Source organism: Aequorivita echinoideorum (assembly GCF_018476645.1).
Lineage (GTDB): Bacteria > Bacteroidota > Bacteroidia > Flavobacteriales > Flavobacteriaceae > Aequorivita > Aequorivita echinoideorum.
In genome coordinates, this window is record NZ_JAHCTB010000001.1 from 173,015 (window position 1) to 230,685 (window position 57,671).

Consider the following 57,671-nt stretch of genomic DNA (forward strand, 5'->3'; position numbering starts at 1 on the left):
AAAGAAAATTTGATCCCTTTCCAAATTCATGTTTTTTTATGCTCAATAAAATGGAATCATCCATTTTGGCAATTGAATATTGACGGGCAATTCCAGAAGCATCCGGAAAAACTGAAAGCAAATCGCCAGAGGTAAATTTCCTTTTTCGCTTCGGTTTTAATTGAATTAAAAATGTATCGTCAACATTTAATTCTGTTCTTTTTAAAACTTCAAAAGAAATCAATTTTGGCTTTTTCGTGGGTTTTGGAGTTTCAATTTTTAATGGAATTGCTAATTTTTCACTATATTTTTTAGCCCATTTCTGAAAATCCGTAAAATCTGCATTGTCAATTTTATAAAGTGGCAGCACGGATTCAAACCCAGTTTTGGATTGCAATAGCGATTGAATTTTTATCGCAAATTCACAATAATTGGGATATTCCAAAGAACCAAACCCCACAACCGAATAGTTGATTTTATTGGGCTGATTGATGGTTTTGAAAAGCGGTTCAAATTTACGGGCATTTGTTGGCGCTTCGCCTTCGCCATACGTCGCTGTTAAAAATAGGATGTGTTTTGCTTCGGCATAAACTGAATAATTGTTCGGTTCTGTCATAAAAACTTGTTTTCCTGAATGGGTCAACGCATTGTAAAGTCGGGTGGCAAAATCAAACGTTGTTCCCGTTTCTGAACCGACTAAAATTACAAACTCACATTCATCTTTATTTGGCATAACGGAATTTGCGACAACTTTTTTCCGTCTTTTCAGTGTCATCACAAAACCGGAATACATAAAGAAAATAATGGATGCACTGGCGATTAAAAGAATTATGGACCACAAAACGCTGCCTTCGCCAGTATGCAAAATCAAACTAAAGCGAGATGCAATAGCAACAAATGGATATTCCGCTCTGCTAACGATTGCGCCGGTTTGCTGGTTCAGTTTAATTTCGCGATCGTTTAAGGCAATGTGAAAATAATCCTCGGCATCTTCGGAAAATGGGAAATCCACCTTTTTTATTTCTGAAAGTTTTGTTTCGTTGAAAAAAGGGATTTCTGAAAGGTTTTCAAAAAATTGGGTTTCTTCCGAAGCTATATTTTCTTGAAATTCTGCCGAAGTATTTGGCAACAATTCAAATTTTTCCGCGGAAAGATATACGCCCGTAAGCGCAACAATGACAATAGGAATAAAGAATATTCGGCTCAAAATTACGTGATAACGCATTTCAAAATATTCTTTTTGCACCTTCGAGAAAATCTTTTTAATGCCGCCCTGCCGTTTCGCAAGCAGGAAAATTCCGGTAATGGCAATTAAAAAAAGTAATAAGGAAACGAGCCCAACAAAGAAGCGGCCAATACTTTTTAAAAACAATGAACGGTGCAGATTGGTGGCGAAACTATAGATTTCAGGTCGTTTGGCAACTTCACCCAACTTTTCGCCCGTTTTTGGGTTAATATAAATATCCTTTGTTTCAAAATCTTCGGTGAGTACTGAGGCTTTTACGAAGCCGGACAATTCCACTTCCAAAGAAAAAACCTCATCGTAATTTTTCTTCAACCCCGTAATTGACTCTGCCAACGAGACTTCATCTAGATTTTCAACCGCAAATCCTTTTGTTTGGTGCGCAATCGGCTCGACCGCCAAAATCACCGCAGTAACCGAGGCCACCAACAAAAAGAGGGAAGAAACGACGGCAAGTGCTAAATGACTGTACCTCCAGAGGGAAAGGGTCAAATTTTTAGGGATTAGGGATTAGGGATGTGTTATTAATTAGATGAACCTATTTTGTTTATTGACGTTTTAATCAGTCGCCAACCCATTCTGTAATCTTTGAAAAAAACAAAATAATTGCAATCAAATATATTATTGATGATGTGAAAATCGGCTTTATATGTAAGTTTTTTCTATTCTTAAATGAAATTATTAGAATTATCAGAATCCATAAAAAAAATGAAAAGAATGAAATTATCACACTCCAAGTAATTAATGGGGCATAGAATGAATATACTTCAAAGTTTTGAGGATCATTTATACTTGATATTGGGAGATGGCCAAATAAAAATCCGGCGTGAAAATAAAATGCCAATAAAAAAACTATGAATAAGAATGGAAAAATTGCCAAAATATAAAATAAGTAGCTCCAAGGTTTTGTTATATCCATCTAAAATAATTTTGAACACCAATAAAACTATTTTTTAGTTTAAATATTTTGAAACTATTATTTAAAAATCGCTAATCGCTAATTGCTATCATTGCGTAAGCATACGAACGTAACGAATAAATCCTTTGCCTTCCTGCTTGCTCTTTAAATTTTCTGAAGTGAGCGGAAATTGGAGGTCGTCTTTGTAATATTTTACGTCTTCCACGGAAGTTTCAAAGCGAAGGCTGTAGCCTTTATCAATTTTATCCACCGGAATTTGAAGTACACTTACCGTACGTTCGCCACCGCTGATTGTTTCACCAGAAATGGCATCGATATTTGGCCGACGCTTGCCGTAGAATTTCCACCATTCAGTGATTTCGCTGTACCACTCCGGGTCTTTTCCGAGTACTTGTAGCGTTTCTTCGTATTCGCCTTTTGGGTTTAGAAGTGAAACAATTATGTATGCACCTTCACCCGAATAATTGGTCATTTGGATCATACATTTTACCGCTTTTTTTTCGGCAGCTGTGAAACCTGCGATTACGAAGCCGACGATAAATAGTACTGGAATTGCTTTAAAAAATTTCTTCATTTTACTTTAAAAATTGTAATTCTACTTTTTGTTTTTGCAGCATTTCGTTTTCGCTTGCCAAATCGAATGCCGTTTCCTCAAAATCAGTTTTTGCATTTTTGTCGGCACCATTTGCTAGTAAATATTTCATCATTTCATCGTTTTCAGCCTTCATCGCTGCAAGATGCAAAGCTGTAAAACCTTCAGAATTTACGGCATTTACTGGAATTTCATACGCTGAAAGATTTTTCAAAAGTGCCAAATTATTTTCCTTCGCTGCAATATGATAAAGTGTATTTCCATCTGCCTGAATGGTATTCAATTTGATTCCTTTTTGCTGAAGCATTTTCAGTTTGCTTTGAAATTCTTCCGGTTTTTTTGAGTTGAAGGATGCTGCCAAATAATATGCCACGGTATTTCCGCTTGTGTCCTTTACCAAAGCATTGCTCCCTTTTTGCAATAAAAATTCAACTACTTCTGGGTTATTTCTTTGTACCGCCAACAAAAGCGCGGTCTGGCCTTTTTCATTTTTCGCATTGTAATCCTTTACGTTTTTTGAAAGCAGTTGCACCATTTCCAAATTATTTCGCGAAGCGGCGTTTAAAAACGGTGTGTTTCCATCTGCATCTTTTTGATTGACATCTGCTCCCGCTTCCAGAAAAAATTCAAAAATTGCTTTATCTGAATTTCCATACGCCAAACGGTGCAAGGGCGTGTAACCATCTTTTGTAACCACGTTTGGTTTTAATCCAAGGCTTTTTAGATATTCATAAACTTCGATTTTATTTTCAAAACCGCGTGTGCCTTGGGCTGCGAATAGAAAAGCATTCCCGCCGGTTTTGTTCAACGTTTTATAATCAACACCTCTTTTTACGAGTGATTTTAAGAAATCAATGTTTCCTCTTTTGGCGGCGTAATTAAAAATTCCGTTGCCATCATTATCTGTACTATTTAAAGAAATTCCTTTGCTGATGAAGTAATCTGTTTCATTTACATCTTTTAAATAAGGCGCTGCCAAAAGCAAGGTGTTTGCTCCATCCTCATTTTTTTCTTCAGAAAGGGTGACGCCATTGGCGATAAATAGATCATAAATTTTAGTGTCCGTAAGTCCGGAACCAGCGGCAAAAGTAAGCGGTGTTGCGCCGTGGCTATCCAAAGCTGTAATGGATGAACCCTTCTCTAAAAGTAATTGTACCATTTCGGGATTTGCGGCGTACGCTGCCCAGTGCAAATATATGCGGCTGTCGTGCGTGCGCTTGTCCACCGGATTTCCTTCGAGCGATACTAAATATGCGATGACCTCACTATTTGCATTTTCGAGAAGCGCATAAACAGTGCCGTCAAAACCGTTTTCGTTTAATGCCGTTGCATCATTTCCTTCAGAAATTTTTCTTTTTACAGTTTCCAAATCTGGATTTTCTTTCCAAAAAGTCCGATCGTGAAGCACGTTTTTCTGCTGCGCAACTACAGTAATGGAAATAAAAAATAAGAAAATAACTACTGACTGTTTCATAGAATTTTTAATTTATCCGCCTTTTTTGGTCTTCAAAATAATTTCAATTTTACCACGAATACACGAATTATCAATTAAGAGATTCGTGTATTTCGTGGTAAAGTTTTTAGGCTATTTCAACAAAATTTATTTCTTCACAAAAGAATCGATAACACCATCAATTGAGGCTTTATCGTTATATCCTTCCTCTTCAAATAAAAATTTATAAAGTTGCTTGTTCTCAACCTTTTCTTCTAAAGAAAGATCTTTTTTGCGGGCATACACTTGATCCCATTTATTGCGGACCAACGCCCATTTTTCAGCATTGTCCTTCCACCATTTTGCCGCAACGGCGCAACGGCTATCGTCTACTTTTACATAGTTATTGATTCCTTTTTCCTGTGCCAAAACAACATCTTCCTTTCCGGCTTCGCGAATTACCTTCTCATTGTCTTGGTCGTGAACCCAGCCAAAATCAGTAATTTCTACGCGGTTTCCGCGCACTGTTAAATTGTAATCGCTACGCGTGGTGTACTCACGTCTTGGCAACGGTGCATTGCTGGTATTTTCCCAATAATCCTTGCCGTCCACGTGCACCCACGAGCCGGAACCTTCGTAACGCGGGCTATCATCCACCTGATATACCTTTTGCGTCCACTGCCCTTTTACTTCATTGGCAGGTTTTTTAATGTATTTCCAGGTGTTATCTGCGTTATAGGAATACAAATCAGTATTTTCATAAAGCCAATCTTGGCGCCAGTGCTTCACGACCATTGGCTCTGCGGGATTGCCCACTTGCAGCAAATGCTGGATTACAATTTTGTTATCTTCATCAGTCACCAATTCTGCCCATTCCAAACCTTTTGAAATTTCATTGTGTGAAGGTTTGTACAATGAATCCTTGCTGTAGTTAAAGGTTTCAGCGAAGTTGAAGGTTACCTCAAAGCATCCGCACATTTCTTTTATGGATTTTTTATCCAATTCCTTTTTATTCTGCGCCTGCAGCGAAATAGCCGAAATGGCAAGGCAGCATAGTAAAACAATACTTTTTTTCATTTTAAATTATTTTAGAATTAGTTTTTTTGTGATAGATTGATTTCCAGAAGAAAACCGCACCAAATACATTCCGCTGGAAAGCGCTGAAAGGTCTAAGCTTTTATTATAAAATCCGTTGTTTGAATCTACTTTTGAAGTATGCACCAATTGTCCTTGGATATTATAAACCGAAATTGAATTATTCTGGGAAACAGAGTTTTTCAAATCATAAACAATGTTGACTATTTTAGAAGTTGAAGGATTGGGATAGATACCGAATGTTACTCCTTCTGAAATATTCTCTAGCCCCAAAAGACCTGAAACATCTTCATAATTAAAGCTGAAATTACCGGTTGAAGACCCTTCAAACGAATCAAAAACCACGCGATAAACGGTGTTTTCATCATACTTCACATAATAGGCCACATCACTGTTAACGCTGTAACCGCTTCCGTCAAAAGACTTCCAATCGCTACCGATAGTATTAATTTCTTCAGAATAAAAAAGTCCGTTTGGATTGCCCGCACCGCTCGGTTCATCATTTTGTGCCACCGTAACATTTGGGTTGTGCAACGTTCCGGTAACAATATAATTCTCGCCCGGAGGATCTAGATAGGTATTGTATTTTCTAAAAACGAAATCCCAGTTATTTTGGGCTGGCTCTGCAACAACTTCAGCATTATTTTGAAGCGAATAATAATTGTAACGGTTGTCTGGATTACTGGAATTAGCCACCATTGTTGTAGTCTCGCCTACCCAAGCCGTTCCATTCCAAGTTGCGTATTTAAACGTGTATCCGCCGAAGTAATCTTCATTGATGAATTTGCGATAGGTTCCATCTGCATATTTCAATACAAAAACAATTGTTCCCTCTACGTGGTGGCTTACCGGATTATATTCTCCCCAGCCATACGTAGCGGAACCTTGCATAAAGGCGCCATTTTCCCAATTGGTATCGTCATTGAATAAAGGTGTCCAAGAAGCTTCATCAGCCACATCGATGTTATCGAAATCTGAAGCGCTATCGGCAGCCTCAAAAACTTGGATTCCTATTCCATCATTTACTCGAATGCTTATGTCCATTGGGCTTATGCGTAAAAATGCGATATCCCAACTCGCAGCCGTGTAGGTGTTAGTTTCCTCAGTTGAAAGTTTGTAATAAACCTCATCGGTGTAGCCTGCGCCCATTGAAAGGTTTACATTGGTTTGAGCTGTAGCGAGTGCACCCGTTAGGGCTATGGCTGCAATCTGTAATAGTTTTTTCATTCTATGGAATTTAAAAGTTGTTTGGGTTTTATAATTATTGTAAAAGTTCGTATTTGAATTCGGGGAAACCACGCTCTCCATTTCCATTGAGAAGTGCGGTAAATTTTAGCTTGTAAACATTGCCATTCGCATCTTTGATGATGTAAAAAATGGAATCAATAAGCACTTTATCGGTATTCATTACTTCTCTCCAACTTGCGCCAATGGTACGCTGGTCCTGCTGAAAATTGGATTCAATAATGTTTGAAGCTGAAAATGATTCGTATGCATATTGGTTTGTGGTTACGCTATACGCAGTAACACCACCTTTGCGGTTGTGCAATACGCCATCAGAAAAACCATAGGAACCGGCATCTTCAATAATATTGGTAAAAACGGTAAAGTTAAGATCCCAAGAATCTGCTTCGGGCTCTACATTTACCACAGCATTCGAATTAAAACTGAAGAACGTAGCATTATAACCCGGTGATTTGCTAATAGTTATTTCTTGGTGGCTGGAATCGTTCAAACCTGCATATTGAAGTAGGTAACCATCACCACTACGAAGGATTCTAATTTTTTTCCAGCCCCGCGCGCTTCCCGCTATTGCCACGCTTCCGGGAACTGGACTTTCTGTTCCAACCTCATAACCCAAATTCAGCAGATACACTTTGTTCTGTGCATCGTCCAGATTGATTTCGCTTATTGCGGTTCGGTTTATATCGCCATCGGGATAATCAATATAGGCTTCATTGGCTGGGTCAAAAGTTCCCACAGCCACTTGCGGCATCAAATCTTCCACATCGGTTTGTGAGATGTTATCAATGTTGGTTTCCTGCAGTTCGGCGGCAGCCATGTAAATAGAACCATTTATCCCCACCTTAAATCCTTCTTTTGAAAAGAAAGCCAAATCCCAGGCATCACGTTGGATTTTGTGGGAAGTTTTTCCGCTCAGATCAACATATATTTGATTCTGCTGGTTAGGGCCGCCAACTTCCGGGGCTATGCTTCCACCCAAAAATGCTGCCTCCCCGTCTAAGTTAAGCTGGAATGAAGTATAACCACGAATGTCAGCATCGGGATAATCAATAGTTTCAATTTCAAATCTAACCATTGAAGTGATCTCATTTAGGTCAGGATTCAATTTGCTAAACACGAAACCATTGCCATTATCCCCCGCATTTATTTGAAGGGTTATTTTTCCATCAACAGCTGCAGGTTCGGTAGTAAAGTCAATGCCATATATAGCATTGTCTACTTCAATATCCACTGTGACTGCACCATCGCTGGTTGCAGTTTCAGAATAGATCATTTCAATATTTTTATTAAAATCAACCTCACCAAGGTTTGCAGAACGGTCCAAAAATGCTACAACAAAAGGATCTCCTTTTAAATTATTGTCATCTGAACTGCAAGAGGAAAATCCCATCAGAGTCAACAATATATAAATAAATTTTTTTGAAGATTTCATAATTTATAGGTTGAGATTATAAGCTAATTTTAAAAAGTAAGATCGACCGTAGCCCAACGGAATCTGCGTGGCCGGGCCATTATGCGTACCGCCATCCACAGCTGACGAATTAACTGAGGTAACATTAAAAACGTTTCTAGAACCAAGCGTCGCCACAAATTGGTTTTTGAAAAATGATTTGCTTATAGTTGCATCAAGCCAACTATAGCCTTCCGTTCTACCCACCTCAAAAACCTGTTGGCCAGCTTCATCTGTCTGCTCCACAAATTGCTGCTGCTCGCCTATATATTTAAAAAATGCGGAAAATGTGGTGTTCCATTTTGGGACTTTATAAGCGAGATTCGCATTAAGTTGAAGGTTGAAAAGAAAATCATCATTGGTTGTACGGGTTTCCAAGACTTTTGAAATTCCCTGCAATGATGCGCCCAACTGACCTTTAAAATTCCCAATAAATATTTCATTTTCAGTAAAGGCGCCTACCGCCCGGAAGCTATCAATATTACTGTATTGGAATTCAAGCGGATTCTGCTGTACCACAATCAATTCAATCCTATCGCTTAGGCCCAGATAATTGAAGCTCAATTTATTTTTTATTCGGATTTTTCCTTCAGATAGCGCACTATTTTTCTTTATATGAAAAAATGCGGACAGCCCTTTCTCCGGAAGCAAATCAGGGTTTCCCTGCACATTATGGTTCACATCCACAAAGTATGTAAACAATTCATCGTAATTGGGCGTTCGGTTTGCCGAACCCAATATTGCTCGCAGCTCCCACCCATTATTGAGTGCTTGTTTGGCGCTTAAGGAAGCGATGTATTGCGTTTCAAAGAGATTGCTGAACGAAACGCGAGCTCCGGGACGTAATGAAAATCTATCGGTTATGGTTATTTCAGAAGAAGCAAAAAAATCATAATTATCAAGGCTTTGCCTTACCGAATCATCGCCAGGGTTAATTATAACGGCTATTGCTGAACCAGTGCCACGCTCGTTTGTCAATTCGTAACCAGCTTGAAGCCCTACTCTTTCAGAAGCAAAAAAGTTGCTGAACGTTCCTCTCGAGAAAAATGCACTGCGCTGCTGAAACTCACCCTTTTCAATATTTTCCTTTAAATCATCCCGTATAATATAGGTATACCGCTCAATATCTTTTGTTTGCTCTTGATAGCTCAAAGAAATGTTGTAATCCACTTGATTGAAAATAGCCCCAGTTGCGTTGAAATGGTGGTAGTATCGATTGTTGGTAAAAATGCGGTCCTGCGCAAAGGGATTTGAGGTTCCCGTGGCATCGTTTAAACCAAGTGAGATATTCCTGCTGTAATCCTCAATCTGCTCATTTAGATATTCGAAACGGTAAAAAACTTTAAAATCATTTTTGGAATAAGAAACCAATGCCTTTGCATTCTGCTGTAATTTCGGAAGCCATTCGTGACCACGTAGGCTGTCATTTCGATCGTATTTCTCACCCATTTTTCCATTCCAGAATCCGCCAAAATCATTTCGGGTGAACACTGCGTTGGCATATATGTTTTCACTAAAATTATGGCCCAATTTTAGGGATTGAATGTGGCGCCCCTTGCTAAACCATTCATATTCATCGCCTACGGTTTCTTCCTGCACGTAGGCACCAATTTCCCAATCTGTTTTTGCAGATTTTTTTGTAATCACATTGATGATCCCAGAAACCGCATTTGCGCCGTACTGCACGCCCATTGCGCCTTCCACAATTTCAATCCGCTCAATATCATCCAGATTTATAAGCGTGAGATCTGTATTGTTTCCTACGCCTTCCTCATTTATAATGGGAATATTGTCAACCAAAACCTTAAAATACTGGCTATCCAGTCCAAAAAGGCTAACCCCGCTTTTACCTGTAGATGTATTTGGAGTAATGTTAAGATTAAGAGTGTTATTCAGAATATCCGCAAGATTATTTCCCGCTTGGCGCTCAATATCATTTCTGGAAATTACTTTCACCTCAAAAACCGATTTGCTTACCGACTGCGGATTGATTTGTCCTGTAACCACTACTTCTTCCAAACTTTCAGCTTTCAAAGAATCCTTAACCTGTTCATTTTGAGCGAAAAGCGCAACAAAACTAAATAGACTAATCAAAGTAAGAAGTGGGGATCTGTACATCTCTTTCTAAAATTGGGTACAAAACTATCATTTATTCTTATTTAGAACAAATTAAAATAAAGGAAAATTGAATGAAATTTTTTCTTGGATTTTTTCCATTTTATAGGAAATAATCCAAACCAATAAAGATATTTTTTTACATTTGTGTTTCTTACTCCCAAAAGAATGAATCAACTTTTTGCAATTATAGACGTGGAAACCACGGGCGGCGGTATTGCCGGCAACCGCATTACCGAAATCTGTATTACCCTTTTGCGCGGTGCTGAATTTATCGACAAATTCACAACGCTTGTGAATCCCGAGAAACCTATTCCCACACACATTACCGCTCTAACGGGAATAGACGATGTGATGGTTGAAAACGCACCGAAATTCTACGAGATTGCCGAAAAAATTGAGGAATTTACCAAAGACGCCATTTTCGTGGCGCACAATGTCTCTTTCGATTACAATGTTCTGAGGAATGAATTTAAACTCTTAGGCTATAGCTACAACCGAAAAAAATTGTGCACCGTCCGGCTTTCCCGGAAATTGATACCCGGTATGCTCTCATATAGTTTGGGGCGGCTCTGCTCTACCATAAACATACCGCATTTTAACAGACACCGTGCGGAGGGTGACGTAGATGCAACGGTTGTTCTCTTTCAAAGATTGCTTTCGCTGGATGAGGATTTTTCGGTATTCAATTCGTTTTTAAACCCAAGGTCAAAGCAGGCTACGCTTCCCCCTCATTTGGCAGCAGAACAGATTAACGAACTTCCCAACGAAGCTGGAATCTATCTTTTCAAAAATCAAAAACATCAGGTTATTTATGCAGGAAAGGCAATAAATATCAAAAAACGCGTGCTCTCCCATTTTTATGACAAAAAATCCAAGGAATACCATCTTGGGCAAGAAACCCATTTTATTGATTACGAGGTTACTGGAAATGAATTATTGGCGCTTCTGCTGGAATCGGAACACATCAGAAAACATTACCCCAAATTCAACAGGGCCCAGAAATGGCCCGTAAGTACATATCAAATAATTAGTTATGTGAACCAGCGCGGCATCATTCAATTGGCTTTGGGAAAAGCGCGCGTTTCGCAAGATTCCGTGAGCACTTTTTACAACAGAACCGAAGCCACGGAAAAACTTGAAAAAATTTGTGAGGACTTCAAACTTTGCCCCCGTTATTGCACGCTGCAAAGCAATGTTGAAGTATGCAGCCATTACCGAATTAAAAATTGCGACGGTATTTGCGAAGGCACGGAAACCGTAGAGGAATATAATGCGAAGGTTAAAGCTGCCATCAAATCATTTCAGGAAGAAAAGCCCTCATTTGCCATTCAAGGGAAAGGTCGCACGGAAAATGAAATTTCATTTGCATTGGTGCGGGATGGCCAATATAAAGGTTTTGGATATTTTGACCGCTCTGAAGCTATTTGCGATATTCAGGATTATGAACCATTTTTAAAGCTTCAAAATGCTACTTACCATACGCACGCCATTATTCGAAGTCATTTAAAAAAACACGGCAAAAAGAATGTACTTCACTTTAACACTCCCGTGGAATACAATTAGAAATCAATAAAATATTTCAGAAAAATTATTCTTAAGAAAAAAGCCGCTAGTTGATATTTAGCGGCTTTTCAATCTGTTTCAAAAACATTATTTGTTCCAGGTATCGTTTAGAATATTTACATCTGGAAGCATTTTATCCGGATCCATTTCAACCCTGATAACTTCTTTTGATGATTTCAGGAAATAATCCCAAGAATTTCCGCGTTGCCAGATTTCAACAGGAAGCTTTTTTATTTCTGAAGTATTATCAGCATAGATTACTTTGAAGGTAACTGGCATCGGTATTTGCCCACTGTTTTCAAAAGTAATTATTGAACCGCCCGGTTGCGTAGTAACATCGGTGACGCCCAAATCGATATTTCCATTTCCGAAGAACCAGCCTTTCCAAAACCAAGACAGGTCTTCGCCGGCCACATTTTCTATATGGTTGAAAAAATCATTGGGCTGTGGATGCTTGAACGCCCATGTTTTAATGTAACTATTGAAGGCATTATCGAATCTTTCGGCGCCCAAAATATATTCGCGAAGGATAAATAGTCCGGCTGCGGGTTTGTAATACGCAGTATATGCCAGGTTGCGCGCGTTTGCAACGTCCGGATAGGTATCAATGCCCTCGCGGTTTTCAAAAGTAAGATATCTATTGAGGTTTCGTGGTTTGTTTACCGTTGTGGGAAATTCGCCATTATTGAATGCCTCCGTGCTGTAATTATTCACAAACGTATTGAAACCCTCGTCCATCCAGGGATAGCGACGCTCGTTGCTGCCAACAATCATTGGGAACCAATTATGGCCAAACTCGTGATCTGTAACATCCCACAAATCTGCATCTCTGCTTTGATAATGGCAAAAACTCACGCCCGGATATTCCATTCCGCCCACGCTAGCCGCCACATTTATGGCATTTGCGTACGGATAAGGAAAATATGTTTTGGAATAAAATTCAATGGACGCCTTTGTGAATTCGGTAGAACGGGACCAAGCCATCGCACCATCGCTTTCCTTTGGGTAAACTGACTGTGCCAATGCGGTTTTATTATCGGGAAGATTGATTTTCGCGGCATCCCAAATAAACGCTTTTGAAGCTGCCCAAGCTACATCGCGTGTATTTTCCATTTTATATTTCCACGTAAGCGTACCATTATTTTTTGTGTGGGCCGCTGGTTTTCCCACTTCATCGGGTTTAATTATGTAAACCGTTTTATCACTTTTTGAAGCTTGGGAAAATCGTTCCTGTTGCGTTTTAGTGAGCACATCATTCGGGTTTTGTAAAACTCCGGAGCCAACCACGGTAAGACTTGCCGGTGCAGTAACTTGATAATTGAAGGTTCCATATTCGCAGTAAAATTCGCCCGCGCCCAAATAAGGATCTGTATTCCAGCCAACCACATCATCAAAAACGGCAACGCGTGGATACCATTGGGCAATTGCGTAGATGGTTCCTTCAGCGACGTTCAACCTTCCCATTCTATCCATTCCTTCAACGGGAACCTTAAAACTGAAATTCATTTTAATATCTACTTCACCCCCTTTTGCAGCAAGAGGTTTATCCAAAAACACCTGCATCCGTGTATCTGAAATAATATATTTCGAAGAAGTACCGGATTTTGTTTTCGCTGAAATATTGGTCAATTTGAAGCCGCCTTCCACATCACCATTGTAACGGTTTCCTTCAATAGGCGTTGTCAATGTTCCTCGTGAATTTTCAGTAAAACGATTTTGTTCCAAGAAAAGCCACACAAAATCCAATGTTTCTGGACTATTGTTGGTATAATGAATTGTTATATCACCTGAAATCATATTGGTTTGATCATCCAGCGAAACATTGATGTCATAATCTGCCGCATTTTGCCAATATTCCGGTCCGGGCTTTCCGGACGCCGTGCGATATACATTGCCCTGGCGATACGTAAAATCATTAAACAGATGCTGATTGTCTGGATTTACTTCCTGTGCATTTGTGGAAATAATAGAAAGGAGCAGTGCGAAAAGCAAGCTGCTTTTAAGGTACTTCATTTGTTCATTTTTTAATGTTGCGAAGGTAATGTAATTGTCAAAATAAAAATAGCATTAAACCTCCTGCTGTTTAACACGAGGAACCAATCGGTTTACGAGTTTTCCAACCGTGAGTCCCTGTGCGAATATGGAAAAAACTACAACAACATAGGTTACAACCAGAAAAAACTCGCGATGCATTTGCTCTGTAAGACCCAAAGCCAAAGCAATGGAAATACCCCCACGCAATCCTGCCCAAGTCATAATTAGCCCCGTGTGCGGAACAAATTTCAATTTTTCCTTAAAGAAATTTACGGGAAACAATAGCGAAATATATCGGCATCCCAAAACTATTGGGATTGCAACCACCCCAGCGATTATGTACGTTGTTTCCAGAGAGAGGACAAGCATTTCCATTCCTATTAAAACAAATAGAACCGTATTCAAAAGAATGTCTGCGAGCTCCCAAAATTTATCGACGTAGGTTTCTGTGGTTTCGCTCATAGCACCCTGTCTCACAATATCATTTCCTATAAAAAGTCCAGCAGCTACCATTGCCAGAGGTGCGGAAACGTGCGTGAAATGGGCAATTGCGGTTCCCAGCATTACTGTAGCAAGGGTTATAATCACTTCAATATCATAATCATTTATTGATTTTAAAAGTTTATATGTTCCCCAGCCCAAAACCAAACCGAGCAGAATTCCACCAATCACCTCTGTGCCAAATAACTGGAGAACTCCCAAAGCAGTAATTTCTTGCTCCCCAAATGAGGCAATTTGAAAAATAGTCAAAAACAAGACTACGCCAATTCCATCGTTGAATAGGGATTCTCCAACGATTTTGGCCTCCAAATTTTTGGGAACTCCGGCCTTTTTCATAATTCCCAATACCGCAATGGGATCAGTGGGAGAAATAAGCGCTCCGAAAAGGAGGCAATAAATATATTCAACTGAAAGTGGTGTAAGCTGAAGCAAAAAATATAGAACCGTACCCACCAAAAAAGTTGACATCAGTACCCCAAGCGTAGAGAACATTAATATAGGCCAGCGCTGCACCTTTAGCTGTTCAAAGTTAGTATGGAGCGCCCCCGCAAAAAGCAAGAAACTCAACATAACATCTAAGAGAATGGTTCTAAAATCAATTTTTTCGATTATATATTTTTCAGCATTTAATAGTGTTGGGTCTATATAACTTAAAGCAAAAACCCCAAATGTGAAGAGAATGGTAATCAACATAAGCCCAATGGAATTGGGCAGTTTCAAAAAGCGCACATTGATGTAGCCGAAAATGGCAGCCAGCGTAATTATGATTGTTGCAATAGAAAAATAGTCCATACGGGAGTTTTGTTACTTCTAAAACTACTAATAATCCCTGAGAATTTTCAGCTCAAGGGAAATTTGCTTCAGACTAAATGTGAAATTTTATCATATTCAATTTCGGAAAAATTCTGTATCACCAAATCCGCCTTTCCATAATCCTGATTTTTGGAATGGAGACTATTATAACCCACACAGAAAATTCCTGCTGCCTTCGCCGCCTCAATCCCATTGGTAGAATCCTCAATAACAATACATTCACCCGTTGAAAATCCAGTAACCTGCGCGGCTTTGATGAATATTTCAGGATGCGGTTTTGATTCCTTTAAATCCGCGCCGCTCAATTTTGCAATAAAATATTTATCCAAATCAAACCGCTTAAAAATACTGTTGATATTTGGCATGGATGCTGAAGACGCCAATACCAGTTTCATTCCGTGGTTATAGTAATTCTGAATTAAGGGAAGTACGCCATCCAAAAGACTTAATTCCGCATCATTTTCAAAAAGGTATTTAAAATGCTTTCTTTTGATAGCCATTAAATCTGAAGGATCGCGGCTCAGTTGAAATTCGGAACATAAAAATTTGCAGATATTTTCGGTAGACTGCCCGGTAAAACCTTCGTACATTACGGGATTCACTTCGATTTCAACATCACTGAACATATTGTGGTAGGCTTTTTTGTGAAGCGGTTCCGTGTCCACGATTACGCCATCCATATCAAATATTACTGCTTTAAGCATACTCAGGTTTTTTTGCGAAGGTAAAAAGACTCGAAGGTTGAAAGCTTGAATTTTTTATTTATTTTGAATGCTTCCGCACTTCAATAATTACAGATTTGCTGGTTGGCGTGTTGCTCTTTTCCGCTACGGATTTTATGGGAACAAGAACATTAGTCTCCGGAAAATACGTAGCCACGCATTGCTTTGGAATGTCATATTCAATGACTAAAAAATTTCTGGCTACGCGTTCCCTGCCATCACTAAAATTGAACAAATCTACTTGCTCGAGGTGTTTCAGGTTATGTGCATCCATATCTTCCCTATTCATCAAAATAACCCTGCGCTCGTTTTTAATTCCTCGGTACCTATCATTTAAACCATAAATGGTAGTGTTGTATTGATCGTGACTGCGGATGGTTATCATCAATAATTCATTTTCTTTTATATGAAATGGCGAAATATGTGTTATTGAAAAATTTGCTTTGTTGGTTTCCGTAGGGAAATAACCTTCCCGCGCAGAATTGGGCAAATAAAATCCACCGTAATTACGCACCCGCTTGTTATAATCCTCAAATCCCGGAATTGTAACTTCAATGGCATCCCGAATGGCGTCATAATTGCCCATATATTTTCTCCACGGAATTTTTTCGTTTTCCTTCAAAACTGCGATTGCCATTTTACAGATGAGTTCGGGTTCGCTCAGCAATTCTTCGCTTATGGGTTTTAAAACACCTTGACTTCGCTGGATTACGCCCATTGAATTTTCACAGGTAACAAATTGTTTTTCCCCGTTTTGCAAATCTTCGTCGCTTCGGCCCAAGACTGGAAAAATTAAAGCTTCTTTTCCTGTAACCAAATGGCTTCTGTTCAATTTTGTACTTACGTGCACCGTAAGATCACACTGTTGAAGCGCCTTTGCCGTATATTGAGTATCTGGGGTCGCGCTCAAAAAGTTTCCGCCCATACCCATAAAAATCTTGCATTCGCCGCGGTGCATTGCTTCAATGGAATCTACCACATCATGTCCATATTCCTTGGGAGGTATAAACCCGAAATTTCTCTCAAGATTTTCCAATAGCCAGTCCCAAGGCTTTTCATAAATACCCATCGTTCTATCGCCCTGCACGTTGCTATGGCCACGCACGGGGCACGTGCCCGCTCCGGGTTTGCCTATACTCCCTTTTAAAAGAAGCGTATTCACCAATTCCTTTATGGTATCAACGGAATTTTTATGCTGTGTGAGACCCATAGCCCAGCACGTAATAATTTTGTTTGAATACTTTATCGTTTCAACAACTTCCTTGATTTTGGACAATGGAATTCCACAGGTTCCTGCGAGCAGATCCAAATCCTGTTGCATCAAATGATTTTTGTATTCCCCGAATCCGTGGGTATCTTCGGCAATAAATTTTTTATCTAAAATTTTCCCCGGTTCTTTTTCCTCTTCCAAAATCAATAATTTATTGATAGCTTGAAAAAGTGCCATATCACCATTAATCTTTACCGGCAAATGGATATTTGAAATGGTTGTTCCTATCCCCAACATTCCGCTAACGGACTGTGGATCGGCGAAAGCGGAGAGTCCAGTTTCAGGTAAGGGATTTACAGCAATAATACATGCACCATTCTTGTGCGCTTTTTCCAGAGCGCTGAGCATCCGTGGGTGGTTTGTCCCTGGATTTTGGCCGAGGATAAAAATCACCTCGGCCTCGTATAAATCTTCCAGTTTTACCGAGCCCTTTCCAATTCCCAATTGTTCGCCCAATGCCACGCCACTGCTCTCGTGGCACATGTTGCTACAGTCCGGTAAATTATTTGTTCCAAAGGCACGCGCAAATAACTGGTATAAAAATGCAGCTTCATTACTTGTGCGGCCGCTGGTATAAAAAATAGCCTCATCTGGAGTTTCCAAACCATTTAAATGTGTCGCAAGAATTTTAAAAGCTTCATCCCACGCAAGTGGCTGATAATGGGTTCCATTTTTAGGCAAATACATGGGTTGGGCAATACGTCCGCTTTTCCCGATTTTATAATCGTCCCAATCAGACATTTCAGCAATGGAATATTTTTTAAAGAAAGCAGGGTCCAAAATTTTTGTGGTAGCTTCCTCGGCCACGGCCTTAGCTCCATTTTCGCAATACTCAGCTATGGAACTGCGATGGTCGTCCGGGTCTGGCCACGCACAGCCTGGGCAGTCGTACCCATCAACTTGATTCAATTTTTGAAGCGCAATAAATCCGCGCGAAACGTTCATTTCTTCAAGAATATGTTTGGCGGTGGAGGCTACAGCTTCAAACCCCGCAGCAGTTTTATACACTTTTCCCAGTTTAATGTCCTTTAATTTCTCGGGATTTTCTGGATGTATGGCTTTATTTTCTTTTTCTGACAAAATTTTAAAATTTAAATATTTCTCAAGTTACATTTTTTTGGGAAGACTTATCTTTTCAGAAAATCCTTAACAAATGGATTTTTTATTCTCATACATATCAGATTGATCTTCATCTGTGGCATCGATGCACTCCAAATCTTTTTCTATCAACAGTGAAAGTTGAGAATCCATTCCATTATTTTGTGTTCCGCGAATGGTGATTTCTTCGGTTTCGGTAAGAATTTCGGCGTCACGTAAAGGAATTTGAATTGTTATTTTTCCCTCTTTGAATTTTGCTGAAATTTCAGTGTAAGCAGTATCGCTTCGCAATTCGTATTCAAAAATTTCAACTTGGGAAAATTCAGTTTTGCTTGAAACCAAATGATTATCCCTCAAATTCCGAATATCGGTTTTCGTTAACCGAAGCCGGACGCTATTGTCCCTAATTCTTATTTTCATTATTAACTAAATTTAAAATACGCTGCTCGCCGCAATAAACATTACACGAATTTTTTTTCAGAAATCCAACAAGGGTTATATCAAAAGCTAGCGCGGTCTCGATAGCGAGGCTACTGGGCGCGCCAATGGCACAGACGATTTTGACACCCGCCATCGCGGCTTTTTGAATAAGCTCAAAACTTGCCCGCCCGCTGAGCAGTAAGATTGTGTTTGAAAGGGCAAAATTCTGTTTGTCAAAATTTATGAGCTCCGCACCTATAAGTTTATCGAGTGCATTGTGGCGGCCCACGTCTTCCCGAAAGGAAATTAAACTTCCATTTTTGTTGAAAAAAGCAGCAGCGTGGATGCCGCCGGTGCTCACGAATGTTTTTTGTACCTGAAAAAGTTTCTCAGGCAATTGCGCTATTGTTTCCAAATAGATTTTTAACTGAATTTCCTCAATTTCAACGTTGCAAATTTGGTGAATGGCCTCTATGCTTTCCTTTCCGCAAACGCCGCAACTGCTAGTAGTGTAGAAATTACGCTTCAGTTTTTTAAGTTCCGGGGCAAAATTTTCTGCCAAGCGAATCAGAATTTTATTTTCCCCAGCCGAAAAGCTCATTGGTTCGGCAAGATTTTCTTTAGAAAAAATGATGCCTTCCGTTAAAAGAAATCCCACGGCTAGCTCCTCATCATTACCGGGAGTGCGCATGGTTACTGAAAGTGATTGAATTTTCCTTCCCGTTTTTGGACCGTATTCCAATTGAATTTCGAGCGGCTCCTCGATGGCAACGACGTCATTTTTTTCAAAAAAACGGCTTTCTTTACTATGAAAAATCTGTACCTGCTTGATCATTTCAGTAAAGATACCCGAAAAATCCGTATGAAGAGGGTTATTCTGAAATGGAAATTTAGGGGAAAATCGCGCAGACCTTAGGTTTTAATGCGGAAGTTTATCTTTTAGAATCCCATAAAGAAATGTACCGAGCAACGCCCCAAAAATCACAAGTAGGATTAAAGAAAATCCAGCGCCAGCAAGAACGTACATTGGGCCTGGGCAGGCTCCAGCGAGCGCCCAACCCAAACCGAAAATAATACCGCCAAACAGATAACGAACAACGCCTCTGTCCTTTGGGCTTAAACTCATTTCACTGCCGTCCAGCGGTTTCATATTTTTCCTTTTGATTATTTGGACGCCAATAATTCCTAATACCAAAGCAGAACCAATAATACCATACATATGAAAACTATCAAACTGAAACATCTCGTAAATTCGAAACCACGAAGCAGCTTCCGATTTGAACATTATAATTCCGAAGAATATTCCAATAACCAGATATATAAAATATTTCATAATACTAAAAAATTAAGGGATAAATAAAATGTATCATTATTAAACCTCCAATAAAAAAGCCTATGACGGCAATAAGAGAGGGCAGCTGGAGATTGCTCAAACCTGAAATGGCGTGGCCAGAAGTACATCCGCCAGCATAACGAGCTCCAAAACCGACCAATAAGCCACCAATTAAAAGGATGCCAATATTTAATGGGTTTGACAATGCATCTATAGAAAATATCTCTGGAGGAAGGTACGCACTACCAGCACTTGTGATATCATAATCCACTGCCAATTGTTCTGCAGTTTCAGGATTTATTTCTACAGTGTTATCGCTTAAATAATTTGAGGCAATAAAACCACCAATCATCGCACCTAGAACCACCATAAGATTCCAGCGTTCGGCTTTCCAATCGAACCTAAAAAAATCTGATGCTTTACCAGCTCCTACAGCTGCACAAGCAGTCCTTAAATTTGAAGACATTCCAAATTGTTTTCCAACAAAAAGAAGAATGAACATTACCAATGCAATCAATGGGCCTGAAATATACCACGGCCACGGTTCAAATATCCAATTCATATTAACTAATTTTTCTGCAAATATGGTGCTTTCGCGAAAGCATTACAGTAACAAAGGTTACATTAACAAGAATCTTATTTGCGTCCGGAGGATACTGTTTTTTTTATACGTTAATTAATAGCTCGTATCATCTAATTTCACCTTGCCGTGAAAAGTTTTGTATAGAAATAGAAAATATCCTGCCAGTAATGGAGACCCAATCACTACAATCGTCAACATAATTCCCAAAGATTTTTGGGAGGATGCGGCGTTGTAAATTGTGACACTGTAATCAGGGTTTATAGTGGATGGCAATAAAACTGGGTAAAGTTGAAATGCCACCAGCATTAAAAGAAATGCCATAGTCAATGAAGAAAAAATTAAAGCATTTCCGTATTTTTTCTTTGAAACCAATCTAGGGACATTCGCTATGGCTAGAAAAGCTAGAATAGGAAGTGCAAAATATTCTGGATGCTCTTTAAATTTTTCTGTGACGCCTTGCACAAAAATCAATGTATATAGGGTCATCACGGAAAAACTTACAATGAAAAAAATCATTCCTTTTTTCAGTAAAAAAGTTAATCTGGCGTGCAAACGTCCTTCGGTTTTTAATAATAGAAAAATAGCACCTTGAGTCATAAAAAGCGCTAATGTTGTTAAACCTACCATAACGGCATAAGGGCTTAAGAAAGAAAAAAACAATCCTCCCTTATAACTATGGTTCTCTCCTATTTCAATACCTTGAAGAATATTTGCTAAAACAACCCCCAGCAAAAATGATATTGATACGTTTGAAATAAAATAAACAATGTCCCACGTCTTACGCCACCACTTCATCTCCTCTGCGCTTCTAAATTTTATGGCTGAAGAACGCAATACCAAAAACATTAAAAAGAGCATAAAAGGCACATACATTGAAGATAACATTGTGGCATACATTACAGGAAACCCAGCAAATAATGCTCCGGCACCAATAATCAACCACACTTGATTGGCATCCCACAGTGGCCCAATTGCATTGATAGCAATACGCCTGCTCAAGTCTTTTCTGAAAAATAAATGCCACGCTCCGGCACCGTAATCAAATCCTTCTAATATCGCATAGCCGGAAAACAACAAGCCCACTACTAAAAACCAAAGTGTTGGATAATCTATACCTAAAAAAGTTTCCATACCAATGCGTTTATACGTATTTTAAAAATTCATCGGGATTTTTAGCTTCATCATAAGGCCCGTGCTTTATCTTTTTGTTGACAGAATAGATAAATAATAGGAAAAGTATGGTATAAACTACCAAAAACAATATCAATGAAAATAATATTTGATTTGAAGACACCTCCTGCGAAAAGCCTTCATCTGTTCTTAAATGTCCATAAACAATCCAAGGCTGCCTTCCCATTTCCGCAGTAAACCAGCCCACTTGATTTGCTATTTGCGGTAAAAGCACGGAAAACGCAAAAATCTTAAGTAGCCACTTTTTCTCAAACAGTCCACCTTTCCACCATAAATAACTGGCGTATAATGTAAGGGCTATTAAAAGCATTCCAATGCTTATCATAATATGATAAAACTGGAAAACTGCATTCACCTGTCCGGGTCTGTCTTCCTTTTGAAATGCATTTAATCCTGTTACGGGCGCTTCAAAATCTTGGTCAATCATAAAGGATAAACCGCCAGGAATCTTTAAACCCGTTACCTCTTGGGTTTTATCATTCACCCAACCAAACAAATATAAATCCGCCGAACCACTCTCTTCATAGTGACCTTCCATTGCAGCCAGTTTGGCAGGTTGGTGTTCAGCAACAACTTCTGCAGAACGATGCCCTGAAAGTAATTGCGTCAAAGAAACAATTGTTGCTAAAGCTAATGCGATTTTAAATGCCTTTTTTGAAATTTCAATATATCTTCCCTTAAGCAGGTAATATGCGTGAACGCTCAAGACTAAAAATGCACCAGCCAAAAAAGCACCTTGCCAAACGTGAATAATTCTATCTACACTGGAAGGATTAAAAACCATTGCCCAAAAATCAGTTACTTCCGCTCGCGCGTTAAACCCTTCCCCTACTATATGGTAACCTGCAGGCGTTTGTTGCCAACTATTAGCCACCACAATCCAAACCGCTGAAAACATAGAGCCTAAAAACACCCCTATGGTCGAAATGAAATGAACTTTTGGTGAAACCCTGTTCCACCCAAATAATAGAATCCCTAAAAAGGCACTTTCCAAACCAAAAGCAAACAACCCTTCGGCAGCCAACGCGCTTCCAAAGATATCGCCAACATATCGAGAATACACAGACCAATTCGTGCCAAATTCGAATTCCATAATGATGCCAGTAGCCACGCCTATACCAAAAGTAATAGCGAATATTTTCAACCAAAAACGGGTTAAAATCTCATATTGCTTATTGCCTGTTTTCAGGTACATTCCTTCCATAAAAACCATAATCAATCCAAGACCAATACTCAAAGGCGGATAGATGTAGTGAAAGGCGATGGTAAATGCGAATTGTATTCTGGCAAGAATTTCTACATCCATAATATGTTAATATTTTGTTACAAATTTAAAAAAATATGTTTCCAAGCTTTGTAACATAAGTAACCTTATTGGGGATAATATCGATTCAAATTATATAAAATAGATATAAGTAACAAAGGTTACCAAGGGCAACTTTCATTTCTTATATTTTTGTTCCAATCGTGAAAACTAAAACTCACATAGCAGTGTTTCTCACTTTCATCTTTATGGCAAAATTTCTTGCTATAGATGCCAATGGATTAAATATTTTATTCAGTGGAAGCGATATCACATTTGTAAAACCACATTGCAAAAAGAAAAATTCCGCAAAAAATTTAAAGTCCACCTCATCATTTTCAGAAGGGGATAATACAACTTCAGAATTTATCAGTTTAAGTGGTTTTTGTACTTCACAATTTCAGTTGGAGTTGTTCACTTGGGAGATAGTTAGCCCAAAGCCCATTGCAATTTTCAACGAGCATTTCACTTCCCACTTAAGTTATCGCTACTTGGATAACGATTCACCTCCTCCTCGATTGGCTTAAATACCATTACCTTTTTCAAAATAGGTTTCGGTGCTTCATTGCTATATGTTTGTGCGAAAGAAATTTCGCTGATTCAAATAAATTACAAAATGACACCGGAAAATTCAATCCCTTAAAACATATTTACAATGACGACAAAAATTTTAGTAAGCCGTCGTTCCATTCAGCTATTGCGCGTATTGGTTAGCGGTATATTTCTCGTTGCGGGTTTTAATCACCTTATCAATATTAAAGAAACCGCCCAACGTATAGAACAGGCCAGTTTTAAAGGTATCGCGCTTTTTTTTGGCGAACCTGAATGGCTTATAATTCTATCGGGAATTGCTATGCTTGTAGCTGGTTTTTTCTTCCTTATAGGTTATAAAACCAAATGGGCGGCCATTGTATTGATGGCGGTATTAATCCCTATCACATTAACTATTCAAGTGGGCCAGATAACCACACTTGGTCCGTTATTTAAAAACGTAGCAATTTTTGGTGGACTTATATTTTTTGTAATGAATGACACCAGTAACCTTTTAAAATAAACAAAAATGAACCGAGCCTTTTGGCGAACACATTTTACCAAATTATAAAAACAAATCAAAATGAAAACATACATCTTTAGTTCAGTAATTTTAATGTTGACCCTTTTTAGTACAGCTAATATCCAAGCACAACAAATTGACAACACCAAAAACAATTATGTGGTATTGACTAAAAAAGTGCCTCAACTACAGCCTATAATTCTAACGGCTGAATCTCTCAAGGCTGAAGAAGGCGATGCCTTCGGCGATTTTCAAGTTATTATCTGTGGCAAGGAAATAGGCGAGATTATTGATGCCGATAAAATAAATGACTTTATCACAAAAGCCGAAAAAGCTGGCGTGAAAATAATTGCCTGTGGCTTTTCACTCAATAAATTCAAAGTAGATAAAACCAAAGTCCCAAAAGAAATTGAGGTTGTTGAGAACGGAATTCTTTACAACTTTCAGCTTCAGAAAATAGGGTATAAAAGTATAAGTTTATGATTATGATATCATTTAAAAAATATCTTGTAAAGGCTTTTTTAGTAATGGGAATAATCTTCGGAATGGTTTCTTGTAAAACAGAAAAATCGAATGCAGTGGAAACTAATGAATCAGTTAAAGACACATTGAGTATAACGATATTACAGACAGCGGATATACACGGACAATTAGACACCCATCCTGAATTATTTTGGGAAAATGAAAAGGTAGTATTTAAAAACCGTGGCGGTCTTGCAAATATTAAAACCCTTTTTGACCAAGAACGAGTGAAAAACCCAAATAGAACTATTATTGTAGATGGTGGCGACCTTATACAAGGTAGTGGTTATACTGCATTATCTGAAGGAAAAGTGATGACTGATATCATCAAAAATATGGGCTATGACGTCATCATTCCCGGCAACTGGGAAGTGGTTTACGGTAAAGATATGATGATGGAAGTAATGAAAGGGTACAACACACAGGTCATTGTCCAAAATATGTATCACGATGACAATAAAGAACCCTTATTTTCAGCCTCTTGGGTTAAGGAAATCGAAGGAATACGTATAGGGTTCATTGGTATAAACGACCCAGATGTGCCCATTAGACAAAACCCCATTTTTAGCAAAGGAATTGGCTTTAGTGGGCTGGATGATAATCTCAAGAAAATGGTTGACGATTTTAAGGTCAAAGAAAAAGTAGATGTTTTGTTTTTAATAACACATCTTGGAATTTTCAAACAAGTTGAACTTGCCAATAATTCTATATCAGAACACGCAGATTATATATTGGGTAACGACACCCACGAACGTGTGCGCAAACCCATACAAGGCAAATATGCAAAGGTTACCGAACCTGGCGCATTCGGTTCTTTTGTAGGTAAGTTAACCTTGAATTTTGTGGATGGGAAATTGGTAGATGATGATTATGAACTCATTGATGTTGACCCAGAAGTTTTTCCGGCCAATGAAGAAATACAGAAACTTGTTGATAAGGAAAAAGCACCCTACAAAGATCATCTGGAAACCGTGATAGGATATACCGAGACACCCCTCTATCGCTACCTAACAGTAGAGAACCCTATGGACAATATGATTACCGATGCAGCCCGTTGGAAGACAGGTGTAGATATTTCCATTTCAAACGGTTTTCGATTTGGTAATCCCATCGTTCCTGAAAATGGAAAACCAGCACCCATTACAAGAGCCAATCTTTGGAATTTGCTTCCTGTAAACGAAAAGGTGAAAACCGGAAAGGCGAGCGGAAAGCAAATCAGAGATTGGTTGGAAAAGGAAATGCACAATGCCTTTGCACAAAATCCTACTGAACGTTTTGGCGGTTGGCTGGTGCGTTTTTCGGGTATGGAAGTAAATTTTAATAGCCAAAATGAAAGAGGTAACCGTATTAACACAATAACCGTAAACGGCGAACCAATGCAAGATGATGAATATTACACCATTTCTGCCTGTGTCCGACCTGGTGACCCACTTGATAATTTGTGCAGGATGCCAAATGTGAAAGATGTTGAAGTAAAGGATTACACCATTCACGAGGTAGTGGAAGAATATTTAAAAGAAAACTCGCCAGTATCTCCAATATTAGAAGGAAGAGCCTATTGCGAATATCTTGGCGAATATTCCTTTTCAACTGTTCCCAAAACCGATTATAAATTTCAATAAAAAAAAATATGGACAATAAGAAAAAGAAAACGTGGATTCAGTATGGCATTTTTGCTGTGGTGGTAATTTTCCTTTATGCAACCGGACTACATACCGAGGTCATTGGTTTTGCACAACGTGGGCTCTTGGCAACCGGATTAATGAACCCTGATGTGGAAGAGATTGCCGAGAACACAAGTGTTGAAAACAGAATTGTAGCAAAAGCAGATTATAATCTGGATTTAATAGATAAGAATGGAAAGATTGTACCGCTCAAAAAGTTCAAAGGAAAAGTCATATTTTTAAACTTCTGGGCAACTTGGTGCCCGCCTTGCGTAGCCGAAATGCCAAGTATTGAAAAATTGTACAGGAATATGGGTAACGAAGTAGAATTTGTAATGCTCTCTTTTGATAACAATTTTGAAACCGCTAAAGAGTATGTGAAGCGCAAAGAATATGATTTGCCCATATATTCTGCGGCCAGTACTATTCCTGATATGTATGATTCAAATGCCTTGCCTACAACGTATGTTATTGACGCAAATGGAAATCTTGCATTGACACATCAAGGAATGGCTGATTACAATAATGAAGAATTCAAAGAATTTCTGAAAAATTTGAAGTGAATATATTGTCCAACAAAAAAACCGCATTGAATTTTGTTCTCGATGCGGTTTTCTTTTTAAAAGTTATAATCCCTATTTTATTCCCACAAATCGAATTACTTCAGCTTTTCCCTTGTGATGATTACCTTCAGAAAGCTCAATGGCTTCCTCCTTTAATAATTTAAAGTCGAGTTGTGACAATTCCGTTTTTATTTCCTCAATGGAAAATAACATTTCTTCATTTTTTGGACCACCCGAAGCATTTCCCAATTGTGCTTTTGCAAATGCTTCAAAAATAACAAAACCACCCGGTTTTAAAAACTGCATCAAATGCAGATGCGCTTGGTTGCGTATTTCTGCCGGAAAATGGGCATAGCACAAGCCGATGGCATCAAATTTTACATCGCTCTGAAATTCCAAAACATCTGAAATTTCATAGTGGATGTGAACTTGTCTTTCTTTGGCTAAAGCCAATGCTTTTTCTTTGCCATTTTCACTAATATCAAAAGCAGTTACATCCCAGCCTTGGGAAGCGGCATATACCGCATTGCGACCTTCGCCTTCGGCAGGCAACAGAATACTGCCTGATTTTAATGTATCAATCTGTGCTTTAAAAAAATCATTTGGCTGTGTACCATAAATATATTCTTCGTTGCTGAAGCGTTCGTTCCAAAAATCTGCTGGATATTCCATCTATTACTTTGCTCTGACAATGAATTGATACGGCAATAAATCGGTATTGACATCAAGCTCTGTGTAGCCTGCTTCTTTTAGTTCTTTTTTTACTGTTTCCAAATTAATTTTATGATTGACTGGCGGTCCTACAGGCAATTCCTTTTTAAAGTAATCGATAACTACTAATTCGCCTTCAGGTTTAATTCCTTGTTTGACTTTTGCAAAATACTCGCTACGGTTTTCTATGTGGTGGTAGGTATTTACAATCAAGACCATATCGACTTCTCCATCGGCTAAATTTGGACTGTCATAAGGAATTTTACGAAGCTCTATGTTCTCAAGATTATTGTCTTCAATGCGTTTTTGCAGGGCTGCTTGGAATTCATCATCCACATCAGCAGCGATGACTTGAGCGCCTTTTTCAGCCAGTTTTACCGAAAAATATCCGGAACCTGCACCTATGTCCATAATCTTTTTACCTTCTAAATTACCCAAATATTCAAGGACGAGTTCAGGCTTTTGGTAAGCATCTCGCTCTGGTGACTCGAAACGTTTGATTAGGTCTTCGGTAGACGAACGGTGCATATACTCATTTGCCGTTTTAGTACTGTCGTGTGAATGGTGATTTCCGTCGTGTTCCGTGGTCTGTTCGGCATCGTGGTTGTCACTCTTCTTGTTCTGTTCCTTACAAGCTGAAAGTGCCAATAGCAAGCTTGTGGCAAGTAAAAAATGTTTTGTTTTCATTTTATTTAGTTTTTAAGTTATTGTTCATTTTAATGCTTATTACATAGGTTGCCAATCCCAAAAGGATATTAGCGAAACCCACTATTATTTCAAACGGACTGTTCATAAACGCATAGACAATCATCCATAAGGATAAAGTAATAAATATGAGTTGAAAAAGTGGAAATAGCGGACTTTTATAGCTGCCTGTTTGTGTCTTTCTATTCTGGTATCTCAATTTGAAAACCCCTAAAACGGTTGCCATAGAGGATATGGTCAACAGGATACCGCAGTAAATCAATATCTGTTCAAAAGTTCCTGTTAGAATTAACAGCGCACTTATGGCAAATTGCAACCACAAGGCTCTTTGCGGAATGTTGTTCTTTTTAATTTTGAAATACTTCCAAAACGTATGGTCTTTCGCAATGCTAGACGTTACCCTTGAACCTACCCACACCATTGCGCTTATACCTGACACTAATAGCAATGAAATGGCCAGCCCAAATACTTTTCCAACACCAGTACCGAGCATTTTGTTCATTGCGATGGTTCCTACGTCCAGTTGCCCTTTCAATTCTGGGATGGGCACGTGTTTTAGGAAAACATATTGCAGGAAGGTGTACAATAATGTTACCAACAGGGTACCACCTATTAATGCAATGGGCAAAGACTTTTTGGGATTATTGAATTCTTCGGTAATATAAGCGGCTGCATTCCAGCCCGAATAGGAATAACTGACATAAATAAGGGCAACTGCAAACGCAGGTGAAATGAGATTTGAATAATCGGAATTAGTTAAAAATCCTGAATTATCAAAAGTTGGTTCCAACCAAACGCCAATGCCGATGAGCGTAATTATCAAAACAACTTTGAAGAAGGTGCTGACATTCTGAAACTTTGAGCTTACCTTTAAATTTCTGGTATGGATAAATGTGATGATTGCCACGATTGCGATACTGGTCCATTTGGGGTTCAACTCAAAAAATGGAAAATACGCCACAAATGCCATTGCAGATAAGGCTATCGGTGCGGCAAAACCAACGGTAATTGAAATCCAACCCGATAAATACCCGATAAGTGGATGAAACAACTTGGTCAAAAACGCATATTCGCCACCCGAACGTGTGATATGGGTGCCAATTTCCGCATAGCTAAACGCACCAGATAATGCAATCACACCACCCAATACCCAAAGCATCAATATTAAGGTAGGATTACTTAAGTCTTTCAGTTGAAAGCCCAAACTGGTAAATGCACCTGTCCCAATCATATTGGCCACCACCAGGGCAAGCCCTGTAAGTGTGGTGATTTTGTATGTTTGGAACTGTTTTGGCATCTTATTTTGAATGGTTAAATAAACCTTCTCGTCCGTTTTTTATAATTCTGATAAGAAGGAAATTTTTGTAAAAGCAACTGCTCTTCATATTTCGATTTAAAATAGAACAGGATGCTCAACAATAATACAATCAACATTTTATACAATGATTCGCGATATAGCGCGTAACCCAGACCAGAGGAAATCAATGCCGTATATATGGGATGTCTTGCGATTGCGAAAGCACCATTGGTAATCAATGTACTGTTTGCTACTGGTGTGGGAAATGGGGAAAGCTTCGTGTTGATTTGTAGCAAGGCTACCAAACCCAAAACCACACCCAACCCTACAATGACCAAACCCGAATAGCGTAACCATTCGGGTAGATTCATTGGTACAAGGCGTATCTTTAATATGTAGGCGGCAAAAAGCAATAACTGGATGCCTACAAAAAGATAGTCCTTACTTGACTTCGGTACATTCAATTTTTAAAATGTTCTATATCATCACTCAAATCATAAACCGTCACACCATTCAATTTTTTCTGAAGAATACTACTTCCAGCGGCGCTCCTATAACCACCAGCGCAATGCACTACGATAGGTTTGTCCGTCGGGATTTCATTTGCTGTGTCCCGAAGTTCATTCAGCGGATGTGAAATAGCACTATCAAAGAATTTGCCTTCTTCCACTTCGCTTGTGTTGCGAATGTCAACAATGGTGTAGTTGTCAGTATTTTTTTTGAAATCTTCCAAATCCAATGTTTCCGTTTTAACCAGATTTTCATCAGAAAGTGTAATGACTTTGTTTAGCAATTTTTCGTAACCGATTTTTGCCACACGGTGCAACATTTTGTCTTTGTTTTCTTTGCTGTCAATAACAAGTGTGAATGTTTCTTCCGGTTTTATAATGGAACCCAACCAAGTTTCAAATTTTGCATTTTCAGAAACGGCTTGTATGTTAAAACTTCCTTTTAAATGCCCTTTTTTAAAGGTTGCCTCATCCCGCATATCTACAATTAAACCTTCCGCTTTGGAATTTTCAGTAAAAGGGATTTTTTCAATGGATGGTTTTAAATCATCAGCTCCGGCTTTGTTCGTGTCCACATCAAAACCGAAATAATGTGGAATAAAGGGTTGCCCGTCAAGAATGGTATTCATAAATTCCTGCTTGGATTGCTTTTTGAACGCCCAATTGCCCATACGTTCGTTTCCGAGTGTGCTGCTATTGGCTTCACTTAAATTCTTTCCGCAGAGTGAACCGGCTCCGTGGGCTGGATAAACCAAAGCATCGTCTGGCAAATCGTTGAACTTCGTAGTAATAGTTTCATACATCATTTCAGCCAATTCTTCACGCTTGGCTTTCATATTTCCTGCCTTTTCACGTAAATCGGGGCGGCCAACATCGCCAATAAACAAGGTGTCACCAGTAAAAAGTGCCGTTTCATTTCCTTCGGTAGCCACAATGGTAATACTGTCGGGCGAGTGGCCTGGGGTGTTGATTGCTTTAAGGGTGACATTTCCCAACTGGATGCTATCGCCTTCATCAAAAGGATTGTGCGGATAATCAGCACCCAATTTTTCACTATTATAAATGGTGGCACCTGTTTTTTTGTGAATTTCAAGATGCGAGCTCACAAAATCTGCGTGCGGGTGTGTTTCGATTACTGCCACAATTTCGGCATTGTTCGCTTTCGCAAAATCATAATACTGTTCGGGATTGCGCTCTGGGTCTATTACCGCCATTTTTCCATTGCTTACAATAGCATAGGAATAATGCGCGAGTGGTTTGTATTCAAATTGTTTGATATTCATAATTTCTAAATTTTTTATAAAAATAACAAAGGTTACAAACAATGGTTGTAACCTTTGATACATTAATCAATCTTTTACGACTTCGCTATACGTCTTTGCCTTTCAACATTTTATTCCAATACAAATATGGAAGTCCATATTTTTTCAGCATCCACAAACGCCAGTGTTCTTTGGAACTATCTGAAATGAACATATTTTTCAATTTAGGATCTGGGATGAAATTTTGATCATAGTCAAATTCTGCCAAAACCATTTTCCCGTAATCGGTGACTAGCGGGCAAGAAGAATATCCGTTATAAGATTGCGGGCCAATTTTATTGGATTTAATCATAAGGCCAATATTATCAACTACAATAGGCACTTGCTTTCTGATTGCAGCACCGGTCTTGGCGGTTGGCAATCCTGCAACATCGCCAAGGCTAAAGATGTTGGCATATTTTTTATGTTGCATGGTGTGCTTATCAACATCTACCCACCCCGTTTCATTTACCAAATTTGAATTTCTCACAAAATCTGGCGCTACACTTGGTGGTGCGGTGTGTAGCATATCATAGTGAATGCCATAGCGCTCACCGTCGCGGGAAACGTTTACATCTTTGTAATTGTACTGAAAAGAATCATCCAGCTTCAAATTGCTATTTCTGTCTTTCGGCAACACAACGCAGCCACCAATGCTTACGTCTTTCCCCAATTCATACCAAGCAATTTTCTTTTCACCATCTACAGCCACGAGTTTATGGTAGAACCGGACATTAATATCCTTTCTGTCAATAACCTCCATCAATGTTTTTGCAATTTCCTTTACGCCGAAAATAACTGTACCACCCGTAGCAAAAATCACGTTGGTATTTTTTCGAACTCCACTTTTTCTAAAATGACTTTCTGCCAAATACATGATTTTTTGAGGTGCACCACCGCATTTTATGGGTGTTGTAGGCTGTGTAAACAAAGCCGTTCCTCCTTTGAAATTTTTTATAACGTTCCAGGTATGTTTTGGATTGGTGTAATTACTGCATACCACGCCTCTATCTATTGCTTCCCCAAGACCGGGAACCAAACTAAAATCGTATGCCAAACCTGGCGCAACCACGAGATAATCATAGGTTATATCACCAGATTTTGCCGTACTTACCATATTATTTTCAGCGTTAAAACCTGTGGCCTTATCTTTTATCCATTCTGCACTTTTTGGCATAACATCTGCCATGGGCTTTCCAGTTTTATCATAATCATAAGTGCCAGCCCCTACGAGCGTCCAAGCAGGTTGATAATAGTGCGTGTCAGCCGGTTCAATAATCGCCACACTTTTGGAAATATTTTGTTTTAAAATTTGTGCTGCGGTCATTATTCCAGCGGTTCCCCCGCCTATGATAAGTATTTGATGATGTGTTGCCATAATTTCGTTATTAGTATCAGCATTTGAAAATATAAATTAGAACTTAGTAATTGAGTAACATTTGTTACATTTCTCGGAAAACAATTTCCAATTTTATGTTCTTAGCCAAAATTTATTACAATTCTTTTTTATGACAACTCTAAAAATTTACTTTAGAAATTTAACTTAGTGCAGTTGGAATTTTGAGGAAACCAGTATAAGGTATTTATTTTATTCTTAAAAAAAGCGACAATTACTCGTCGCTTTAAATACCAAAAATATTAAAAGAATTACTTGAAAGTTGATGGGCAAACATAAGCCGTAGTCTCCACTCCTGCTTCTTTAATTGCCTTGAAGCCACCTTGTATGTCAATTAAATTATGGATGCCGCGACTTTTTAAAATGGATGCCGCGATCATACTGCGATAGCCGCCAGCACAATGCACAAAAAAGGTCTCGTTTTTCGGATATTCTGCCAAATGATTATTTAAGGTAGACAAAGATGTGTTAGTTGCATTGAGTACATGTTCACTTTGAAATTCGGAAGGTTTTCTCACATCGAATACTTGAATATTTTTTTGAGTGTCCTCTTCAATTTGTTTGAATTCGCTTGCAGGAATAGATGTAATTGTATCATATTCCTTTGAAGCCTTTTTCCAAGCTTCAAAGCCGCCTTTCAAATAACCAACTGTATTATCAAAACCTACGCGGGATAATCGCGTAAGCACTTCTTCGATGCGGTCCTTATCCGAAACTAAAAGTATAGGTTGCTTTACATCTTTTATTAAATCTCCAACCCACGGCGCAAAATCACCATCGATACCAATGAATATGGAACCGGGGATATGACCTTTAGCAAAGTGACTTTGATGGCGTACATCTAGAATTACAGCCCCTGTTTCATTGGCAACGGCTTCAAACTCGTTAGGACTAAAATTTCTTTTCCCTCTTTTCAATACATTCTCAATATTTTCATATCCTTCCTTATTCATTTTTACATTCATTGGGAAATAAGCTGGTGGTGGCAAAAGACCGTCGATTACTTCCTTAATAAATTCTTCTTTGGTCATATCGGCACGCAGTGCATAATTCATCTCCTTTTGATGACCAAGGGTATCTACGGTTTCTTTCATCATATTTTTACCGCACGCAGAACCTGCGCCATGAGCCGGATAAACCATTACATTATCTTCCAATGGCATAATTTTGTTGCGCAAACTATCATATAATTTACCCGCCAGTTCTTCCTGTGTCATGTGTGCGGCTTTTTGAGCCAAGTCCGGGCGACCCACATCTCCTAAAAACAGGGTATCCCCTGTAAATATTGCGTGATCTATTCCCTTTTTATCCTTTAATAAATAGGTAGTACTTTCCATGGTATGACCTGGTGTGTGAAGCACGACAAAAGTGAGTTCGCCCAGTGTAAATTTTTGACCGTCTTTTGCTGTGATAGCTTCAAAATTTGGATTGGCATTGGGCCCATAGATAATGGGTGCGCCGGTTTTCTCAGATAGCGTAACGTGACCCGAAACAAAGTCTGCATGAAAGTGTGTTTCAAAAATGTACTTAATTTTAGCACCGTTGGCATCAGCTTTGTCTAAATAGGGCTGCACTTCGCGCAATGGATCAATAATAGCCACTTCTCCTTGGCTTTCAATGTAATAAGCTCCCTGAGCCAAACATCCAGTATAGATTTGTTCAATTTTCATAATTTATACCATTTAAAATTTCTTCTTAAGAGAATAACATTTATTATTTAAACACTTAAATATCACAAAGTGACTTCTTTGTAGATAATATATATACCCATAATGAGTACGAACCAGCCAAATGCCTTTTTGAGCTTTTTGCCATCAATAAAATTATTTAGCCAGATACCTATAAATATTCCTATTACGGAAATTGAGGTAAATAGTATTAAAAAATACCAGTCTATGGAATAATTCTGTACATCTCCCAAAAACCCGATCAATGAGTTAATGGCAATTATAAAAAGAGAAGTGGCAACAGCATTTTTCATAGGCAATCTTGCCAAAAGGACCAATGCCGGAATGATTAAAAACCCTCCTCCTGCGCCAACCATACCAGTTATAATTCCTATAAAAAAACCTTGTGCCATCAATAAGAAGTGATTCGACTTTTTTTCAGGAATTTTATTATCAAGTTTTTTGTTTCCATTGCGAATCATTGTAATGGAAGCCAAAAGCATTATGACAGCGAAGAATATCATAATGGCTAAATTTTTAGTAACTGTAAAATCGCCGATTTCAAAAAGTTGAAGTGGAATTGAAGGAATTAAATAAGCCCTGGTTACATAAACAGCCGTAAAAGCCGGAATAGCGAAAATAATGGCAGTTTTAAAATTCACCCTGCCTTTCATCATATTTTTAAGAGCTCCCACAAGGGAAGTTGTGCCAACTACAAATAATGAATACGCTGTAGCTATTACCGGATTGAACGAAAGCGCATAAACTAAAATGGGTACTGTAAGTATGGAACCTCCGCCACCAATTAACCCTAAGACAAGGCCAATGAAGAGCGCCCCAAAGTATCCAAAGATTTCTAAAATATCCATTTAATTGTTTATTGAATGAAACAAAATTAATGGACTTGCTGAATAGGTTTTGTAACCGATGTTACAGGACTTCAATAAAACTGCGGTGCAGCTTTATTTTTTTTTCGTTTTCCATTTTTTTAAGTAGCCTGGAGATTACCACACGGCTCGTATGCAAGTCTGAAGCAATTTCTTTATGTGTTGTATAAATATGCTTACTATTTATAAGTCCAATTTTATTCTGGATGTAATTTTCCAAACGTTCATCCATATTGTTGAATGCAATATTATCAATACTTTCCAGCATTTCCATCATTCTTGCATGATAGCTAGAAAATACGAAGTTTCGCCAAGATTTATACTTGCGGGACCATTCTTCCATCATCCCTACGGGCACCATAAGAAGTTTTATATCAGTTTCGGACACAGCGTGTATTTCACTTTTGGTATTGCCTATACAGCAACTCATTGTCATTGCACAGGTATTCCCTTTTTCAAGATGGTAAAGCAACAATTCATCGCCATCCCCGTCTGGTCGCATTATCTTGATGCTGCCCGACAACAACAAGGGTATTGATTTTATGTATTGGCCAGGTTTCATTAGGTCTTTTCCTTCGGGAAGTTCCATAAAAGTTCCCACTTGGTTGATTTCCTCCAAAAGTTCATTTTCAAAAAGAGAACCATAATATTTTTTAAGTTCTAGAATCATTATTTACTTTTTTAGCAATTTCAGGATTGTATTTAAAAAAGAAATGAGCCCAAATAGATTTGGAAACCGCTCCAATATAAGGCATTAACAGAAACAATCCCAAAACTATATAACCAAATATGGCAAGAGGGTTTTCCGCCAAACCCGTGAAGTAAGTTATAATGAAAACTGCAATGGCAACTGCTGTGCCTACTGCGTACGAAACGTACATGGAGCCCGTATAAAAAGCTGGCTCTATATGAAATTTTAGGCCGCACTTTGGGCATTTCTCCCGCACTCTATTCGTTTCTGAAAGTTTATATGGATTTGCCGTGAGTAAATTTCCTTGCCTGCATTGTGGGCATTTCAAAAATAAAGTGGAGTAGAGATATGATTTTTTCAAAATGGAAAGTTTATTTCAAAAATACGTGAATGCGATTTGAAATTTGGTAACAGATGTTACAATTGTTTAAAATGAAGAAATTTCAGCAGCAAAAACAAAAAACCACCCTTTGTTGGGTGGTTTTAGTTTCGTAGCGGGAACAGGACTCGAACCTGTGACCTTCGGGTTATGAGCCCGACGAGCTACCTACTGCTCTATCCCGCGATGGGTTTTTCAATATTTCATCTCAGCTATTAACTTTCGGATCATAACCCCGACAGAAATATTGGACTGCGAAGATACAAAGGTTTTTAAAGTCCACAAGCAACCTCGACAATTTTTTTTAGACTTAACAAAACTTTACCATCTGCAACAGTATCTTTAGCCTATATTCAGGAATATGAACAAATCTTTACGCATTCTTTTTATCGTTATTGCTTCGGTTGGCGTGCTATTTTTAATTGGCACCGTGACCATCAATTATATCATAAAAAATAAAATCCAGAATTTTATTGATACTAGGCTTCCGCCAAATATCCTTCAGTCCTATAAAAACTTAACAGTTCAAACGTTTGATGGTTCCATTATTTTAAATGACGCATCGGTCATTTTAAAAAACAAGTCGGATGGTGTTAAACACACATTTATTCAAGTTGAAAAATTAAAAATAAGTAATGTCCATTATTGGGATTATTTAATGGACGATGAAATCCATATTGAAAGCATTCAACTCGAAAACCCGAAGATTACCTATTACCAGAAACTTATCAACAAAACGAAAGATACGGTGCGCAGCCCTTTGGTAAAACTTTATAAACCCGTGTTTATTGATAAAGTTGAAATAACAAACGGCAGACTCGCAATCTATGAAAGCCAGGAAAAAGATGATGATTCTACGCTGGTTTTTGCAAAAAATCTTTCACTTGAAATAAATTCCATAGCGCTTAACAATGAAACCTTGAGTAAAAAATTACCAGTAAAATTTGAAGATTACAGCGCTTCCAGCGATTCCATTTTTGTAAAGGTGAGCAAATACGAAAATCTAACGATGCGTTCATTTACAATTGAGGACCAAAATGCGCTATTTGAAAATGTTTCACTTCAAACCAAATATTCACGCCCGCAACTTTCCCGTATAATTCCTTTTGAAAGAGACCATTATGATCTTGTAATAAAGGAATTGGGAATTGAGAATATTGATTTTGGTTTTATGGGCGAAACATTTTTTGCCAAAAGCAGTCTGGTCAATTTGATTTCTCCTACGCTGGATATTTTTAGGGATAAATTAGTGAATGATGACACATCCATTAAACCTTTGTACAGCAAAATGCTTCGCGAACTACCCTTTGAACTTACAGTGGACAGCCTGAAACTGCAAAATGCCAACATAAAATACAGCGAAAAAGTGAAGGCAGAAAATTCTGGAGGTTTTATCTTTTTTTCTGAAATAGATGTTTTGGCAGCAAACGTTAGCAACACTTATAATGCACCCGAAAAAACAGAAATTAAAGTGAAGGCGAATTTTATGGAAAAAACTCCCTTTAGTGCAGATTGGAGTTTTGACGTGCAAAATACGCAGGACCAATTCACTTTTATGGCAGATGTGGGCGCGCTCGTGGCAGATAGAATGAACAGTTTTACGGAGCCCAATCTTCGTGTGAAACTTGAAGGAAATACCAACAAAACCTATTTCAGTATCTATGGAAACAACACGGCTTCACACATAGATATGAAGATTAATTACAGTGATTTCAAAATAAGCGTGCTTCAGAAGGACGGCAAAAGCAAGAACAAAATTCTCTCAGCTATTGCTAATATTTTCGTTTCAAAAGATAGCCGAAAAAAAGATGATTATTACAGAGAAGGCTCTGACGAAGCCACGCGGGACAAAACGAAATCGGTTTTTAATTATCTTTGGATAAACGTAAAAAATGGTCTTTTGAAAAGTATGACCGGTTGGCAAAAGAGCGATTGATTTTTTTTTCAGAAGAGCCTATTGCTCGATACTCTCTGCTGAAAATGCCATTAATTCTCCATCTTCAAAAGTCACATCAAGTTCAATTGGGTTGCAGCATATTTCGCAATCCTCGATATATTTTTGTCGCCGCACCGAAGTATCCAGCAACATCGAAATTTCTTCCCAGCAGTGCGGACATTGAAAAAAATGTTCAAACATACTATTTCTTTTAAAAGATTATTCTAAGAAAGCGCTTCAATGCTTTCCTGCAATAATTCCCACTCTTCCATCAGCTTTTTGAGCTTCTTCTTTTTTTCTTGGTATTTATCAAAAAAATGGGGTTTGGCAATTGTTTCTTCATAATTGATAAGCAATTCGGTATCGATATTGGCAATTTCCTTTTCTAATGATGAAATGGAAGATTCCACATTACTCAACTTATTATTCAGCGACTTTAATTTTTTTTGATTTTCATACTCATCTGCAGCGTTCTTTTTATCGTTTCCTGCCGAAGCAACCACGGTTCGCTTTTCGGCCTCGCGCAAATTTTGAAGATTACGCTGCTCAAGAAAATAATCAATATCCCCCAAATACTCCTTAATTTGGTGATCTTTGAACTCGTATACTTTATTAGTCAATCCCTGAAGAAAATCGCGGTCGTGCGAGACTAGTAAAAGTGTGCCTTCAAAACTTTTTAGCGCATCCTTTAAAACATTTTTCGACTTTATGTCGAGATGGTTTGTGGGTTCATCCATTACCAATACGTTGAAGGGCTGCAACAATAATTTTGCCAATGCCAGCCGGTTTCTTTCGCCACCACTGAGTACACGTACAAACTTATCAACCTCATCCCCGCGAAATAGGAAAGAGCCCAGAATATCGCGAACACGGCTTCGGTTTTTTTCATTTGCCGCATCAATTATCGTGTCGAGTACGGTCTTACTTCCATCGAGATAATCCGCCTGATTTTGGGCAAAGTATCCAATCTGCACATTATGACCTAAATTGAGTTTACCGCTGTAATCAAGTTCGCCCACAATTATTTTTGCCAAAGTAGATTTTCCCTGTCCATTTTGGCCCACAAATGCAATTTTACTGTCGCGCTCAACCAAAAGACCAACTTCTTTTAAAACATTTTTTTCGCCATAACTTTTAGTGATGTTTTTTGCTTCAACTACTACTTTCCCAGGGGTCACGGAAACCGGGAATCGAAGCGTCATCACGCTATTATCATCTTCATCAACTTCAATGCGCTCAATTTTGTCCAGCTTTTTTATGAGAGATTGCGCCATGGTAGCTTTACTAGCCTTGGCCCTAAATTTATCAATTAACTTTTCAGTCTGCTCGATTTGTTTTTGCTGATTTTTTTGGGAAGCCAATTGCTGTTCGCGCAATTCATTTCGAAGCACCAAATATTGGGTATACGGTTTATTGAAATCGTAAATTTTTCCGAGGGAAATTTCAATTGTGCGATTAGTGACATTATCAAGAAACATTCTGTCGTGCGAAACGATGACCACCGCGCCGGGATACGTTTTTAAAAATTCCTCTAACCAAAGAATGGATTCAATGTCCAAATGGTTGGTAGGCTCATCCAGCAAAAGAATATCGTTATTTTGAAGCAACAACTTTGCAAGCTCAATACGCATCCGCCACCCGCCGGAAAAAGTTTCAGTAAGCTTATTAAAATCTTCTCTTTGGAAGCCCAAACCTTGTAAAATACGTTCTGTTTCACCTTGATAATTGTAACCGCCATGGATTTCATATTGGTGCTGAACTTCATTTAAATCAACCATCAGTTGATGGTAGCCATCGCTTTCATAATCCGTTCGTTCCGCCAGCTGGGTATTTATCTGCTCAAGTTGCTTTTCGAATTTCTTGATTTCGGTGAAAGCTTCGTACGATTCTTCCAAAACCGTTCGGCCTTTTTCAAAATCAATATCTTGCTTCAGAAAACCTATTGAAATTTCCTTGTCGGTAGCAATTTGCCCAGAATCATATTCCTGTTCTCCAGCAATAATCTTTAACAACGTAGATTTTCCCGCGCCATTTTTACCCACAAGTCCCACTCTATCCCCAGGTTTTAACTGGAAAGTAATTTTTTCGAATAGGTAATCTCCTTGAAATGACACGGAAAGATTGTGGATATTAACCATAATGGAAAGCGAAATTTTTTGCAAAGATGCTTAAATTTACGATGCCAAAAAAACTACCTATGCAATTCTTGAAAGGTACTAAAATCTACAGCATATTTACCGGGACATGTCCTGTTTGCCAAGAAGGCAAAATGTATTTAGAAAGCAACCCTTACAAGTTTTCTGAAACTTTGAAAATGCGCGAGCGCTGCCCGAATTGCAATATAAAATTCAGTAAAGAGCCCTCTTTTTTTTACGGGGCAATGTACGTGAGTTATGCCGTGGGAGTGGCCATTGCAATAGCGGCATTCATTATCTCATTCTTTTTTCTGGGGCTGAACCAAAACTATTCATTTCTCGTAATAATTTTGACGCTTATAGTTTTATTTCCAATTATATTGCGGCTCTCCCGAAATATCTGGATCAATTTCTTCTTTAAATTTAATGGGAAATTAAGCAATTAATTTCGAGTCAATCTCGAAATAGCTATTTCTTTAGGCAATTCCATTTTGTGGGCTATGTTATTATAAAGCATTTCGGAGAGCAGTGGCGCCATTAAAAATCCACGCGTTCCCAAACCATTGAAAAAATAAACATTTTCATAGTCAGATATACCGCCCAATAATGGCTTTCGATCACGCGTGGTTGGACGAATGCCCGCAGTTTGATCTATAACTTCAATGTCACCGTTAACAGACTTCTTCAATTTTTGAAGCATTGATTCCCGTGCTTTCGCAGTTGGCAGTTGGTCCGTTACATCCCGCTCGTAAGTTGCTCCAACCTTGTAGAGATCACTACCCAAAGGAATAACGTACAATGGTCCTTTTAAAAGTTCTTTAAAATTTAAATTTGGAATGCGCACGGTAATGTATTCGCCTTTGTTGGGAACAATTCCATGCTTCGGAAAAAATGGATTTGATACCGAATGTGAACCATCGCAGAAAATGATCTTCTGCGCTGAAAAATTTTTGTAGCTCACTTTCCCAGATTCTATCTTTAGCAGATTATATTGAAATTTTTCAGAAATGAAATTTTCATGCCTCTCTAAATAGGATTGATATTTTTTCAAGAGCTCATTTGGAAGAATAATTCCGGCACCGGTAACTTTTCCGAAGCCAAGCGGCGCATCAATAATTTTATTTGAATTTTTGCAAATTTCTGAAGAAAGAAACTTTGATAAATCCCTTTTGTCGCTCGCCACTGCCCAGTCATTCTGCTCTTCAACACTTTTGAATATTCTGAAAATAAATGTTGGATTAAAAACTTGGTAGCCCAATTTTGAAGAAAGATTCTCATAAAATGGCAGTGCATAACCGTAAAATGTATCGGCATTCCAAGCGGCAGTAAATCGTTTGAGTACCGTAGGATTTATTACACCTCCGGAATTTGAAGTTGCACCTTCGCCGTTGCTAAAAACCACAAAAGACTTACGGTTTTTTTGAAGTTGCTCACACATTGCCAAACCTGCAATCCCTAAGCCTACTACAATATAGTCGATGTGTTTCATTCCGCAAAGGTAGCGGAACATAGGTAGAAAGTATCAATCCAAAATAAAAAACCCTCAAATTTCATCGAAGAAATTAGAGGGTCTTTTCAAGATTTTAGAATTCTAATAATTCCACAAATCAATTTCAATATTTCGGATTTGTTCCTTAATTCTATCAGATTCCAATAGTTGCATCAAGGCATTGTCTGCAATGTAATCCTTAACATCCCTATCGCCTTGAACATTATCCTCTTTGTAAATGACAGCGTTGAAACGGCGTGAATTCAAAAGATGATCGTAGGATATAGGTTGGGATGTATTTTCCCTGTTAAAAGCTTTTGCCTTATGCAGGACATCTCGAGCTCCCGGAAACCAGATCCAAAATAATTCAACTTTTGAATCTAAACCGTCATCCGGAAATGCTTTTGAACGAGCTTCATTTGCGACTGGGCAAAGACCCAACAAACGATATTTAAGTTCGCCTTGTCTTTTATCCAAATACCATATTCCACGGATTCTCCACTCTTCAATATCACCAGCATCCAATGTAAATCTACGGATATACTGTGGATCTACGCGGCCTTCAGCATTGAATTGTTCAACTCCTAAATCTGTGGTATCACTATAGACTAAAGAAGCATCAATATCGCTAAGAGTTCTCTTTTCAGTAAAATATGAATCTGAATAGATTTCATCGATTTTCCCATTTTTGATATTTTTTACCAAAACATCATACAAGGAGCGTCTGTCCGCCCCGATGTTATTGGTATCGATGGGATAATACAATGGAAAATTGATTCTTTCATCAAGGTCAATAATCTCCCATGTTGTTTTAGACCACAACACATCACGCTCATCCGTATAACCGTAAGGTAAAGGCTTGTCATTGTCATAGGCAATCTGGCCTTCGGTTTTCTTACCGATATCATCCGGAGTTTTGGCATTGAGTACATTCACCTGCGCTTGCGCACCGGCGATCATTCCAAGACCAAAAACAAATAAAACAACATTTTTCAAATTCATACTTCTTTACTTTTTATACTAGTTTGTCAATTCAACAAAAACCGGAGAAATTTTCTTCAATAAATAATCTGAATTCCCGTCAATTTTTGCATTGATATCATAGATTTGAACGGTCTCACCGCGTCCAGCTCTGCGCAACGCAGATTTAGCGGCATCGTTCAATCTACTACCGTTGATTTTAATAGTAGGCTGACCTGAAACCTTAAAACTGAATCCAGTAACGTTTAATTTAAGGTCGAAATCAAAGTCTGGCAATGCTGCACCTACGCTTGCAATTTCCAATCCTTGACGCTCCATACGTACGGCACCACCGTTTCCATCTTCCCCACGTACGGTTCCAGTTGGTCTAGGTATGTCCTTAATACGGAATACAGATTTAGTGCTGATACTTTGTCCGTCTGGCATAGTTCCGCTAGCAGTAATGGTAACTTCTCTACCAGAACCGGGTCTCATAACGTAACCGCTACCTGAAGATTTGCTCAAACCAGGCGCAGATGCGTTTACCTTGTTATCTGGAATACCAGGAATGGAAATAGTCATTGGGTTTGAAACCCCACGGTATACCACATTCATCTTATCTGCAGAAATAACCGCTGCGTTAGGTTTTGTTATTGTTGAGAAACCTACACTTACAGGAATTTCCTTTTCTTCGCCATTTTCAAGGAAGATAAGATTCCCTTCAATTTTATGGTCACCTGGAGCACCAGCAGAAATTTTCAACATTACTTTACCATTTTCGATAGCATATTGATCTTCAGAAAGTGGTCTTCCATCCAATGTTAACTCCACACGGTTCGGTTTTGTATTTGGATCTTTACGGCCCAAAACGATTCCTCCATCAAACTGCTCACCTGAATAGTATGCAGATTTTGTAGATTCCAATAAAGTATTATACTGCGTGAAAGAAAGTGCAGCGGCTTGTTGACCTGCAAGCATTTGTGAAAGCATTTCACTTTCAGTAGTCTTGATGTCAGCTTGCATTTGGGTAAGCTTTGTTCTTGTTGCCACTAAAGGGAAACCTTCAAAATTGTATGACAACCACTCTTTTTCAACTCCCTCAGTAGATTTAACTGGTTCTGTACCAAATTGCTGTTTAACATTTGAGGCAATTGCTGGATATTTTTGACCGATAACAGCTACAACACCTTCACGGTATTTATCAACCTGAGCTACAAATTCTTCACCTTCTGGCGAAAGCTTTCCACCACGGAAGAATTTTTGATCAAAATAATCTGCTTTATCCTGCTCTTCATAAGCATTTGGATCATCTACCGTAGCCATCATCTCAGATTTTACGGTTTCCAAATAACTATTGAATTCGTCAGACAAAGCTTCAATTTTATCAGCATCCGCCTTTACGGTTCCGTATTGCTCCGGTTGCTCTGATGCTTTGGTAGCCAAACTTGCCATAAAGGCGTCATTACGCTGTTGGGTAGCTACATTGGCACTTGTTAATTTTTCGTTCATCAAGCCAAAAGCAGATAATACTTCTTTTGACATGTTTAGTGCAAGCATTGCGATGAAAACCAAATACATTAGGTTAATCATCTTCTGCCTTGGGGACTGTTTTCCTCCTGCCATTTTTATTCCTTTTTAAAGATTAATAATTAAGGTGAAAAACCTATTAGTTATTTCTAGTTCCCATTGCAGAAAGCATACCTCCATAAACTCCATTTAATGAAGATAGGTTGGTTGCCAAATGCTGCATTTGTTGCTTCAATTGATCGGCATTGTCGGCAATAGCCTTATTTGCCTCAGTTTGGCGACTTGTAGACTCTATTTGAACCTTGTAAAGACTATTCAAAGAATCCATTTGAGCCGCGGCAAGTGCCATTTCTTCGCTATATTTCTTAGTAGAATTCATTGCCTCTGCGGTAGGGGCAATTCCTTTTGCGGCACCTTCAAATGAACGGATGCTTGCACCTAAGCTGCTCATCAATTCAGAATCGATTTTAGCATCTTTCAGCATTTGATCCAATTTTTTGGAAAGCATACCTTCGGCATCTTTCACTTCTTCTACTTTTCTCTTCTCTTTTGCGCTTCCTCCAGCTAACTCTGGGTAAACCAAAGACCAATCCAACTCATCATCCACAGGCTCAAAAGCTGAAATTGCGAAGATGATGGCTTCTGTAACCAGACCTACCGTAAGCAGTGTATTTCCATCAAGAGGGAAACCAAAATCCCAGTGAAGAATTTTGAAAAGTGCCCCGATGATTACTACAGATGCCCCAAGGCCATAAGCCATGTTGAAAAGTTTCTTTGTTGATTTTGACTGTGCCATAATTGTGTAAAGTTTTTAGTTTCGTTTTTTATTTATTAAATTAGAAATTGGTTTTAGCGTGCATCGCCAAAGTTTTGATTCAAAACAACATCAGTACCCATATAGTCCTGTACAGTACGGAAACCTATGTAACTCCTTGCAGAATCCGCATATTCGTAATCACGCGTACTAACCTGAAGAAAATATGCTACATCCTTCCAAGAGCCCCCTCGAACAACTTTACGCATGTTATCATCATCATTTACATTTGGATTCATTGTTGATGTATATTCATAGGAAGCCGGATCATAAGAAGATGCCACCCACTCAGCTACATTACCAGCCATATTGTATAAATTAAAGTCGTTTGGCTCGTAAGCATTTGCCTCAACTGTGTAAAGCGCTTGGTCTGCCGCATAATCTCCACGAAGTGGTTTAAAGTTTGCCAAGAAACAACCTCGGTCATTTTTAGCATACGGTCCACCCCAAGGATACGTTGCAGATTCCAGACCACCACGCGCAGCATACTCCCACTCCGCCTCTGCCGGTAAGCGGAAAGAATTTACAAAATTATCGTTTTTGGATTTTTGAAATGCATTCTTATAAAGAGTTCTCCAAGCACAGAAAGCTTTAGCTTGTTTCCAGCTAACTCCCACCACAGGATAATCCCCGTAGGCTTCGTGCCAGAAATAATCGTTATGCATTGGTTCGTTATAAGAATAGTTAAAATCTTTGATCCAAACGGTTGTATCTGGATAGATATTTAACTCTTCTTTCTTTATGAAATCCTTTCTTCTTTTTGATTTGTCTCGCGCTGCACTTTGAATATCCATATATGTATATTGGAATTTCAACTTACTGACATCAATGGTACGCTGTCCATTATAAGCTTCTTCGGCCGGTATATACATTGTATCCATTACCTCAGCATAATATTCATCTGGGTATTCAGCAGTATCCCAAATTATGTCGATATCATCATTAAGTTTTCTACCCGCATAAAAATCCTCGCCCATACCAAAGTAATTATCGTACATATACTGTTGGTATGGAGTCATCTCTGCATTTTCTTGATCTACAAAGGCAAATTCTCCCGTTCCGCCATCGCCTGGAGTCAAGCCATTTTCATCGGCAATTATAGCCAAGCGCAAGCGAACTGTAGAATCACGCACCCAATTGACAAATTGTCTATACTCAGCATTTGTAATTTCGGTCTCATCCATATAGAAAGACCTAACGGTTACCGTTTTTGTAGGGGCATCGTTAACAGCAACAAAGTCATCGTCACTTTTACCCATTATAAAGGACCCGCCTGGAATGAGCGTCATTCCATAAGGTTTTTGAGGATACCATTTTTTTCCTTTTGCTCCCACCAACTCTCCTCGATCACTTGAGTTACAGCTGAACAAAAAGGCAACAATCGCAGTTAATGCAATAAACTTCTTCATAGGTATTTAGGTTAAATTTCGAAATTCAAGGGCGTAAACCTATCTATAAAATTTTTAAAAAACAATTTTTTTTTAAAAAACCCCTAAACTTCTCTTAAACTTAGTTTGGTTTAGACTATACTTCATTTTTTAGGCGGGCTTTCAACCACCTTTCAGGAATTTCCTGATTGCATGCACTCAAATATTCGCCATAAGTGCAAGGTAATAACGCACGACTTTTTAATTTATTATTAACGTTTGAAATAAATGGTAGCGTAATCCACCATCTATCCGTTTTATTACTTTTCTTGAAGATGAGAATCTCATCCTCTACCGGAACTTGGTAGGTAGTAAAATCTGAATCATTTTCAAAATTATCATCAGCTACCCTGAAATTTACTCCCTCCAAAAAATACCAAAATATTTGCGCTACGAGCATTGCACTGCTCAATCCATCTTGCGAATCTTCCAATTCATAAACCCCAAAAGATGAGGTTCTATTACTTATACCAGCATAACGTGCAATTGCGCAAATCTCCCTACTGTCAAAGCCGTTTGGGCTTTCGTTATTTTTATAACTGAAATCTGCGCTCTTTATTGCTGTGGCATCCACTATAACCATATCCGCATCGCGCATGATTGGTTCAACAGTCTGCACGTCGGCAATAATTTCACCCAATCTGTAAGCATCGAAAAAAAGTTTTTCCATCAATGCAATTTCCTGCGGTGCATTGAAAAAAGACTGATACCCCAAAACACTGTAATTAAAAAGATTATAAGGCTGATCCACAACCATTTTCCCCACAAACGATTTATTGTTTATTGGCAATTCAGCATCACCCAAATCAAATCGCGAATCAATATTTACAGCATTTACCATACTTCCCAGACCATCGTAAGCTCTATATTGCGCATACGCTAAATCTTGACTTCCTCCTAAAATAAGCGGAATAATATTTTTTTGGAGCAATGAAGAAATAACCTCTTTGGCCGCAAAACGGGAATCTTTTGAAGTCTCCCCTTTTTCTATATCGCCAAGGTCAATAATTTTATGATTCCAGTTTCCCGGGTAAAGAGAATAAAATGCTTTTCGATAAGAATCAAAAGAAATGTCGGTGCCAATATAATTAACATCGTCCCTATTTTCCTTTATGCCCAAAAGGGCAAATTTGGTATTCTTTAAATCGGGAAGTTCCCCAATTTTGGAATGTACTTCAATTTGTTTTCCCAAGGTGCCGGGAGGCAAAATTTCCCGATGCGCCAATACTTTTTTGGAAACTGGCGATAAAAATTCAATCATTATTTTTTCTTGGCGGTGGATTTTTTCTTAGTAGCAGGTTTCCTTTTGGCCGTAGTTTTTTTCTTCGGACTTTTCTTTTCAAGTAAATCCTTTGCTTCTTCCAAAGTTATCTTGTCAGCCTCAGTCCCTTTGGGCAATTCAACCTTAGTTTTGCCTTTAATTAAATTGAAACGGCCCCAGCGCGCTTTCTCAATTCTTATTTTTTCTTCAGGCCATTCGTTTATGAGCTTATCAATTTCCTTTTGCTTCTTATCTTCTATAAGCTTGGTTACATCCTTTTTAGTAAGATTGTCAAAATCATATTTCTTGTTCACATTGATGAACATATTATTCCATTTTATAAATGGACCGAAACGTCCGACACCTTTTTGGACTGGCATATCCTCATACATATATATAGGTGCATCGGCTTTTTTCTTCTCTTCAATCAATTCTTTGGCAAAAGCCATATCCACATCCAGTGGATCCATTCCTTTTGGAAGCGAAATAAATGTTTTCCCAAACCGAACGTACGGACCGAAGCGTCCATTATTCACCTCAACCTCTTCGTTATCATATACACCTAATGTCTTCGGAAGCTTGAAAAGATCCATAACTTCTTCAAAAGTAACCAAATGCAATTGCTGGTCTGGCCGTAGGCTGGCAAATTTCTTTTCTTCATCATCCGGAGCGCCAATTTGTGCCATTGGGCCGTATTTTCCAAGTCTCACCAAAACCGTTTTACCAGTTTCCGGGTCTTCACCCAGAATACGCTCGCCACTTTCCCGTTCCGCATTTTCTTCAACATCTTCAACACGTGGATGAAATTTTGCATAAAAATCTTTCATCATATGCGTCCATTCCTCCTTACCTTCGGCAATATCATCAAAATCCTGCTCTACTTTTGCTGTGAAATTATAGTCAAGAATATTTTCAAAATGATCTACCAAAAAGTCGTTAACGATCATCCCGATATCCGTAGGGACTAATTTTCCCTTATCACTTCCAACGGTTTCCGTAAGCATTTTATCTTTAATATTCTCTTTTTGAAGCGTCAATTGAAGGTATTTACGCTCTACCCCCTCCACAGTTCCTTTCTCCACATAATTTCTACTGATTATTGTAGAAATAGTTGGGGCATAGGTTGAAGGCCTGCCAATGCCCAGTTCTTCCAACTGTTTTACCAACGAAGCTTCTGTAAATCGATATGGCGGACGTGAAAAACGCTCGGTTGCGGTTATAAAATTATTTTCAAGCGTATCGCCACTTTTCATATTTGGCAGCATTCCCTCCTGTTCTTCTTCCTCAAAATCGGTTCCTTCCAGATATACTTTTAGAAATCCGTCAAATTTGATCATTTCGCCATTTGCGGTAAAATTTTCTGAAACTTTTTCTTTTGAAAGCACATCAATTTTCACGTTGGTTCGTTCCAATTGGGCATCGCTCATTTGTGAAGCCAAGGTCCGTTTCCAAATTAAATCATACAAACGCGCTTGGTCGTGATCGCCAGAGATGTGGTGCGCAGCCATATCTGTGGGCCTGATTGCCTCGTGAGCTTCCTGTGCACCCTTGCTTTTCCCTTTATAATCGCGAGGTTTGCTGTATTCCTTTCCGTAAGAGGAAATTATTTCTTTTTGTGCCGCATTCTTCGCGTCCTTGCTTAAGTTTACGCTATCGGTACGCATATAAGTTATAAAACCAGCCTCATACAGGCGCTGTGCGATGGTCATTGTTTTTCCAACTGAAAAATAAAGTTTACGTGCGGCTTCCTGTTGGAGGGTTGAAGTTGTGAAAGGAGCAGCGGGACTTTTGCTGGCGGGCTTTTTGGTTAAATCTGAAATTTTATATTTGGCACCCAGATTCTTCTGAAGAAACGCACGGGCCTCTTCTTCCGTATCAAAATTTTTCGGAAGTTTTGCCTTGAATTTGCTGCCATCGGCCGTGATAAATTCCGCATCTACCCGGTATGAAGCTACTGGATTGAAGGCTTCGATTTCGCGTTCGCGCTCCACGATCAATCGAACGGCGACAGACTGCACACGGCCTGCGGAAAGTCCGCCCTTCACTTTTTTCCAAAGTACGGGCGAAAGCTCGTATCCCACTAAACGGTCGAGCACGCGACGTGCTTGCTGAGCATTTACCAAATTATAATCAATCTGCCGCGGATTTTCAATGGCTCGTAAAATGGCAGATTTCGTAATTTCATGAAAAACAATACGTTTGGTTTTATTTTTATCGAGTTTCAATTCTTCTGCCAAATGCCACGCAATGGCTTCTCCCTCTCGGTCCTCATCACTTGCCAACCAAACCGTTTCAGCGTTTTTGGAAAGTGTCTTCAATTCTGAAACCAATTTCTTTTTATCGCTGCTCACAATATATTTAGGAGTAAAATCCCCATCCACATCTACACCCAATTCTTTGGAAGGTAGATCTGCAATATGCCCAAAACTGGAGGAAACCTTGAACTCCTTTCCTAAAAATTTTTCAATGGTTTTCGCTTTTGCAGGGGACTCAACGATCACTAAATTCTTTGCCATAAACGTATTTGTTATGCGTACAAAAGTATATGAAATTTTTAATTCGCAATTTTTGGGCTAAAAATTTAGTCTTCCGTTAACACTGTGAAACTTTGAAAATGCAGTATTTTATCCATTCTGAAAAAGAAAATCCGTCTATGAAAATTTCCGAACTAAATAATATATTTCTAAAAATCACTATTTCCTTTTTCACCATTATTGTATTTCAAAGTTGCGATTCTGCGAAGAAAATTTTTAAAACACCCACGTTTAACAATAGCAATCAAATTAACTGCATCATTGAAATTCCTGCGGGAACGAATAAAAAAATTGAATTCAATAAAACTTCAAAAAAGTTTATAATCGATGTCCGTGAAGGGAAAGAAAGAATTATTGAATATTTACCGTATCCCGGAAATTATGGATTTATCGCTTCCACGTTTTCAGATCCGCAGCAGGGCGGAGACGGCGATCCGCTGGATGTACTGGTTCTCTGCGAATCACTAAAAACTGGGACAATTGTCGCTACAAAACCTATTGGAATTTTAAAACTTTTGGACGCTGGAGAAATGGATTATAAGGTTATATGCATCCCAACCGATAAAAATTTGCAAACGCTTTATGCGGAAACATTCGATGAATTTTCAACGAAATACCCCAATGCCCTTGCTTTGCTTGAAAATTGGTTTTCAAGTTACGACCATTTTGATATTGTAAAAATTGAAGGCTGGGGTGATGAAAAAGAAGCCTTGGAGGAAATTCAGAAGCTTTCAATTCCTATTAAAAAATAATTCCTTTCTGAAAATTTCATAAAAATTCTGACACTTTGTCACCGTGCGCAATTAATTGTATCTTTGCCCGCTCAATGGTTTAAATTTTTTAAGAATTCATTGAAGCTTGATTTATGGAAAAGATTATTGACGAAAAAACGCAAGGAAACACACTTACGCTCGAGCCAAAAACAGGCAACTACCGAAAACTTTATATTGAAAGCTACGGCTGCGCCATGAACTTTAGCGATAGCGAGATTGTTGCATCCATACTTGCAGATCAAGGTTACAACACTACAAATTTGTTGGAAGATGCAGATTTGGTTTTAGTGAATACCTGTTCCATCCGCGATAAAGCTGAACAGACCGTACGCAAGCGCCTTGAGAAATATAACGCCGTTAAGCGAATAAATCCGAAAATGAAAGTGGGTGTTTTAGGCTGCATGGCAGAACGATTGAAGGAAAAATTTCTGGAAGAGGAAAAAATCGTCGATTTGGTGGTGGGTCCTGATGCCTATAAAGATATTCCCAATTTGCTAAAAGAAGTGGAAGAAGGACGGGATGCCGTGAATGTTATTCTTTCTAAAGAAGAGACCTACGGTGATGTTCAGCCGGTACGTTTGGGCGGCAACGGCATTACCGCATTTGTGAGCATTACCCGCGGTTGTGACAATATGTGCACCTTTTGCGTGGTTCCCTTTACACGCGGCCGGGAACGTAGCCGTGATCCGCAAAGTATTTTACGGGAAATTGCCGACCTATCGGAAAGAGGCTATAAGGAAATTACGCTTTTAGGTCAAAATGTAGATAGTTATTTATGGTACGGAGGCGGTTTGAAAAAAGATTTCAAAAATGCTTCGGAAATGCAGCGCGCCACAGCCACGGATTTTGCAAAATTGCTGGATATGGCGGCTAGTGCTTTCCCAAAAATGCGCATTCGCTTTTCAACCAGCAATCCGCAGGATATGCACGAGGAAGTACTTCATGTTATGGCGAAACACGAAAACATATGCAACCACATCCACCTTCCTGTACAAAGTGGAAGCACACGGATTTTAAAGGAAATGAACCGTCAGCACACCCGCGAGGAATATATAAAGTTGGTGGACAGGATTTGGGAAATTATTCCCGGTTGCTCCATTTCGCAGGATATGATTGTGGGTTTCCCCACGGAAACCGAGGAAGATCATAAAGAGACTTTGAGCTTAATGGAATATGTGAAATATGATTTTGGCTATATGTACAAATATTCCGAAAGACCCGGTACTATGGCTGCACGAAAAATGGAGGATGATGTGCCCGAAGAAACAAAAGCACGCAGATTGACCGAAATCGTGGACCTTCAGCAAAAGCACAGTGCCTATCGCACTGCTGAATTTTTGGGAAAAACGGTGACCGTCTTAATTGAAAAGGAATCAAAAAAGAACGAAAACGAGTGGAGCGGAAGAACGGAACACAACAATGTTGCGGTTTTTCCGAAGGAGAATTATAAACCGGGTGATTTCGTAAAAGTAAAAGTAACCAATTGTACCACTGCAACTTTGATTGGTGTCGCGATAGGTTTTTCGCAAAGCAATTAATTTATGGAAAGCATACAAGCAACAAAACAACGTTTCGGAATAATAGGCAACGACCCAAAATTGAACCGCGCCGTGGAAAAAGCAATACAGGTTGCACCCACGGATATTTCGGTTTTAGTTACTGGTGAAAGTGGCGTGGGAAAGGAAAGTATCCCGAAGATAATCCATTCCCTTTCGCACAGAAAACATGGAAAATACATAGCCGTAAACTGTGGCGCAATTCCGGAAGGAACCATTGACAGTGAACTTTTCGGTCATGAAAAAGGGTCATTTACCGGCGCAACCGCTACGCGAAGTGGTTATTTTGAAGTTGCGGACGGCGGTACAATTTTTCTGGATGAAGTGGGCGAATTGCCTTTGCCCACACAGGTTCGCCTGCTTCGCGTTTTGGAAAACGGCGAATTTCTTAAAGTGGGCTCTTCACAAATACAGAAAACGGATGTGCGCATAGTTGCTGCCACAAACGTGAAAATGGCAGAGGCCATTGAAAAGGGAAAATTTCGGGAAGACCTGTATTATCGCTTGAGTACCGTGGAAATTAATTTACCGCCTTTGCGGGAACGGCAGGAAGATATTCATTTGCTCTTTAGAAAATTTGCCGCAGATTTTGCCCAGAAATACAAAATGCCCACCATCCGATTGGATGACCACGCCACAGATTTGTTGTTGAAATATCGCTGGAGCGGTAACATCCGTCAGCTTCGGAATGTGGCGGAGCAAATTTCGGTTTTGGAACAAACCCGTGAAATTTCATATGAAACACTGAAAAACTATCTGCCAAATATGGGAAGCAATCTTCCGGCGGTAGTAAATGCTAAAAAATCTGAAAGCGATTTTAGTAGCGAGCGTGAGATTCTCTATAAAATTCTGTTTGATATGAAGCGCGACGTGAACGACCTGAAAAAGCTGACACTGGAATTAATGAAAACCGGAAACACGGCAAAGGTAAAAGAGGAACAGTCTTCACTTATCAATAAAATTTATTCCGAAGAAAACAATCACGACGAAGAACTTGCGGCGATTGTTGAAGATGAAAATGGTATGGATGAAACCGATTTTGAGGTTTTCAGTATTCCGGAGAAAACTTCAGAAAATTTCAACAATGCAGTTGATGTGAAAAAGAAAGATAAATATGATTTTGCCGAAGAAATTCAGGAAGAGGAAAATCTTTCGCTTCAGCAAAAAGAACTGGAACTTATTAAAAAATCCTTGGAAAAATATAATGGAAAACGAAAGGACGCCGCGGACGAACTGGGAATTTCCGAAAGAACGCTATACAGAAAAATCAAGCAATATGATCTTTAATTGATGGTTGATAAAAAATTCAAAAAAAGAAAATGAACAAAATTCTTTCTTTTATACTGCTTGTAAGTATTGCGTTTATACTTCAGGGTTGCGGTGCGTATTCGTTTACGGGTGCAGACATTAATTACAGTACAACGAAAACGTTTCAGGTCAATTTTTTTCAAAATAATGCACCCATCGTCGAGCCGGGAATCGCACGCGATTTTACCCAGGATCTTCAGGATTTAATTTTGAACCAGACCAGTCTGGATTTGGTGACCAGCAATGGCGATTTGGTTTATGAGGGGGAGATTACACAATATTATATTGCGCCCATCACGGCGACCTCAAACAGCACGGCAGCGCAAAACAGGCTTACCATTGCAGTGAATGTAAGGTTTTTCAACACTAAGGATGAATTGAAGGATTTTGAGCAATCTTTCAGTTTTTATTATGATTATACGGGGAATGCAATACTTACCGGTGGCGCCCTCGAGACAGCTTTGGATATTATTTTTGAACGGCTTACCCAGGATATTTTTAATAAATCCCTCGCAAATTGGTAATATTTTGAACATTTCAAACTTCACATATTTACTTGCAAATCCTCAAAAATTGACGGATGCGGATTTGCACGAACTTAATTTGTTGATACAGAAATATCCCTATTTTCAAAGTGCGCGCGCATTGCAGCTAAAGGGTTTAAAAAATAACGACAGTTTTATGTACAATGATGCGCTCAAAATCACCGCCGCACACACTACGGATCGTGATATTCTGTTTGAATATATTACTTCCGAAAAATTTATTCAAAATGAAATCTCGCAAATAATATTGCAGCATGATGCATCCGTAAATGAAATTCAGGTTTTTCCGGAAGACGTTTCGCTTGAATTAAATGAGGAAAACGAAAAAAAGCACAAAGCTGAAATTGAAAAAGCAGAAGCCATTTTAAATCCCAATCTCTTTCAGAGAAAAATTGCTTCATTCCCAGAGAAAGATGAACAAATTTCTGATAAACCAGAAAAAGAAATCAATATACAGCCAGATAAACCCTTGGAATTCAAATCAGGCGACACACATTCTTTTTCTGAATGGCTAAAATTGACGCGAGCGAAGCCTATTGAAAGAACTCCTGAAGCGCAGATAAAAGATGAAAAAGAGCGAAAGTTTGAATTGATTGATAAGTTTATTCAGGAAAATCCGAAAATTCTTCCTTCTGAAAATATTAAGAATAACGACAAAACAGATTTACCAAAAAGCCAAACAAACCTACATTTACAGCCAACGGATTCATTGATGACCGAGACGCTGGCAAAAGTTTATTTGCAGCAGAAAAATTACAAAAAAGCGATTCAAGCCTATAAAATTTTAATTTTGAAAAATCCCGAAAAAAGTGGTTTCTTTGCAGACCAAATTCGGGCAATAGAAAAATTGATTAATCAAGAACACTCATGAGTACGTTTACAATATTTTTAGTTTTAATAATGATCGTGGCATTTTTGCTGATCGTAGTAATTATGGTTCAAAATCCAAAAGGCGGCGGGCTTTCATCATCTTTTGGTGGTGGTGCGGGTGCACAAATGGGCGGCGTACAGAAAACAAGTGATTTTCTTGATAAAAGTACTTGGACGCTCGCTACTGTTATGTTGGCGCTTATTTTACTTTCCAACATACCAATTATGGGCGGCAGCGGTATTCAGTCAAAAACTTTTGATGAAAGCGCGGTTCCCACTTCGGTTCCCTCACCTTCTGCCAATCCTGCTGGAAACACACAGGAAACTCCCGCTGAATAATTTACCTTAATAAAAGATTTTCAATGCCAGCTTATGACAAGCTGGCATTTTTATTTTCGGAAATGTCAGTTTGCTCCGCGTGGCATAATTTCTGCCAATTAGCACTCAAAATATATAAATCAAAATTTAACAACTAAATAAAAATAAAAATGGCATTAAAAATTCAACCACTTGCCGATAGAGTTTTAGTAGAGCCACAAGAGGCAGAAACTAAGACTGCTTCGGGAATTTACATTCCAGACTCTGCTAAAGAAAAGCCACAGCAAGGCAAAGTTGTTGCTGTAGGAAAAGGCAAAGAAGACCACAAAATGACTGTAAAAGTTGGAGACACCGTTCTTTACGGAAAATATTCTGGGAGCGAGCTTAAGTTTGACGGTAAAGATTACCTAATTATGCGTGAAGACGATATTCTGGCTATCATCTAAACTTTTCATAAATCAAAATTCGAAAAAAAATAATTAATCACAGCTTAAGGCGTAAAGCTTAAAGCTTAAAGCATTTAAAAAAATGGCAAAAGATATAAAATTTGATGTTGAAGCACGCGATAGTATAAAGCGCGGTGTAGATGCATTGGCAAATGCAGTAAAAGTAACATTGGGCCCTAAAGGACGTAATGTAATTATCAGCAAGGCGTTCGGCGCTCCGCAGGTTACAAAAGATGGTGTAACTGTAGCAAAAGAAATAGAATTAGAAGATGCGCTGGAAAATATGGGCGCGCAAATGGTAAAGGAAGTTGCTTCCAAGACTAATGACTTGGCAGGTGATGGAACCACAACGGCCACCGTTCTTGCACAGGCAATAGTAAAGGAAGGGCTTAAAAATGTGGCTGCCGGCGCAAATCCTATGGATTTGAAACGCGGCATCGACAAAGCTGTTGAAACCATTGTCAGCAATCTTGAAAAACAAGCTACTAAAGTTGGCAATTCTTCTGAAATGATAAAACAAGTCGCTTCCATTTCAGCAAATAACGATGATGTTATTGGAGAACTTATTGCCAAAGCATTCGGAAAAGTAGGTAAAGAAGGTGTTATTACCGTAGAAGAAGCCAAAGGAACTGAAACGTATGTGGATGTTGTGGAAGGGATGCAGTTTGACCGCGGATACCTTTCTCCATACTTTGTAACTGATACTGAAAAAATGCAAACTGAATTGGAAAATCCAATGATTTTGCTTTACGATAAGAAAATTTCCTCAATGAAAGATTTACTTCCCGTGCTTGAGCCGGTTGCAAAACAAGGAAGATCTTTATTGATTGTAGCTGAGGATGTTGATGGCGAAGCATTGGCAACTTTGGTTGTTAACAAACTACGCGGATCGCTGAAAATTGCAGCTGTAAAAGCTCCAGGATTTGGTGATAGAAGAAAAGCAATGTTAGAGGATATAGCTGTATTGACAGGAGGAACCGTTATTGCTGAAGAGCGTGGATTTACTTTGGAAAATGCAACTATTGATATGTTGGGTTCTGCTGAAACTGTCACCATCGATAAGGATAACACTACAATAGTAAATGGTTCTGGCGATAAAAATAACATCAAAGGTCGCGTAAACCAAATTAAAGCACAGATTGAAACCACCACAAGCGATTACGACAAAGAAAAATTACAAGAGCGCTTGGCCAAATTGGCTGGTGGTGTTGCAGTACTATACGTTGGTGCTGCTTCTGAAATTGAAATGAAAGAGAAAAAGGACCGTGTGGATGATGCGCTTCACGCAACACGTGCCGCCGTTGAAGAAGGTATTGTTGCAGGAGGTGGTGTAGCTTTGGTTCGTGCTATTGAATCATTGAAAAAAGTGGATGGAAGTAACAATGATGAATCCACGGGGATACAGATTGTTGCCCGTGCCATAGAAGCTCCTCTGCGCACTATAGTTCAAAATGCAGGCGGTGAAGGCAGCGTTGTAATAAACAAGGTTATGGAAGGCAAGAAAAACTTTGGTTATGATGCC

Annotated in this window: 52 protein-coding genes and 1 tRNA gene (2 of these 53 running past the window's edge); 16 read left to right on the forward strand and 37 right to left on the reverse strand. The window is 38.8% G+C overall.

Features of this window, described 5'->3' with window-relative positions; genetic code table 11:
* The 7 genes from KIV10_RS00825 to KIV10_RS00855 form a co-directional block, all read right to left on the reverse strand.
* Positions 1-1,714 carry the 5' portion of a PepSY domain-containing protein gene (locus KIV10_RS00825; RefSeq protein WP_214111590.1) on the reverse strand. It extends 479 nt beyond the left edge of the window, so the window shows 1,714 of its 2,193 coding nt (coding positions 1-1,714); the start codon lies at positions 1,712-1,714; its stop codon lies beyond the left edge, outside the window.
* 515 nt (positions 1,715-2,229) lie between these two features.
* Positions 2,230-2,715, reverse strand: a complete 486-nt coding sequence (locus KIV10_RS00830; protein WP_214111591.1) for a DUF2271 domain-containing protein — start codon at positions 2,713-2,715, stop codon at positions 2,230-2,232.
* 1 nt (position 2,716) lies between these two features.
* Positions 2,717-4,207, reverse strand: a complete 1,491-nt coding sequence (locus KIV10_RS00835) for an ankyrin repeat domain-containing protein (protein WP_214111592.1) — start codon at positions 4,205-4,207, stop codon at positions 2,717-2,719.
* 126 nt (positions 4,208-4,333) lie between these two features.
* On the reverse strand, positions 4,334-5,242 hold the full coding sequence (locus KIV10_RS00840; RefSeq protein WP_214111593.1) for a DUF6607 family protein: 909 nt from the start codon (positions 5,240-5,242) through the stop codon (positions 4,334-4,336).
* A gap of 6 nt (positions 5,243-5,248) precedes the next feature.
* Positions 5,249-6,487, reverse strand: coding sequence for a T9SS type A sorting domain-containing protein (locus tag KIV10_RS00845; protein ID WP_214111594.1), 1,239 nt, complete (start codon positions 6,485-6,487; stop codon positions 5,249-5,251).
* 34 nt (positions 6,488-6,521) lie between these two features.
* The gene (locus tag KIV10_RS00850) at positions 6,522-7,937 is read right to left on the reverse strand and encodes an HmuY family protein (protein ID WP_214111595.1); all 1,416 of its coding nucleotides are present in this window, start codon (positions 7,935-7,937) and stop codon (positions 6,522-6,524) included.
* 3 nt (positions 7,938-7,940) lie between these two features.
* The gene (locus KIV10_RS00855) at positions 7,941-10,073 is read right to left on the reverse strand and encodes a TonB-dependent receptor plug domain-containing protein (protein ID WP_214111596.1); all 2,133 of its coding nucleotides are present in this window, start codon (positions 10,071-10,073) and stop codon (positions 7,941-7,943) included.
* Positions 10,074-10,238: 165 nt separating this feature from the next.
* Here KIV10_RS00855 and KIV10_RS00860 point away from each other — a divergent pair, with 165 nt between their 5' ends.
* Positions 10,239-11,636: an exonuclease domain-containing protein gene (locus tag KIV10_RS00860; protein WP_214111597.1), complete on the forward strand. Its 1,398-nt coding sequence runs from the start codon at positions 10,239-10,241 to the stop codon at positions 11,634-11,636.
* Positions 11,637-11,723: 87 nt separating this feature from the next.
* On the opposite strand, the gene KIV10_RS00865 is transcribed toward KIV10_RS00860, so the two are convergent.
* The 10 genes from KIV10_RS00865 to KIV10_RS00910 form a co-directional block, all read right to left on the reverse strand.
* Positions 11,724-13,649 (reverse strand): M1 family metallopeptidase, encoded by a 1,926-nt coding sequence (locus KIV10_RS00865; protein WP_214111598.1) that lies wholly within the window; start codon positions 13,647-13,649, stop codon positions 11,724-11,726.
* A 54-nt stretch (positions 13,650-13,703) separates the two neighbouring features.
* A complete protein-coding gene (locus tag KIV10_RS00870; RefSeq protein WP_214111599.1) occupies positions 13,704-14,963 on the reverse strand; it encodes a cation:proton antiporter in 1,260 nt (419 codons plus the stop codon).
* Positions 14,964-15,031: 68 nt separating this feature from the next.
* The gene (locus KIV10_RS00875; protein WP_214111600.1) at positions 15,032-15,688 is read right to left on the reverse strand and encodes an HAD family hydrolase; all 657 of its coding nucleotides are present in this window, start codon (positions 15,686-15,688) and stop codon (positions 15,032-15,034) included.
* A 58-nt stretch (positions 15,689-15,746) separates the two neighbouring features.
* Entirely contained in the window at positions 15,747-18,056 is a 2,310-nt protein-coding gene (locus tag KIV10_RS00880; protein ID WP_214111601.1) for an FdhF/YdeP family oxidoreductase, read from the reverse strand.
* Between the two features lie 66 nt (positions 18,057-18,122).
* The gene (locus KIV10_RS00885; RefSeq protein ID WP_214111602.1) at positions 18,123-18,494 is read right to left on the reverse strand and encodes a DUF7009 family protein; all 372 of its coding nucleotides are present in this window, start codon (positions 18,492-18,494) and stop codon (positions 18,123-18,125) included.
* The gene (gene fdhD, locus KIV10_RS00890; protein ID WP_214111603.1) at positions 18,478-19,329 is read right to left on the reverse strand and encodes a formate dehydrogenase accessory sulfurtransferase FdhD; all 852 of its coding nucleotides are present in this window, start codon (positions 19,327-19,329) and stop codon (positions 18,478-18,480) included. The genes KIV10_RS00885 and fdhD overlap by 17 nt, the downstream gene beginning before the upstream one ends.
* An 84-nt stretch (positions 19,330-19,413) precedes the next feature.
* Complete coding sequence (locus tag KIV10_RS00895; RefSeq protein WP_214111604.1) at positions 19,414-19,827, reverse strand: DUF6691 family protein; 414 nt, start codon at positions 19,825-19,827, stop codon at positions 19,414-19,416.
* Between the two features lie 4 nt (positions 19,828-19,831).
* Positions 19,832-20,389, reverse strand: coding sequence for a YeeE/YedE family protein (locus tag KIV10_RS00900; RefSeq protein ID WP_214111605.1), 558 nt, complete (start codon positions 20,387-20,389; stop codon positions 19,832-19,834).
* 114 nt (positions 20,390-20,503) lie between these two features.
* The gene (gene cydB, locus KIV10_RS00905) at positions 20,504-21,541 is read right to left on the reverse strand and encodes a cytochrome d ubiquinol oxidase subunit II (protein ID WP_214111606.1); all 1,038 of its coding nucleotides are present in this window, start codon (positions 21,539-21,541) and stop codon (positions 20,504-20,506) included.
* 10 nt (positions 21,542-21,551) lie between these two features.
* A complete protein-coding gene (locus KIV10_RS00910; protein WP_214111607.1) occupies positions 21,552-22,907 on the reverse strand; it encodes a cytochrome ubiquinol oxidase subunit I in 1,356 nt (451 codons plus the stop codon).
* A 206-nt stretch (positions 22,908-23,113) separates the two neighbouring features.
* Here KIV10_RS00910 and KIV10_RS00915 point away from each other — a divergent pair, with 206 nt between their 5' ends.
* The 5 genes from KIV10_RS00915 (at position 23,114) to KIV10_RS00935 (ending at position 26,707) form a co-directional block, all read left to right on the forward strand.
* Positions 23,114-23,431 carry a hypothetical protein gene (locus tag KIV10_RS00915; RefSeq protein WP_246516148.1) on the forward strand — a complete coding sequence of 106 codons (318 nt, stop codon included), beginning with the start codon at positions 23,114-23,116 and terminating at the stop codon, positions 23,429-23,431.
* A 128-nt stretch (positions 23,432-23,559) separates the two neighbouring features.
* Complete coding sequence (locus KIV10_RS00920) at positions 23,560-23,958, forward strand: DoxX family protein (protein ID WP_214111608.1); 399 nt, start codon at positions 23,560-23,562, stop codon at positions 23,956-23,958.
* Between the two features lie 60 nt (positions 23,959-24,018).
* Complete coding sequence (locus KIV10_RS00925; protein WP_214111609.1) at positions 24,019-24,441, forward strand: sulfur reduction protein DsrE; 423 nt, start codon at positions 24,019-24,021, stop codon at positions 24,439-24,441.
* Between the two features lie 2 nt (positions 24,442-24,443).
* A complete protein-coding gene (locus KIV10_RS00930) occupies positions 24,444-26,102 on the forward strand; it encodes a bifunctional metallophosphatase/5'-nucleotidase (protein WP_214111610.1) in 1,659 nt (552 codons plus the stop codon).
* Between the two features lie 8 nt (positions 26,103-26,110).
* Positions 26,111-26,707 carry a TlpA family protein disulfide reductase gene (locus KIV10_RS00935; protein ID WP_214111611.1) on the forward strand — a complete coding sequence of 199 codons (597 nt, stop codon included), beginning with the start codon at positions 26,111-26,113 and terminating at the stop codon, positions 26,705-26,707.
* A 72-nt stretch (positions 26,708-26,779) separates the two neighbouring features.
* Here the strand turns inward: KIV10_RS00935 and KIV10_RS00940 are convergent, their stop codons facing one another.
* From KIV10_RS00940 to KIV10_RS00990, 11 genes are all read right to left on the reverse strand, one after another.
* Complete coding sequence (locus tag KIV10_RS00940; RefSeq protein WP_214111612.1) at positions 26,780-27,379, reverse strand: class I SAM-dependent methyltransferase; 600 nt, start codon at positions 27,377-27,379, stop codon at positions 26,780-26,782.
* A gap of 3 nt (positions 27,380-27,382) precedes the next feature.
* The gene (locus KIV10_RS00945; RefSeq protein ID WP_214111613.1) at positions 27,383-28,105 is read right to left on the reverse strand and encodes a class I SAM-dependent methyltransferase; all 723 of its coding nucleotides are present in this window, start codon (positions 28,103-28,105) and stop codon (positions 27,383-27,385) included.
* 1 nt (position 28,106) lies between these two features.
* Positions 28,107-29,420: an APC family permease gene (locus KIV10_RS00950; RefSeq protein ID WP_214111614.1), complete on the reverse strand. Its 1,314-nt coding sequence runs from the start codon at positions 29,418-29,420 to the stop codon at positions 28,107-28,109.
* A gap of 14 nt (positions 29,421-29,434) precedes the next feature.
* Positions 29,435-29,884, reverse strand: a complete 450-nt coding sequence (locus KIV10_RS00955) for a methyltransferase family protein (protein WP_214111615.1) — start codon at positions 29,882-29,884, stop codon at positions 29,435-29,437.
* Positions 29,881-31,212, reverse strand: coding sequence for an MBL fold metallo-hydrolase (locus tag KIV10_RS00960; RefSeq protein ID WP_214111616.1), 1,332 nt, complete (start codon positions 31,210-31,212; stop codon positions 29,881-29,883). Before KIV10_RS00960 ends, KIV10_RS00955 begins: the two co-directional genes overlap by 4 nt.
* Positions 31,213-31,297: 85 nt before the next feature.
* On the reverse strand, positions 31,298-32,608 hold the full coding sequence (locus KIV10_RS00965; RefSeq protein WP_214111617.1) for an NAD(P)/FAD-dependent oxidoreductase: 1,311 nt from the start codon (positions 32,606-32,608) through the stop codon (positions 31,298-31,300).
* A 269-nt stretch (positions 32,609-32,877) separates the two neighbouring features.
* On the reverse strand, positions 32,878-34,296 hold the full coding sequence (locus tag KIV10_RS00970) for an MBL fold metallo-hydrolase (RefSeq protein WP_214111618.1): 1,419 nt from the start codon (positions 34,294-34,296) through the stop codon (positions 32,878-32,880).
* 62 nt (positions 34,297-34,358) lie between these two features.
* Positions 34,359-35,162, reverse strand: a complete 804-nt coding sequence (locus tag KIV10_RS00975) for a sulfite exporter TauE/SafE family protein (protein ID WP_214111619.1) — start codon at positions 35,160-35,162, stop codon at positions 34,359-34,361.
* A 61-nt stretch (positions 35,163-35,223) separates the two neighbouring features.
* Positions 35,224-35,850 (reverse strand): Crp/Fnr family transcriptional regulator, encoded by a 627-nt coding sequence (locus tag KIV10_RS00980; RefSeq protein ID WP_214111620.1) that lies wholly within the window; start codon positions 35,848-35,850, stop codon positions 35,224-35,226.
* On the reverse strand, positions 35,834-36,232 hold the full coding sequence (locus KIV10_RS00985; protein WP_214111621.1) for a DUF983 domain-containing protein: 399 nt from the start codon (positions 36,230-36,232) through the stop codon (positions 35,834-35,836). The genes KIV10_RS00980 and KIV10_RS00985 overlap by 17 nt, the downstream gene beginning before the upstream one ends.
* A 131-nt stretch (positions 36,233-36,363) precedes the next feature.
* Positions 36,364-36,436, reverse strand: a tRNA-Met gene (locus KIV10_RS00990).
* 175 nt (positions 36,437-36,611) lie between these two features.
* On the opposite strand from KIV10_RS00990, the gene KIV10_RS00995 reads away from it, so the two are divergent.
* The gene (locus KIV10_RS00995; RefSeq protein WP_214111622.1) at positions 36,612-38,186 is read left to right on the forward strand and encodes an AsmA family protein; all 1,575 of its coding nucleotides are present in this window, start codon (positions 36,612-36,614) and stop codon (positions 38,184-38,186) included.
* 18 nt (positions 38,187-38,204) lie between these two features.
* On the opposite strand, the gene KIV10_RS01000 is transcribed toward KIV10_RS00995, so the two are convergent.
* Complete coding sequence (locus KIV10_RS01000; protein WP_214111623.1) at positions 38,205-38,387, reverse strand: CPXCG motif-containing cysteine-rich protein; 183 nt, start codon at positions 38,385-38,387, stop codon at positions 38,205-38,207.
* A 23-nt stretch (positions 38,388-38,410) separates the two neighbouring features.
* Positions 38,411-40,324: an ABC-F family ATP-binding cassette domain-containing protein gene (locus KIV10_RS01005; protein ID WP_214112130.1), complete on the reverse strand. Its 1,914-nt coding sequence runs from the start codon at positions 40,322-40,324 to the stop codon at positions 38,411-38,413.
* Between the two features lie 41 nt (positions 40,325-40,365).
* On the opposite strand from KIV10_RS01005, the gene KIV10_RS01010 reads away from it, so the two are divergent.
* Complete coding sequence (locus tag KIV10_RS01010) at positions 40,366-40,767, forward strand: DUF983 domain-containing protein (RefSeq protein ID WP_246516149.1); 402 nt, start codon at positions 40,366-40,368, stop codon at positions 40,765-40,767.
* Here the strand turns inward: KIV10_RS01010 and KIV10_RS01015 are convergent.
* From KIV10_RS01015 to topA, 7 genes are all read right to left on the reverse strand, one after another.
* Positions 40,764-41,810, reverse strand: coding sequence for an NAD(P)/FAD-dependent oxidoreductase (locus tag KIV10_RS01015; RefSeq protein ID WP_214111624.1), 1,047 nt, complete (start codon positions 41,808-41,810; stop codon positions 40,764-40,766). The two genes, KIV10_RS01010 and KIV10_RS01015, sit on opposite strands and share 4 nt — an antisense overlap.
* A 102-nt stretch (positions 41,811-41,912) precedes the next feature.
* Entirely contained in the window at positions 41,913-42,812 is a 900-nt protein-coding gene (porN, locus tag KIV10_RS01020; protein WP_214111625.1) for a type IX secretion system ring subunit PorN/GldN, read from the reverse strand.
* An 18-nt stretch (positions 42,813-42,830) separates the two neighbouring features.
* A complete protein-coding gene (porM, locus tag KIV10_RS01025) occupies positions 42,831-44,393 on the reverse strand; it encodes a type IX secretion system motor protein PorM/GldM (protein ID WP_214111626.1) in 1,563 nt (520 codons plus the stop codon).
* A gap of 43 nt (positions 44,394-44,436) precedes the next feature.
* Positions 44,437-45,093 carry a type IX secretion system motor protein PorL/GldL gene (porL, locus tag KIV10_RS01030; protein WP_214111627.1) on the reverse strand — a complete coding sequence of 219 codons (657 nt, stop codon included), beginning with the start codon at positions 45,091-45,093 and terminating at the stop codon, positions 44,437-44,439.
* Between the two features lie 53 nt (positions 45,094-45,146).
* Positions 45,147-46,520: a T9SS ring complex lipoprotein PorK/GldK gene (gene porK, locus KIV10_RS01035; RefSeq protein ID WP_214111628.1), complete on the reverse strand. Its 1,374-nt coding sequence runs from the start codon at positions 46,518-46,520 to the stop codon at positions 45,147-45,149.
* 115 nt (positions 46,521-46,635) lie between these two features.
* Positions 46,636-47,799: a formimidoylglutamase gene (locus KIV10_RS01040; RefSeq protein ID WP_214111629.1), complete on the reverse strand. Its 1,164-nt coding sequence runs from the start codon at positions 47,797-47,799 to the stop codon at positions 46,636-46,638.
* Positions 47,799-50,315, reverse strand: coding sequence for a type I DNA topoisomerase (topA, locus tag KIV10_RS01045; protein WP_214111630.1), 2,517 nt, complete (start codon positions 50,313-50,315; stop codon positions 47,799-47,801). The genes KIV10_RS01040 and topA overlap by 1 nt, the downstream gene beginning before the upstream one ends.
* A gap of 98 nt (positions 50,316-50,413) precedes the next feature.
* Here topA and KIV10_RS01050 point away from each other — a divergent pair, with 98 nt between their 5' ends.
* The 8 genes from KIV10_RS01050 to groL form a co-directional block, all read left to right on the forward strand.
* A complete protein-coding gene (locus tag KIV10_RS01050; protein ID WP_246516150.1) occupies positions 50,414-51,085 on the forward strand; it encodes an inorganic diphosphatase in 672 nt (223 codons plus the stop codon).
* 113 nt (positions 51,086-51,198) lie between these two features.
* Positions 51,199-52,644: a tRNA (N6-isopentenyl adenosine(37)-C2)-methylthiotransferase MiaB gene (gene miaB, locus KIV10_RS01055; protein ID WP_214111631.1), complete on the forward strand. Its 1,446-nt coding sequence runs from the start codon at positions 51,199-51,201 to the stop codon at positions 52,642-52,644.
* Positions 52,645-52,647: 3 nt separating this feature from the next.
* Positions 52,648-53,949 (forward strand): sigma-54 interaction domain-containing protein, encoded by a 1,302-nt coding sequence (locus KIV10_RS01060; protein ID WP_214111632.1) that lies wholly within the window; start codon positions 52,648-52,650, stop codon positions 53,947-53,949.
* A 32-nt stretch (positions 53,950-53,981) separates the two neighbouring features.
* A complete protein-coding gene (lptE, locus tag KIV10_RS01065) occupies positions 53,982-54,494 on the forward strand; it encodes an LptE family protein (protein ID WP_214111633.1) in 513 nt (170 codons plus the stop codon).
* A gap of 4 nt (positions 54,495-54,498) precedes the next feature.
* The gene (locus tag KIV10_RS01070) at positions 54,499-55,386 is read left to right on the forward strand and encodes a hypothetical protein (RefSeq protein ID WP_214111634.1); all 888 of its coding nucleotides are present in this window, start codon (positions 54,499-54,501) and stop codon (positions 55,384-55,386) included.
* On the forward strand, positions 55,383-55,724 hold the full coding sequence (gene secG / locus KIV10_RS01075; protein ID WP_214111635.1) for a preprotein translocase subunit SecG: 342 nt from the start codon (positions 55,383-55,385) through the stop codon (positions 55,722-55,724). Before KIV10_RS01070 ends, secG begins: the two co-directional genes overlap by 4 nt.
* A 149-nt stretch (positions 55,725-55,873) precedes the next feature.
* Complete coding sequence (locus KIV10_RS01080) at positions 55,874-56,149, forward strand: co-chaperone GroES (protein WP_214111636.1); 276 nt, start codon at positions 55,874-55,876, stop codon at positions 56,147-56,149.
* 82 nt (positions 56,150-56,231) lie between these two features.
* Positions 56,232-57,671, forward strand: partial view of a chaperonin GroEL gene (groL, locus tag KIV10_RS01085; RefSeq protein WP_214111637.1) — the 5' portion only. The gene runs 198 nt beyond the window's last position; the window shows 1,440 of its 1,638 coding nt (coding positions 1-1,440); the start codon lies at positions 56,232-56,234; its stop codon lies off the right edge, out of view.

Bases quoted from the DNA above. Each gene is read 5' to 3' on its own strand.
- KIV10_RS00830 (WP_214111591.1), bottom strand. From the start codon at position 2,715: ATGAAGAAATTTTTTAAAGCAATTCCAGTACTATTTATCGTCGGCTTC.
- KIV10_RS00835 (WP_214111592.1), bottom strand. From the start codon at position 4,207: ATGAAACAGTCAGTAGTTATTTTCTTATTTTTTATTTCCATTACTGTA.
- KIV10_RS00840 (WP_214111593.1), bottom strand. From the start codon at position 5,242: ATGAAAAAAAGTATTGTTTTACTATGCTGCCTTGCCATTTCGGCTATT.
- KIV10_RS00845 (WP_214111594.1), bottom strand. From the start codon at position 6,487: ATGAAAAAACTATTACAGATTGCAGCCATAGCCCTAACGGGTGCACTC.
- KIV10_RS00850 (WP_214111595.1), bottom strand. From the start codon at position 7,937: ATGAAATCTTCAAAAAAATTTATTTATATATTGTTGACTCTGATGGGA.
- KIV10_RS00855 (WP_214111596.1), bottom strand. From the start codon at position 10,073: ATGTACAGATCCCCACTTCTTACTTTGATTAGTCTATTTAGTTTTGTT.
- KIV10_RS00860 (WP_214111597.1), top strand. From the start codon at position 10,239: ATGAATCAACTTTTTGCAATTATAGACGTGGAAACCACGGGCGGCGGT.
- KIV10_RS00865 (WP_214111598.1), bottom strand. From the start codon at position 13,649: ATGAAGTACCTTAAAAGCAGCTTGCTTTTCGCACTGCTCCTTTCTATT.
- KIV10_RS00870 (WP_214111599.1), bottom strand. From the start codon at position 14,963: ATGGACTATTTTTCTATTGCAACAATCATAATTACGCTGGCTGCCATT.
- KIV10_RS00875 (WP_214111600.1), bottom strand. From the start codon at position 15,688: ATGCTTAAAGCAGTAATATTTGATATGGATGGCGTAATCGTGGACACG.
- KIV10_RS00885 (WP_214111602.1), bottom strand. From the start codon at position 18,494: ATGAAAATAAGAATTAGGGACAATAGCGTCCGGCTTCGGTTAACGAAA.
- fdhD (WP_214111603.1), bottom strand. From the start codon at position 19,329: ATGATCAAGCAGGTACAGATTTTTCATAGTAAAGAAAGCCGTTTTTTT.
- KIV10_RS00895 (WP_214111604.1), bottom strand. From the start codon at position 19,827: ATGAAATATTTTATATATCTGGTTATTGGAATATTCTTCGGAATTATA.
- KIV10_RS00900 (WP_214111605.1), bottom strand. From the start codon at position 20,389: ATGAATTGGATATTTGAACCGTGGCCGTGGTATATTTCAGGCCCATTG.
- cydB (WP_214111606.1), bottom strand. From the start codon at position 21,541: ATGGAAACTTTTTTAGGTATAGATTATCCAACACTTTGGTTTTTAGTA.
- KIV10_RS00910 (WP_214111607.1), bottom strand. From the start codon at position 22,907: ATGGATGTAGAAATTCTTGCCAGAATACAATTCGCATTTACCATCGCC.
- KIV10_RS00915 (WP_246516148.1), top strand. From the start codon at position 23,114: ATGGCAAAATTTCTTGCTATAGATGCCAATGGATTAAATATTTTATTC.
- KIV10_RS00920 (WP_214111608.1), top strand. From the start codon at position 23,560: ATGACGACAAAAATTTTAGTAAGCCGTCGTTCCATTCAGCTATTGCGC.
- KIV10_RS00925 (WP_214111609.1), top strand. From the start codon at position 24,019: ATGAAAACATACATCTTTAGTTCAGTAATTTTAATGTTGACCCTTTTT.
- KIV10_RS00930 (WP_214111610.1), top strand. From the start codon at position 24,444: ATGATATCATTTAAAAAATATCTTGTAAAGGCTTTTTTAGTAATGGGA.
- KIV10_RS00935 (WP_214111611.1), top strand. From the start codon at position 26,111: ATGGACAATAAGAAAAAGAAAACGTGGATTCAGTATGGCATTTTTGCT.
- KIV10_RS00940 (WP_214111612.1), bottom strand. From the start codon at position 27,379: ATGGAATATCCAGCAGATTTTTGGAACGAACGCTTCAGCAACGAAGAA.
- KIV10_RS00945 (WP_214111613.1), bottom strand. From the start codon at position 28,105: ATGAAAACAAAACATTTTTTACTTGCCACAAGCTTGCTATTGGCACTT.
- KIV10_RS00950 (WP_214111614.1), bottom strand. From the start codon at position 29,420: ATGCCAAAACAGTTCCAAACATACAAAATCACCACACTTACAGGGCTT.
- KIV10_RS00960 (WP_214111616.1), bottom strand. From the start codon at position 31,212: ATGAATATCAAACAATTTGAATACAAACCACTCGCGCATTATTCCTAT.
- KIV10_RS00965 (WP_214111617.1), bottom strand. From the start codon at position 32,608: ATGGCAACACATCATCAAATACTTATCATAGGCGGGGGAACCGCTGGA.
- KIV10_RS00970 (WP_214111618.1), bottom strand. From the start codon at position 34,296: ATGAAAATTGAACAAATCTATACTGGATGTTTGGCTCAGGGAGCTTAT.
- KIV10_RS00975 (WP_214111619.1), bottom strand. From the start codon at position 35,162: ATGGATATTTTAGAAATCTTTGGATACTTTGGGGCGCTCTTCATTGGC.
- KIV10_RS00980 (WP_214111620.1), bottom strand. From the start codon at position 35,850: ATGATTCTAGAACTTAAAAAATATTATGGTTCTCTTTTTGAAAATGAA.
- KIV10_RS00995 (WP_214111622.1), top strand. From the start codon at position 36,612: ATGAACAAATCTTTACGCATTCTTTTTATCGTTATTGCTTCGGTTGGC.
- KIV10_RS01000 (WP_214111623.1), bottom strand. From the start codon at position 38,387: ATGTTTGAACATTTTTTTCAATGTCCGCACTGCTGGGAAGAAATTTCG.
- KIV10_RS01005 (WP_214112130.1), bottom strand. From the start codon at position 40,324: ATGGTTAATATCCACAATCTTTCCGTGTCATTTCAAGGAGATTACCTA.
- KIV10_RS01010 (WP_246516149.1), top strand. From the start codon at position 40,366: ATGCCAAAAAAACTACCTATGCAATTCTTGAAAGGTACTAAAATCTAC.
- KIV10_RS01015 (WP_214111624.1), bottom strand. From the start codon at position 41,810: ATGAAACACATCGACTATATTGTAGTAGGCTTAGGGATTGCAGGTTTG.
- porN (WP_214111625.1), bottom strand. From the start codon at position 42,812: ATGAATTTGAAAAATGTTGTTTTATTTGTTTTTGGTCTTGGAATGATC.
- porM (WP_214111626.1), bottom strand. From the start codon at position 44,393: ATGGCAGGAGGAAAACAGTCCCCAAGGCAGAAGATGATTAACCTAATG.
- porL (WP_214111627.1), bottom strand. From the start codon at position 45,093: ATGGCACAGTCAAAATCAACAAAGAAACTTTTCAACATGGCTTATGGC.
- porK (WP_214111628.1), bottom strand. From the start codon at position 46,520: ATGAAGAAGTTTATTGCATTAACTGCGATTGTTGCCTTTTTGTTCAGC.
- KIV10_RS01040 (WP_214111629.1), bottom strand. From the start codon at position 47,799: ATGATTGAATTTTTATCGCCAGTTTCCAAAAAAGTATTGGCGCATCGG.
- topA (WP_214111630.1), bottom strand. From the start codon at position 50,315: ATGGCAAAGAATTTAGTGATCGTTGAGTCCCCTGCAAAAGCGAAAACC.
- KIV10_RS01050 (WP_246516150.1), top strand. From the start codon at position 50,414: ATGCAGTATTTTATCCATTCTGAAAAAGAAAATCCGTCTATGAAAATT.
- miaB (WP_214111631.1), top strand. From the start codon at position 51,199: ATGGAAAAGATTATTGACGAAAAAACGCAAGGAAACACACTTACGCTC.
- KIV10_RS01060 (WP_214111632.1), top strand. From the start codon at position 52,648: ATGGAAAGCATACAAGCAACAAAACAACGTTTCGGAATAATAGGCAAC.
- lptE (WP_214111633.1), top strand. From the start codon at position 53,982: ATGAACAAAATTCTTTCTTTTATACTGCTTGTAAGTATTGCGTTTATA.
- secG (WP_214111635.1), top strand. From the start codon at position 55,383: ATGAGTACGTTTACAATATTTTTAGTTTTAATAATGATCGTGGCATTT.
- KIV10_RS01080 (WP_214111636.1), top strand. From the start codon at position 55,874: ATGGCATTAAAAATTCAACCACTTGCCGATAGAGTTTTAGTAGAGCCA.